Source organism: Tsukamurella sp. 8F (assembly GCF_029167375.1).
In the GTDB taxonomy this organism is placed as follows: Bacteria; Actinomycetota; Actinomycetes; order Mycobacteriales; family Mycobacteriaceae; genus Tsukamurella.
In genome coordinates this window covers 1-57,671 of sequence record NZ_JARFTP010000014.1, presented here as the reverse complement: position 1 = coordinate 57,671, position 57,671 = coordinate 1, and the positions used below count along the sequence as shown (strand labels likewise).

Below are 57,671 nucleotides of genomic sequence, written 5' to 3'. Positions count from 1 at the left end.
GCGGTTCTGGGCGAGGAGATTCCGGTTCTCGACGGGTCGGTCGCACGGATCGAACGCGACGCGATGGTCGCGCGTTTCCAGGCGGGTGATGGCGCGCCCGTGCTGCTCGCGACCGTGCAGGCCGGCGGTACCGGCCTGAACCTGACCGGCGCGAATCATGTGGTGCACGTGGACCGTTGGTGGAACCCCGCGGTGGAGGACCAGGCGACCGACAGGGCGTTCCGGATAGGGCAGACGAAGCGGGTGCAGGTGCGGAAGTTCGTGTGCGTGGGGACCCTCGAGGAGCGCATCGACGCCGTCATCTCCGCCAAGCGCGAGCTCGCCGACGCCACGGTGCGTACCGGCGAGTCCTGGCTCACCGAACTCGGTAACGACGAGCTGTACGAGCTGATCGCGCTGCGCGACGAGGCGGTGGGCGAGTAGATGGCGAGGAAGGCGGGGCAGCGCCGGATGGGTGGGACCTGGTACACCAGGATCCTGATCCGCCAGGCTGAGGACCGAACCGAGCGGCGAAAAGTAACATACGCGCGGCGACTCTACAACGAGCGCAACGTCTTCCGGGTCGCGGTGCGTGACGCCGGCATCACGGCGACCGTGCAGGGGACACAGCTCGATCCGTTCGCCGTCGCGCTGCAGCGTGCACCGGGCGATGCCGAAGTCGTTCTGTCCCTGCTTGCGGGCCGGAACGCGACCGGGGAGGTGATGGCCGTGGCTCGCGGCGATCTCGGGAGAACCCTGGGCGGCCTGGTCCTGCCGGAATCGGCGTCGGATGTCGTCGTATCGTGCACGTGCCCGGACGACTCGGGAGCCTGCACACACGCTCTCGCCGCGACCTACGAGGCCGCCGCCGCGATGGACACGGACCCGGCACTCGTGCTGGAGTTCGCCGGGGTGCCGTTGTCGTCCCTCGTGGCGCGCCTGACGACGGGCGAGCGACAGGGGGACAGGCCGCCGGGCGCCCGCGCCCCGGCCGTGCCCGGGCCGGCGGAGGCGGACGCGGGCGGGTTCTACGGTGACGGCTACGACCTGCCGTCACTGCCGGAGCCCGCCCCCGTCGACCCGCCCGTGCTCCTCGACGGCGCCGTGCTGCGAACCGCTCTGCGCCGCTCCGGTACCCGGTCTACCGATCTTGTCCAGGCGAGCGAGGAACTCGCCGAGCTCTACGCACGGATCCGGGAGCCGCGTTCCCCGTAGCCGGCGCTCGGCGGCTCGCCGAGTATCACGTCGGCATTCGGCCGTGCGACCCGGGCGACACGCCATCGCAGCAGGTCGGCGCGGCGGATGCGAAACCTGTCGGTGGGGCTCACTACCCTTTGGGAAAGACATTCGGACCGAGGGGCGGATCCGCGGCGAAGGGAGGCGACATGCGGTTCGTGCATACGGCGGACTGGCAGCTCGGCATGACGCGCTACTTCCTGGACACGGACGCGCAGGCTCGCTACACGGACGCGCGGCTGGACGCGATCACGCGGATCGGTACGGTCGCGTCGCACCACGGAGCCGAGTTCGTGCTCGTGTGTGGCGACGTGTTCGAGGACAACCGGCTCGCCCCCGCGGTCGTCGCCCGTAGCCTGGACCGCATCGCCGATCTGCCGGTCCCGGTCTATCTGTTGCCCGGCAACCACGACCCACTGGACGCCGCGTCGGTCTACACGTCCGAGCACTTCCGCCGACACGTGCCAGGCAACGTCGTAGTCCTCGACAGCGCGGGTGTGCACCCGGTGCGGGACGGCGTAGAGATCCTTGCGGCCCCCTGGTTCAGCAAGCATCCCTCGGCGGATCCGCTGACGGAGGCGCTCGCGGCGGCGCCGCGGCCCGCACGTGGCGTCGTCCGGATCGCCGCGGGGCACGGTGGCACCCTATCGGTGGGGCACCGCGATCAGCGGCTCATCGACGTGGCTGCTGTGGGCGCTGCCATCGACGCGGGCCGTCTGCGGTACGTCGCGCTGGGCGACCGCCACTCTGTGACCGAGGTCCGGCCGGGCGTCTGGTATTCGGGTGCGCCCGAGGTCACGAACTTCGACCACATCGAGCCGGACTCGGGTTCGGTCCTGCTGGTGGACACCGACACGGTGGACGACTCCGGGATGGTGACGCCCGAGCCGATTCCGGTGGGTACGTGGGCATTCCGCTCGCGCGAGATGACACTCGGGTCGTCGGCGGACGTCGAGCGCGCCGCTGCCGAGCTCGCGGCGCTGCCGGACAAGGACCGGACCGTGCTCAAGCTGGCCTTCACGGGCACGCTGGATCTCGCGGCGAAGGCCGCGCTGGACGGCGAGCTCGACTCGCTGCGCGCTCGGTTCGCGGCCGTTGAAGCGTGGCCGCAGCGTACGGATCTGGCGGTGCTGCCGGGGCACGACGAGTTCGCGGCGCTCGAGCTGACCGGTCCGGCCGCCGCGTCGGCGGACGAGCTGACCGGTATCGCCCGTGGGCATGGCGCGGACGCCGAGGACGCGTCCGCGGCGCTGGCGCTGTTGTACCGGCTGGCAGGAGGTGGCGCGCGATGAGACTGCATCGGCTGAAGGTCACCGACTTCCGCGGCGTCGCGGCTCGTGAGGTCGAGTTCGCCGCTACCGGGGTGACCCTGCTGACCGGCCCCAACGAGGCCGGTAAGTCGTCTCTGCTCGAGGCGCTCGGGCTGCTGCTGGAGGTGAAGTCGACTTCGAAGTCTCGGCGGGTCGAGGCCGTCCTGCCGGCGGACAGGGACGTCGCGCCCGAGGTGGAGGCCGAGCTCACCGTCGGCCCTTATCGCTTCGTCTACGCCAAGCGGTGGTACCGCAAGGCGGCCACGACGCTCACGGTTTCGGAACCCGCGCCGCAGCAGCTGACCGGTGGCAGTGCCGAGAGCTGGGTGCGATCCGTGCTCGACACCCACGTCGACCCCGACCTCCTCGCCGCGCTCACCGTCCTGCAGGGCCCCGCTCCCGGCCAACCCGAGCTCCGCGACAGCACGGCTTTCGCCAGTGCGCTGAGTCGCACCGCGGCGCCCGACGATGCGCACGCCGACGCCGACGGGTCGCTCTACGATGCGGTCGCCGCGGAGCGTGCGCGCTACTACACGCCCACGGGCCGTGAGACGGGCGAGCTGGCGCAGGCGCGCGCGCGTGCGGCTGGCGCGACGGCTGCGGTCGACGCCGCCCGCGTCGCACTGGCGGATGTAGACGCAGCCGTCGCCCGGCACCGGCAGGCGGTGGCGCAGCTCGAGGAGGTCGTGGCAGAGTCCGAGTCCGCCGCGGCCGCGCATGCGGCGCTGACCGAGGAGGAGACGCGTGTGTCCGCGCTTCGCGCGGAGCTGCGGCAGGCCCGCAGCGCGGCGGAGACCGCTGAGCACCGTGAGCGGCTCGTGCACCGTGAGCTCGCGGCCCGCCGAGCCTTGGCGTCCCGGCACGAGGACGCGGCGGCGCGCGGAGCCGAGTTACGCGCGGCGCGCGACCGGGCACTCGCCGACCGCGACGTCCGCGCCGCCGAGCTGACATGGATGTCCACCACGGTCGACGAGCTGGGTGTGGTGGCCGCGGACCGGCGCGAGCGGAAGGCGCAGGCGCAGTTCGTATTCGACTACGCGCGCGAGGCGTCCCGCTACCAGCGGCTACACGAGCGGATCGAGGCTGCCGAGTTGCTGGAGAAGGAGGTCGGCGCGATCCGTGCGCGGATGTCGGAGATCGTCGTCGACCGCCGGGTGGTGCAGGCGGTACAGGCCGCCGAGCAGCGCGTCGAGCGCACGCAGGCCAGGTTCTCGGCGCTCGCCGCAACCGTGCGCCTGGAGCGCCTCGGGTTCGGGGACGTCATGGTGGACGGCAGGCTGATCGGTGAGGAGCCGGTGGAGCTGGTCGCGGGAGATGGAACCGTGATCGATGTCCCCGGCGCCGTGCACATCGAGATCCGCCAGCGGGGGGAGAGCGCAGCCGCTTCGGAGGAGCTGCGGACCGCGACCGCCGAGCTCGGCGCCGTGTGCCGCGATGCAGGGGCGGCGTCGCCGGACGAGATCCGCGAGCTCTACGAGGCGCGCCTGCAGCTCGAGGTCGAGCTGCAGGAGACGCGAATCGAGCTGGCGCGGACGCTCGGTGACGATCAGCTCGACGCGTTGCGCGCACAGCTCGTCGAGACGAGCGAGCTGCTTGCCGAGCTGGAGGCCGCCGCGGGCGGCGAGGCGCTCGACGTGTCGATCGACGAGGCGAAGCAACGGCACCTCGCGGCGGTGGCCGACGAGCTGTCGGCCCGGCGGGCCTACGAGCAGGCCGGCGCCGGCCTCGAGCAGCACCAGAAGGAGCTGCGTGCTGCCGACACGCAGGCGCAGGTCGCCGCGGCGCACCTGGCCGCGCTGGACGAGACGCTCTCCGCGGCCGCGGCTGAGCTGGCGGCAGACCGCGAGCGTGCCACAGACGAGGAGCTGGAGGCCTCCGCGGATGCCGCTGCCGAGACGGCACGAGCCGCCGACAGCGAGTACGCCCGCCTCGATGAGGCGGCCCGCGCGGCTGATCTCGACGGTTTCGCCGAACGGCTCACCCGTTCTGGGCGTCGTGTCGAGCGCGCCCGGCTCGCCGAGGCGGAGGCGCGTGGAGCGCTGTCTCGCACCGAGGGACTGCTGGATTCGTACCGCTCGGAGGGCCGCCGGGATGTCGCGGACGCCGCCGAGCGCGAACTCGCCGTCGCCGGGGAGGTCCTGAGCGCCGTGGCGGCCCGTGCCCGGGCGGCGGACCTGCTGCACCGCACCCTGGCACGGCATCGCGACGAGCAGCGCGCGCGGGTGCAGAGGCCGTTCCAGGAGGCACTGGAATACCTGGGGCGCAACGTGTTCGGTGATCGGCTGACCATCACTGTGGGGGATGACCTGGCGATCGCATCGCGCACTGTCGACGGCGTGACCGTTCCGTTCGCGTCCCTGTCCGGCGGCGCGCAGGAGCAGCTGGGCATCCTCAGTCGCCTCGCGTGTGCGCGCCTCGTGGACGCGGACGACGGCGCCCCCGTCCTCATCGACGACGCGCTCGGTCACAGCGATCCGGAGCGTCTGGCCGCGATGTGCGAAGCGATCGCGGCCGCCGGTCGCGATGCGCAGGTTATCGTGTTCAGTTGCGATGCAGAGCGATTCGCCGGGCTTCGCGGGCGAGACGGCGTCACCGAGATCGACGTGCCCGGCGCAGAGCTTTAGCTGCGGTCACCGCGCGGAGTCGACCTTCTGCACGACCAGGTCGGCGAGGTCGGCCGAGATGGTGCCGGGGTTCCGACTGCAGTTCGTACCGAGCGCCAGCACGTTGCGGTCGATGCGCATCGACTTGGTGCAGCGCCACAGCGTTTTCGCGTCGGCCGAGGTGTTGGTCCAGTTCAGGCGGGTGGCGTCGTTCACCTCGACCGTGGCGGTCCAGCGTCCGCTGCCGTTCTCGTCGGTCTGATTGAACGTAGGACAGCCGACGACCGTCGATGCGATAGCGGCCAGCGCCTGCTTGGCGGCGTCGACCGTCGGGTACACGGCCGCGCCCACCGTGGCCGACGAGGAGAAGCTTGTGAACGTCCCATTCGTGAAGGGCTGCCACGCAACGGATTGAGCTGTTCCCCAACCGGACTGGGCCATCGGGGTCACTGAGACCTTGCACGTGTCGGGGGTTGCACTCGCCTCCGCCGCCGCACGTGTGTTCATACCGGCGACGGCCTTCATGGTCTGCAGCGTGATCCTGGAGATCTCGTCGCCGGAGGGGAGCACCGTGGACGGCACTACCCGCAGCAGTGGTGTCTCGCTCGTCGATGCGGCGGACGAGCTCGCGGCCGTGGTGCCGCTGCCTCTCGTGAACAGCACGGTCGCCACGACAGCTCCTGCGAGGACGATGGTTCCGACCACGATCGCCGCGACGATCGCGATCGTCCTGCCGGGCCCTCCGCCGCCGGGGCCGCCCGGCACGGCGTAACCGCCGGACTGTTGCCACGAGCCCGGCCAGTCGCCGGTCGCCTGCCACTGCCCCGGCGGTTGACCGCTCACCGGAAGGTTCGGTCCGGAGGGCTGGCCCACGTGGGGGTAGTGGGGTCCGGAGGGCTGGCCCGCGACGGGGTAGTGGGGTCCGGAGTGCTGGCCGCCTGCGGGGCCCTGCGAGCCGGGCGGTTGCGCAGTCGGGTGGGTCCACGTGGGGTCGTAGCGTGGGTCGTTCGTCATGGTGGCCTCCCGGCTACTTCGCGGCCTTGGCCTTCTGCACGATGAGATCCGCCATGCGCTTGGGGCCGTCTACGGGGTTGGACGCGCATTGTTGCGCGAAGGAGACGAAGTTCCCGACCACCTCGATCACCTTGGAGCACTTCCAGGAGGACGAGGCGTCGGTCTGCGTCACGACCCACGCGAGCGAGTCGTCCCCGTCCTTCGCATCCGAGACGCTCCATGCGAACGCGGTTCCGTTGCTGACGACCGTGTAGCTCGTGCACCCGTGCACGGCCTCGGAGACCTTGGTCAGGGACGTCTTCGCCGCCGCCGGCGTCGGGAACACGGCAGCGGCGGTGTAAGCACTGCCCTGCAGGTTGTCACCGGTTCCGTTGGTGTAGGCCTGCGTGGCGACCGATTCGGCGTCGCCCCACCCCGATGTCGTGGCGATGCTGCGTGCAAGCGCGCAATTCGCGGGCGTCGTCACCGCATCCGAGATGACAGAGGTGTACACGTCGCCGTCGAGGGTCATCGGTTGCAATGTCAGTTGCGTGACCTCGGCGGCGGAGGGCATCACGGTCGAGGGCACGACCCTGATGTTCGGCGCCGAACTCGATGCTGCCGCAGCGGACTCGGCGGCCGAGTCGGACCTCACCCCGCCGCGCGTCGCGAACACCACCACAAGGGCGATGACGACCAACACGATCACTACCGCGCCTCCGATGAGGAGCGCGAGGTACTTTCGCCCTCCGCCGCTCCCGCCCGGGCCGCCCTGGTACAGCTGCGCGCCGTACTGCGGGCCCCCGTAGTGCTGCCCGTACTCGCCGCCCTGATAGCCCTGCCCGTACTGCTGGCCGCCCGAGTACTGGCCGTCGGGGTACTGCTGGCCGCCCGAGTACTGCCCGCCCGGATACTGCTGGCCGCCCGAGTACTGCTGGCCGCCCGGATACTGCCCCTCAGGGTACTGCGCACCCCACTGCGGCCCGTTCGTCACGACACCCTCCTCCGTCGCCAGGTTCGCAGTCAACCTAACCCACCAGCGCTTGTCGGACGGTTGGCCGTTACTGATTCGCGTCGTAAGAGGGAGGTGCGGTGACCTGCACACTCGGTTCTCGAACGTCCTCCCGCAGCCGGAACTTGAGCACCTTGCCCGCCGGGTTGCGGGGGAGTGCGTCGACGACGTCGAGCCGGCGGGGGAGCTTGTACCCCGCGAGGGAGTCCTTCGCGAAGTCCCGGATCTCCTCGAGCGTGAGCTGGGCCCCGGGCTTCAGGGCGACGACGGCGGTGACCGACTCACCCCACTTCTCATCGGGCGTGCCGATGACCGCGACCTCGGCGACCGCGGGGTGCCGGTACAGCACGGACTCGACCTCGGCGGGGTACACGTTCTCGCCGCCCGTGATCACCATGTCCTTGACCCGGTCGACGACGGTGACGTATCCGTCGTCGTCGGCCTGCCCCACGTCGCCGGTGTGGAACCAGCCGTCGGAATCGATCGCCGCCTCCGTGGCGTCCGGGCGATTCCAGTAGCCCGCGGTGACCTGCGGCCCGCGCACGCACACCTCGCCGCGTTCGCCGGGGGCGACTCGCGCACCGTCGGGAGTCAGGAGTGCGACGTCGGAGAGAGGCAGCACCGCGTGCCCGGCGGCGCCGATCCGCTCGGCGGTCTCATCGGTGCGCATGACCAGCGCGAGCGGGGCCGTCTCGGTGAGGCCGTAGCCCTGCGCGAACGGCACGCCCCGTTCGTTGTAGATGCGGATCAGCGGCTCGGGGACCGGCGCGCCGCCGCAGACGAAGCTGCGCACGGACGACAGGTCGGCGTCGGCGAAACCCGGCACCTGCGACATGAACAGGAACATCGCCGGCACCCCGAACATCGTCGTGACGCGGTGCCTCGCTATCAGCTCGAGCGCGCCCGCCGGGTCGAACGCAGGCATGATGACGAGCTCGCCGCCCTTCTGCAGGGTGAGCAGCGTGGTGACGTTGAGCCCGCCGATGTGGAACATCGGCGCCACGACCAGCGACACGTCCGTCGAGAGCGTGTCGAGGGAGAGCAGGGAGTTCATGTTGTTCCAGAACAGATTCCCGTGGGTCAGCATGGCCCCCTTGGGGCGCCCCGTTGTGCCCGACGTGTACATGACGACGGCCACGTCGTCGGCGCCGGGGTGGACGGGTTCGGCCAACGGTTCGCGTGCTGCGATCAGGTCGTCGAGCGTCTCCCAGCCCGCCACCGGCGTCAGCGCGATCGCTCGGCGCACGCCCGCCGTGGCCCGCACCGGGTCGACGGCCGCTGCCCTGTCGGCGTCGGCGATCAGCGTGTGGACTCCGGCGTCCGACAGGATGAACTCGAACTCGGGCCCCGTCAGGCGGAAGTTGATCGGCACGAAGACAGCCCCGACCCGGCTCGCAGCGAACATCGCTGTGAGGAAGTCGGGGTGGTTGAAGCCCACGTAACCGACCCGGTCGCCCACCCCGACCCCGCCGGCGGACAACTCGGCTGCGAGTCGATCGATCCGCTCCAGGAACTCGCCGTAGGTCCAGGTCCGGTCCTGATAGGTGACGGCCCGGCGGCGTGCGCTCGACGCGGCACGGCGGCCGATCCACGAGCCGAGGTCCATGGGTGGGATGACGGGCACGCGAGCCTCCTCGTCGTCGGGTGTGTCACCCGCAATCATCTCGGCTGTGGATGGCGCGCGCGTCCGCTTTCGCCGGATACGCCGTCTACCGCGAGCTCGGATGCGGCGCGCGGCGCGGAGACCGGGATCCGGCGGCGCGCTCGCCTACCATGGCTGCACGAGCGGCTGAGGCCGTGGCGGATGCCGCGGCCGGGAGGAGATGCATGCGAGACCGGGCGGACGCCGGTGTGGGCCCAGCGACGGGGCAGCCCGCCGCGGACTCGACGTCGGGTGCGGCAGCCGACCCGGACCTGAGCGTGCTGTGCCGCGGCCTCGCCGGGCGGTGGGCGACGGTGCTCGACCACGGCGGCAAGGCCGTGCTCGTCATAGGTCTGCTGCTGACGATCGCCGCAGCCGTCGTCGGCGCGGGTGCCTCCGCAACGTTCTCGGACGGCGGTTTCGCCACGCCCGCGACGGAGTCCGGCCAGCAGAATGCGGCCGAGCGTGCGGTGTTCGGCGCGCGCTCCGTGGACGTCGTCGCCGTCTACTCGAGCCCGACGATGACGGCGAACGACCGTGCCTTCCGGGCCGCCGTGGACAAGACGGTCGCGAAGTACCCGAAGGACGCCGTCGCGGCCGTCGACACGTACTACACGACCCGATCGCCGGCCATGGTCAGCTCGGACGGCCACGCCGTTCAGGTGTTGATCTCCCTTCGGGGCGACGGCTCGAAAGCCCTGTCAGACAGCTATCAGCAGCTGCGCCCGTATCTGACCGCGATAACTCTCGGCACCCAGCTGACCGGGCCGTATCCCCTGTTCGAAGAGTCCAATCAGATAACGCAGGCCGACCTGCTTCGTGCCGAGCTCATCTCGATACCACTCGTGCTGCTGCTCGCGCTGGTGATCTTCGGCAGCGTCGTCGCGGCGCTCATGCCGCTGATGGTCGGTGTGGTGGCAGTGCTCGGTGCGATGGCCGCCTTGCACTTCATCGGCGACATGACGGACGTGTCGTCGCTGTCCGTCAACGTCGTGACTCTCCTGGGGCTGGGCCTGGCCGTCGACTATGCGCTGTTCGTCGTCAGCCGGTTCCGCGAGGAACTCGACGCCCGTCCAACCGACTACGACTCGCACGCGGTCCTGACGGTGACGATGCGGACCGCTGGTCGCACGGTCCTGGTGTCCGCACTGACGGTCGCGGCCGCCCTCAGCTCCCTGCTGGTGTTCCCGCAGGCGATTCTGCGGTCGATCGCCTACGGCGGCATAGCCGCAGTCCTGGTCGCGGCTCTCGCGGCAGTGACGCTGCTGCCCGCGGCACTGGCCGTGCTCGGTCACCGCATCAACGCCTGGCCGGTCCCGATCTTCGCCCACCGCAAGCGAGGCGAGCACGCGGACGCCGGGCGTTGGGAACGGTTCGCGGAGGCGGTCATGCGGCGGCCGAAGACGTGCCTCGTCGTGGTCGTCGTGATCCTCGTGGCGCTGGGCCTGCCCTTCCTCGGCGCGCGCTGGGCGGGCTCGGACTATCACGTCCTACCGCCGTCCGCGAAGGTGCATCAGGACAGCGTGGCCGTCGCGCAGGAGTTCGGCGTGGACCAGTCGACCGCCAACATCATGGTCACGGGAGCCAACGATGCGACCGTCAACGACTACGTCGCGCGGCTGCGGATCATCCCGGGTGTGCGGGGCGCGGACCTCGTCACGTCCGTGAAGCCGGGCGCGCAGGCCGCGACTCCCCACGGTACGGACATCGCCCGCGACGGCGCCTGGCTCGTCCGCGTCGGCTGGTCCGGCGGCTCGCAGTCCGACGATTCGCAGGCTCTGGTGCGGACGTTGCGCGCGACGCTGCCGCCGTACGGCGGGAAGGTACAGGTGGGAGGTCCGACGGCAGAGACGGTCGACATGCTCGACACCATCTCGGGCGGGTTGCCGGCGATGCTGCTCGTCGTCGTCGCCGTGATGCTGGTGCTGTTGTTCCTGGCGTTCGGCTCGGTGGTGCTGCCCGTGAAGGCGGTGCTGATGAGTGCGGTCTCGATGTTCGCCTCGTTCGGCGTGGTCACATGGGTGTTCGGCGACGGGCACCTGGAGAAGGTGCTCGGATTCTCGAGTACCGGCGCCCTCGACCCGACCGTGCCGATCCTCATGCTTGCGGTCCTCTTCGGCCTGTCCATGGACTATGAGGTGTTCCTGCTGTCCCGTGTGCGCGACGAGTGGGATGCCACCGGCGACAACACGCGCTCGGTCGCGGTAGGCCTGGCCAAGACCGGCCGCATCATCACCAGCGCCGCACTGTTGCTCGCCCTCGTCGTCGGGGCATTCGCACTGAGCGGCATGTTGTTCATGAAGGTGCTCGGCATCGGGATGCTGGTCGCGTTGCTCGTCGACGCCACGCTCGTCCGGGCCGTGCTCGTGCCTGCCACGATGAAGCTGCTCGGCGACTGGAACTGGTGGACCCCGCGGTGGCTGCGGCCGTTCAGCAACAACCGATTCCTGCGTCATACCGAGGAGCATCGGCGGTCCGATCCGCAGCGCGCCGCGGAGCAGCGACGGTCCGCGCGCTCTGCTCGCGCGGCGTCCGGTGCCGCAGCGGCGGGTGTCGGCGTCGCGACGGGGGCCGCGGTTTCGAGCGCCGCCGAGCAGGCCGGTGCGGGCGCGGCCAGGACGGACGAGCTGCGTTTGCGCCGCACCGGCGTCCTGCACGAGGTCGGGGAGTCGGCCGAGGTCACGCCTCCGCCGCCCAGCGACCCGCCGACGGTGCGGTTCCCCCGCATCGCCGCGGGCCCGCAGGGGGCGCCGCCGGCGCCGGCGCCTGATTCGGCGGGCGGCCGACGACCCGAACCTCTCGAGCCGGTGACCCCGCCGACCGATGCTGCTCCGTCGGCACGTCCGGCGCCCGACCTCTCGGAGGCGCCGACGGTGCCGTTCCGGCCGAACCGGCCGGGCACGTCGGAAGAGCCCGGCGCCCAAGCGGAGTCCGCCGACCCGGACGAGCCCGGTGTGGCGAAGGAGCCCAGCACCTCCGAGGTGCGCGACGAGGCACGTCGGCCGCGCCGGCCACGGCCCGACCCGCGCGACTGGGCCGACGCGCGGGACCGGGCGAAACCGCGTCGCTACCCCGCTGCGCCCGGCCGCGACACCCGCCCCGACCGCTGAGTCCCATGTCCCAGCCGGAGGAGTGCCGGCAGCGCGTCCGCGTCAGTCGAAGTGGATGGACGCGGGGTCGGTGACTGCGCCTGCCGCTCGCGCGGCACACGCGAGCATCAGAGCCGCGGCGGCGGCGCCGGGATCCACGACGCCTCGCGCGACGTCGCCCACGTAGGACGCGCGGCCCCGTCGTGCCACGGCATCCCGGGTGGACTCGGCGCCCTCCCGCGCCGCTGCGGCGGCGGCTTCCAACGCGGCGGCCGGGGCCTCGCCGGCGGCCGCTGTGAGCGCTTCTGCCGCCGGCGCCAGCGCGTCGACCATCGTCTTGTGACCGACCCGGGCCCTGCCGTACCTCTGCACCGTCGCTGTGCCGCGGCTGAGTCCCTCCGAAAGTTCTTGCACGGTCGGTGATCCCGATTCCGTGGAACGTGCGAGATCGCGGAAGAACATGCCGAACAGTGGGCCGCTCGTGCCTCCGGTGCCGAGGAAGCCTCGCGATACGCACGTCATCCAGGCCTGGAAGGTCTGTGGCGCTGCGGTCTCCACCTCACGCTCCGCTCGTTTGAACGCCGACGTGAGATTCGTACCGAAGTCGCCGTCGCCGCTGCGACGGTCCAGTTCCCCGAGCTCGGACGCCGCCGACCCCAGGAAGGTCGCCGACATCGCCAGGGTCCAGTCGCGTCCGAACGCGCTAGGGAGGGGGTCGGTCATCGCGGGATCTCCTCACCAGGTCAGTGCGGGTGTACGTACGGGCGCATCCCAGAGGTCGGTGAGCTCGTCATCGGCGGGCGTGAGGGTCACGGAGAAGCCGTGCATGTCGAGCGAGGTCACGTAGTCGCCGACGAGGTTGCGCCGTACCGTGATCCCGCGGTCGGCGAGCAGTCGATGCACGGCTCGCGTGACGATCGCGAGCTCGATCGGTGTCTCCCCGCCCAGGCCGTTCACCACGGCCAGCACCGCCGCGCCGCGTCGCAGACCCAGGTCCTCGACCAACGGCTCGACGAGGCTCGCCGCCAACTCGTCCGCGGGCGCGAAAGCCGCTCTGCGTACGCCTCGCTCGCCGTGAATACCCACACCGAGTTCGATCTCGCCGGCGTCGAGGTCGAACTGCGGATCGTCGGAGCCGGGGTGCGTCCCGGCCGCGAGTGCGAGGCTCATCGTCCGAGAGTGGCGAGCGGTGCGGCGCGCGATGGTCGTCACCTGCCGCAGGTCGCCTCCGCGCTCCGCCAGAGCACCCGCGACCTTCTCGACGATCACCGTCGCGGTCGTCCCGCGGCGCCCGGGCGCGTCCGGATCGGAGGTGTCGGTCGCGAGATCGTCGTCCACGAGGACCATCTCGGTCTGGACGTCGTGATCCCCCGCGAGCTCGCCCGCGATCGTGAAGTTGAGCACGTCGCCCGTGTAGTTCTTGACGATCTGGACGACGCCGCGGCCGCTGTCTGCGGCGATTGTGCCCTCGTGTACCTGCAGCGCGGTGGGGCTTGCGAAGACGGCACCGGCCACGGCCACGTCGAGCATGCCGACGCCGACGAGACCGACGTGCAGCGGCTCGTGCCCGGATCCGCCGCCGGAGACGAGCCCGACCTTGTCGCGGGCCGGTGCGGCGCGTGTGATGAAGCCGTGTTCCGCGTTGTACCGCAGCAGGTTCGGGTGCGCCAGGGTGAGGCCTTCCAGGGCCTCGGAGATCACGGCGTCTGTGCTGTTGATGATGTGCCGTCTCACGTCGCGTACTCCCGTCGCAGGGTTCCGCCGCGATGCTACCCGGGTCAGGCGCCATCCGGATCGAACGGTGTCTCCTGGTATACGCAGTAGTTCAACCAGTTCGTGTAGAGCAGGTTCCCGTGTCCGCGCCAGCGGTTGAGCGGGGTAGCGGAGGGATCGTCACCCGGGAAGTAGTGGGCCGGGAGCGGGACCGAGAGACCCTGTTCGCTGTCGCGAAGGTATTCGCCGGCGAGGGTGTCTGCGTCGTACTCCGGATGACCGGTGACGAAGACCTGACGACCGTCCGAGGTGGCCGCGAGGAAGACGCCCGCCTCCTCGCTCACCGCGAGCACGTCTACCTCATCGGTGGCCTCGATATCGGCGGCGTGGACATCCGTATGCCGCGAGTGCGGTGCCAGGAACTCGTCGTCGAACCCGGTGACGACCGGCGACTTCACGCCGGTCAAACGGTGGCTGAATACCCCGGAGATCTTCTGCGGCACTTCGTATTTGCCGATGCCGTAGTGGTGGTAGAGGGCGGCCTGCGCGCCCCAGCAGACGTGCAGGGTCGACTGCACGTTGCTGCGCGTCCAGTCCAGGATCCTGGTCATCTCGGGCCAGTAGTCGACGGCTTCGAAGTCGAGCCTCTCGATCGGTGCACCGGTGATGATCAAGCCGTCGAAGTGCTTGTGGGCTACGTCCTCGAAGGTCGAGTAGAACGCCTCGAGGTGCTGTGACGACGTGGTCCGGGAGATGTGGCTGGCCGGATGTAGCAGGGTGATCTCGATCTGCAGCGGAGTGTTGCTGAGCACTCGCAGCAGCTGGGTCTCGGTCGTGACCTTCATCGGCATCAGGTTCAAGATGGCGATGCGCATCGGGCGGATGTCCTGATGCCCGGCGCGTTCGTCGGACATGACGAAGATCTTCTCGGCCTCGAGAACGGCCGTGGCGGGGAGGTCGTGCGGCACCGTGACAGGCATCGTGGGACAGTCTAGTTCAGCGTCGACGAGGCCTCGACTGCCTTGGGGCGGTTCGGGACCGGACCGTCTCGTCTGCCGCCGATCGTCGACTCCCGATCGGGTCAGCCGTTGCCCGCGCGGTGGCGCGGTCGCGATTCCGGAGGCGTGGCGAGCAGGTCGCGGATCTCGACCAGTAGCTCGGCCTCGGTGGCGGCGCCCGCGTCGTCGCCCTCCCTGGCGAACCGCGCTTTCATGTGTTCGTACGGCATGACGAGCAGGAAGTAGATGACCGCGGCGATGAGCACGAAGTTGATCGCGGCGGTGATCACGGCGCCGAGGTTCAGTTCGGTCGCCTTGTTGCCTGCCCGGATGGTCCATGCCAGCCCGGCGGTGTCGGGGCCTCCGCCGATCGAGGCGATCAGCGGCTGCACGATGTTGTCGGTGAACGCCTTCACGATCGCGGTGAACGCGGCGCCCATGACGACCGCTACCGCGAGGTCGAGGACGTTCCCCTTCATGAGGAAGTCTTTGAATCCCTTGAGCATGATCGAATGTTACATGCACTATCGATCTGGTTTCCGTGCCGAGGTCGGCCGCAGATGGCACACGCTTGCGGTAGGTCGCTAGTCTGGGTAACAGGTTATCGCCCTGAATGGTGTACAACATGCGCTGGGCGGAAGGCTTCGGCGAGAGGAGTGTTGCTGTGTCCGCTGATTCGCGGTCAGGCCGGCAGCCCCGGCATATCTGGATGGCGCTGGCGCTGGTCGTAACCTTGGTCGTCGCCGTGATCATCGCCATCGGGTTGAGCTGGATCGCGGCCGTGATGTTGGTCGTCGGCGTCGTGGTGTTCTGCGCCAGCATCGACTATCTGATGCGCGACCTCGGGCGACGACGTGGCCCGGCACGTCGGTCCCGGCATAGCGGCGCCGGGCTGGATGTGGAGAGGGGCTGAGGGCAGTAACGGCCGGGGTGCCCCCGGCAGGATTCGAACCTGCGGCCTTCTGCTCCGGAGGCAGACGCTCTATCCCCTGAGCTACGGGGGCTCGGGGCGGTTGCCAGATTAGCGCATACGGACTCGGAACCCGAAACCGAGAGGTCAGCGTGCCACGTCCCGAAGCCGGGCGGCACGCTGTGTGTGGAAGCGTCGTTTCGTCGGCCTGGGATGGCGGGGTTCACGCGCGGTGGCTCGGGTACGGTCGTCGTCCTGCCTGTCATGATGGATGGTCGACGCAATAGGATGGTCGCCTGTGACTCCCGCCGATCTCTCGCAACTGCTGCACGCCTCCGCCACCGCGGTGCTGAGCGAACGCGGTCTCGACACGTCCGTTCTGCCGGAACAGGTCACGGTCGAGCGGCCGCGCAACCCCGAGCACGGCGATTACGCGACCAACCTGGCCATGCAGGTCGGCAAGAAGGTGGGGGCGAACCCGCGCGAGCTGGCCGGTTGGTTGGCGGAGGCCGTGGGGGCCACCGACGGTGTCGCCGAGGCGACGGTGGCCGGTCCGGGATTCCTCAACATCCGCCTCGCTGCGGACGCCCAGAACGCCTTGATCGCGACGGTGCTGGAGCAGGGCGAGGCGTTCGGGCGCACGACCGATCTTGCGGGCGAGAAGATCGACCTCGAATTCGTGTCCGCCAACCCCACCGGGCCCGTCCACCTGGGCGGCGCGCGTTGGGCCGCCGTCGGTGACAGTCTGGGGCGGGTCCTCGAGGCGCAGGGCGCGGACGTCACGCGCGAGTACTACTTCAACGACCACGGGGCGCAGATCGACCGCTACGCGCGCTCGCTCGAGGCCGCGGCTCTCGGCGGCGAGACCCCGGAAGACGGCTACGCGGGTGACTACATCGGCGAGATCGCCGCGCGGGTCGTGTCCGGTCGCGACGGCATTCTGGACCTCCCCGAGGCCGAGCGCGTCGAAGCGTTCCGCGCCGACGGTGTCTCGCTCATGTTCGACCACGTCAAGCGCACGCTGCACGAGTTCGGCACGGACTTCGACGTGTTCACGCACGAGGACGAGATGTTCGCCGACGGCCTCGTCGAGAAGTGTGTGCAGCAGCTGAAGGAGTCGGGCAACCTCTACGAGGCCGAGGGCGCCTGGTGGTTGAAGTCCACGGACTACGGGGACGACAAGGACCGCGTCGTCATCAAGTCGGATGGGAACCCCGCGTACATCGCGGGCGACATCGCCTATGTCAAGCACAAGTTCGATCGCGGCTTCACGCTCGCGATCTATATGCTGGGCGCCGATCACCACGGCTACATCGGCCGGCTGCGCGCCGCCGCGGCCGCGATGGGCTACGACCCCGAGCGGGTCGAGGTGCTCATCGGCCAGCTGGTGAACCTCGTACGCGACGGCCGGAAGGTCCGGATGAGCAAGCGCGCCGGCACCGTGATCACCCTCGACGACCTCGTCGAGGCGGTCGGCGTCGACGCCGCGCGGTACTCGCTCGTGCGCTCGTCGGTGGACACGTCCATCGACCTGGATCTCGATCTGCTCACCCAGGCGAGCAACGAGAATCCCGTCTACTACGTGCAATACGCGCACGCGCGGCTGTCCGCCATCGCTCGGTCGGCGGCCGAGTTGGGGATAGAGCCTTCGACGGAGCACCTCGGCCGCCTCGACCACGCGCGTGAGGGAGACCTGGTCCGCACGCTCGGCGAGTTCCCGGCGGTGATCGCAGCCGCCGCGCGCCTCCGCGAGCCGCACCGGGTAGCGCGCTACCTGGAGGAGCTTGCGGGCACCTATCACCGGTTCTATGGCGAGTGCCGGGTCCTACCCATGGGCGACGAGGAGCCCACCGATCTGCATCGTGCCCGGGTGGCGCTGTGCGCGGCTACGCGCCGAGTGATCGCCAACGGCCTTGCGCTGGTAGGGGTCTCGGCCCCGGAACGGATGTGACGATCATGGTGAATGCCGCCGCACTGCCGGTACGCCCGGTCGACGCCGACGCGAACAACGCTCTTGCGCCGCACGTCTGGCCCGCGCACGCCCGTCGCTTGGACGACGGTGAGGTCAGCTTCGCCGGGGTCCGGGCGAGCGAGCTGGCTGCCGAGTTCGGGACGCCTCTGTTCGTGATCGATGAGGAGGACTTCCGTTCGCGCTGTCGCCGCATGCGCGACGCGTTCGGGCCGGGATCGCGAGTCCACTATGCCTCCAAAGCCTTTCTGTCCAAGCAGGTCGCGATGTGGGTCGAGCAGGAGGGGCTGAACCTCGACGTCTGTAGCGGTGGCGAGCTCGCCGTAGCCCTGCTCGCGGGTTTCCCCGCCGAGCGGATCGCATTGCATGGCAACAACAAGTCGGTCGCCGAGCTGGAGAGTGCGGTGACCGAGGGCGTCGGCCACGTCGTCGTCGACTCGCTCGCGGAGATCGACCGCTTGGGCGCCGTCGCCGCCGCAGCCGGACGCGTGCAGGACGTGCTGGTGCGCGTCACGCCCGGGGTGGAGGCGCACACGCACGAATTCATCTCGACCGCGCACGAGGACCAGAAGTTCGGGTTCTCGCTCGCGGCGAACGGCGCGGAGGTCAGCCCCGCGATGGCGGCCGTGGACCGTGTGTTCGCGGCGGACAGCGTGCGGCTCGTCGGGTTGCATTGCCATATCGGTTCCCAGATCTTCGATGTGGACGGGTTCGAGATCGCCGCGCATCGGGTCGTCGGGCTGCTGCGCGACATCATCGCGCGGCACGGCGCCGACAAGACTGCGCAGATCTCGACGATCGATCTCGGTGGAGGGCTGGGGATCGCCTACGCCGCCGACGACGATCCGCCGCCCGTCGAGGATCTTGCGGCGAAGCTGCTCGGCATCGTCGAGGCCGAGGCGGCCGCGGTGGGCGTCCCGACGCCACACCTCGCCGTCGAGCCCGGTCGCGCGATCGCGGGGCCTCCCGGCGTCACGCTGTACACCGTCGGGACACTGAAGGACGTTGCGGTAGATGGCGGAACGCGTCGTTACGTGTCCGTCGACGGCGGCATGAGCGACAACATCCGTCCGGCGCTGTACGGCGCGGTCTACACGCCCACGGTCGCCGGACGTGCCCCAGGCGGCGAACCGACTGTGTCTCGCATTGTCGGAAAGCACTGCGAGACAGGAGATATCGTGATCCGCGATGCGTGGACACCCGGCGAACTCGCCGAGGGCGACCTGCTTGCGGTGGCCGCGACCGGCGCCTACTGCTATTCGATGGCGAGTCGCTACAACATGCTCACCCGGCCGGCTGTGGTCGCGGTGAAAGACGGTGCGGCACGGCTGATCCTGCGCCGCGAGACCGTCGACGATCTGGTGGATCTGGAGGTGGAATGATGGCTGACTCTGCGCAGGCTCCCCGTGAGCTGGGGATCGCACTGCTCGGCATGGGGACCGTCGGCACCGAGGTGGTGCGGATCGTCACGGACGAGGCAGCAGACCTCACCGCCCGCATCGGTGCCCCACTGAAGATTCGCGGGATCGCCGTGCGCGACACCGATAGGGACCGCGGCGTCGACCCGGCGCTGCTCACCAAGGACGCCGCCGCGCTCGTCGCGCGCCCGGACGTCGACATCGTCGTCGAGGTGATGGGCGGCGTCGAGCCCACCCGTGAACTGTTGCTGGCGGCTCTGCAGGCAGGCAAGTCTGTCGTGACGGCCAACAAGGCCCTGCTCGCGGATCACACGGGCGAGCTCGCCGACGCCTCCCGCAAGGCCCGTGCAGACCTGTACTTCGAGGCCGCCGTCGCCGGCGCGATTCCGGTCGTCCGCCCGCTACAACAGTCTCTGGCCGGCGACGAGGTGCAGCGCGTCGCGGGAATCGTCAACGGCACGACGAACTTCATCCTCTCGGCGATGGCAGACAGCGGCGACGACTACGAGATCGCCCTGAAGGAGGCCACTCGCCTCGGCTACGCGGAGGCCGATCCGACAGCAGATGTCGAGGGCTACGATGCCGCCGCCAAGGCGGCGATCCTGGCGTCGATCGCGTTTCACACCCGCGTGACGGCGGCCGACGTACATCGCGAGGGGATCACCGGTATCACCGGCGAGGACATCGCGTCCGCGCGCGACTTCGGTTGCGTCATCAAGCTTCTGGCGATCTGCGAGCGGCTGACCGATGCCGCTGGGGCGGAGAAGGTCTCGGCGCGTGTGTATCCGGCGCTGTTGCCGACCGCGCATCCGCTGGCGACCGTCAACGGCGCGTACAACGCGGTATTCGTGGAGGCGGAGAACGCGGGCCGGCTGATGTTCTACGGCCAGGGTGCCGGCGGCGCGCCGACCGCGTCGGCGGTGCTCGGCGACCTGGTGATGGCCGCGCGCAACAAGGTGCACTACGGGCGCGGTCCACTCGAATCGGCGTACGCCAACGTGGCGATCGCGCCGATCGGCGAGGTGCGCACGCGCTACTACGTGGCGATGAGCGTCGCGGACCGGCCCGGCGTGCTCAGCACCGTCGCCAACGAGTTCTCGTCGCGCGGTATCTCGATCTCGACGGTGCGGCAGCACCCGCTGCCCGCCGACGACGACGTGCCGCCCGACGGCCCGGAGACCCTCACACAGACCGGCGAGGGCGCCCGCCTCGTCGTGCTCACCCACAACGCCTCGGACGCGGCCCTTTCCGCGACCGTCGAGGCCCTGGGCAACCTGGACGTGGTAACGGCCGTGTCCTCCGTCCTGCGTCTGGAGGGAACCGATGAGTAATCCGCACAACCCCGTTCACAACGCGTGGCCCGGCCTGATCCAGGCCTATCGCGACCGGCTGCCCGTCGGCCTTTCGTCGTGGGATCCGGCCTGGAGGCCGATCACCCTCCGCGAGGGGGCGACGCCTCTGCTGCCGGCGCGCGGACTGTCCGAGCTGACGGGCTGCGATGTGCACCTGAAGGTCGAGGGGCTGAACCCGACGGGGTCGTTCAAGGACCGCGGCATGACGATGGCCGTCACCGCGGCGCTGGCGACGGGGAAGAAGGGTGTGCTGTGCGCCTCCACCGGCAACACCTCGGCGTCCGCGGCCGCATACGCGGCGATCGCGGGACTCGAGTGCGCCGTCCTGGTGCCTAAGGGAAAGATCGCGATGGGCAAGCTCGCGCAGGCCGTCGTGTACGGGGCGCGGATCATCGAGGTGGACGGCAACTTCGACGACTGCCTCGAGCTGGCACGCAAGACCACGTCCGAGTTCGACACGATCGAGCTGGTGAACTCCGTCAACCCGGTGCGCATCGAGGGACAGAAGACCGCGGCGTTCGAGATCGTCGACGCCCTCGGCAAGGCTCCCGATGTGCATGCCCTGCCGGTCGGGAACGCGGGCAACATCACGGCGTACTGGAAGGGCTACAGCGAGTACCACGCCGACGGGATCGTGTCCGCACGCCCGCGCATGCTCGGCGTGCAGGCGGCGGGCGCCGCGCCGCTCGTGAACGGTGCGCCGGTCAAGGATCCCGAGACCATCGCGACGGCGATCCGCATCGGCAGCCCCGCCTCGTGGAACCAGGCGATCGCCGCCCGGGACGAGTCGGAGGGGCAGTTCCGTGCCGCGACCGACGACGAGCTGCTCGAGGCGTACCGCCTCGTCGCTGCCACCGAGGGTGTGTTCGTCGAGCCGGCGTCGGCGGCATCGGTCGCCGGCCTGCTCGCGGCGACGAAGGACGGCTGGATCGAGCCCGGCTCCACCGTCGTGTGCACGGTGACCGGCAACGGCCTCAAGGACCCGGACACCGCCTTGAAGGGCGTGCCGGAGATCGCCTCCGTAGGTGTCGACCCCGTGGCTGTCGCGGCCGCGATGGGGCTGGTCGAGTGAGCCTGGCGGGGGAGGAGCGGGACCGGGAGGTGACGATCCTGCCCGTAGGCCTGACGGCCACGGTGACGGTGCCCGCGTCGAGCGCGAACCTCGGGCCCGGCTTCGACTCGTTAGGCCTCGCGCTCGGCCTGTACGACGACGTCACGGTCGAGACCACCGACGGTGGCCTGACGGTCACGGTCGAGGGCGAGGGCTGGGAGTCCGTGCCGACCGACGAGACGCACCTCGTCGTGCTCGCCCTGCGCCGGGCGATGACCTGCCTGGGTATCGCTGCTCCCGGACTGAACCTCAAGTGCCACAACCGGATCCCGCATTCTCGGGGGCTCGGTTCGTCGGCCGCGGCGGCCGTCGCCGGGATCGCTGCGGGCACTGCGCTGGCCGCCGAGGGGGGCGTTCCGCGCAGTCTCACGGCCGGCGAGATGGTGCAACTGTCCGCCGAGTTCGAGGGGCACCCGGACAACGCGTCCGCGAGTGTCCTCGGGGGAGCGGTCGTGTCGTGGACCGGTCCCGGACCCGCTTACGACGCCCGGCGCATCGAAGTGCACCCCGATGTGAAGGCCTACGCGTTCGTCCCCGACGTCGAGTCGTCGACGTCCGTCACGCGCGGTCTGCTACCCGACAAGGTTCCGCATGCAGATGCCGCGTTCAACGCGTCGCGGTCCGCCCTGCTGGTCGTGGCGCTGAGCCAGGCCCCCGAACTGCTGCTCCCCGCCACCGACGACCGTCTACACCAGGGCTACCGCGCCGGGTCGATGCCGGCGTCGGCGGCGCTCGTCGCGGATCTGCGTGCGGACGGCGTCGCGGCCTTCGTATCCGGTGCGGGCCCGACGGTGTTGGCCCTCACCGCGTCGCCCCTGCCGGGCGAGCGGAGGGAGTCCGCGCAGGCCGCGGGCTTCACCGTCCGCGAGCTGTCCGTCGCCGACGGTGTCTCGATCGCGGACAGCTGAGCGCGAGCAGGACACGACCGCCGGGCGGCGTGGACACGCCGACGGGGTGGCCGTGACGCACGGTTGACATCTTCGCTATCATTGCCCTAGTGCCAAGGCGAATCGCCGTCGGCACTCTTCGGTTGATCTCCTACGAGACGCTCGTTCCCCTCAGCTCTTGATCGGTTCGAACGTGAAGGACATGTGTGTTCTCGGGAGGGCGGCCACGACATCCCGCGGGGTTCGCCGCCGAAGACATACATGAGAAGCACCGACTTCCGTGGCATCCGTTTCAGCGAAACCGACGTACGTCGCCGGTCCCGCCGCAGGCCCGCTCATCGCGGCTGTTCGGACCGATGCCACGCCCCTCCTGCGGAGGTCGCAGGGTGGGGAGATGAAAGGACATCCGTGACAGATACGGACCTCCTCGGCGCATCCGCCGAGGCACCCGCCGACTCTGCGGCCGCCCCGTCCGCCAGTGCCCGCCGCGCCGATGAGCGCCGCCGGTCCGGCTTGAACGGCATGGTTCTGGCCGAGCTGCGGGCGATCGCCGGCGATATGGGGATCCGCGGGATCTCCGGTATGCGCAAGGGCGATCTCATCGCGGCCATCACCGCCCAGGGTGGCGCAGCCCCCGCCGAGGTGGCCGCGGCGCGCGCCCGCGCCCCGCGCAAGACGACTGCGAAGGACGCGCCGCGGCAGGAGACCGTGCCCAGCGAGGCTCAGGTGCCCGCGGAGCAGGCCGTGAAGGCCGAGTCCCCGGCTGCGGCACCCGCGGTAGCGGACGCCCCGAAGGCCGACGCTCTCGAGACGGACGTGCGCAAGAGCGATGCGCCCAAGACCGATGCCCCCGACGCCGGAGCCGCTGCCGCGGAAGCTTCCGAGGCGGGTCCAGCCGAGGATTCGAACTCCGAGCCGAGTCGGTCCGGGCGGGACGACGCCGGAAATCAGCGCGGCGAGGGCCGCAACCAGCGTGGCCGCCAGCAACAGGGCGACCGTCAGCAGGGTGATCGTCAACAGGGCGACAAGCAGGACCGCCAGCAGGGCGACAAGCAGGACCGCCAGCAGGGCGACAAGCAGGACCGTCAGCAGGGCGAGGGCCGCAACCAGCGCCGACAGAACGGCAACCAGAACCGGGACAACCAGAACCGCGACGGTGGCCAGGGCGGCAACCGCGACGGCGGCAACCGCGGTGACCAGGGCGGCGGCCAGCGCAACAACCAGTCAGGCGACAACGGCCCGGATGACGAAGAGGGCCGCGGTAAGCGCGGACGCCGGTTCCGCGAGCGTCGCCGCGGCGGCCGCGATCGCGGCGGTGACGGCGGCGAGCCGCAGGTCAGTGAGGACGACGTCCTGCAGCCGGTCGCAGGCATCCTGGACGTACTGGACAACTACGCGTTCGTCCGCACCTCGGGCTATATCGCGGGTCCCAACGACGTCTATGTGTCCATGAACATGGTGCGCCGCAACGGCCTGCGCCGCGGCGACGCGATCACCGGTGCCGTGAAGCTGCCTCGCGAGGGCGAGCAGCAGAATCAGCGGCAGAAGTTCAATCCGCTCGTCCGCCTCGATACCGTCAACGGCCTCGAGGTCGATGCGGCGAAGAACCGTCCCGAGTTCAACAAGCTCACGCCGCTCTACCCGAACCAACGTCTCCGCCTGGAGACCGCGCCGAACATCCTCACCACGCGCGTGATCGACCTGATCATGCCGATCGGCAAGGGCCAGCGCGCTCTGATCTCGGCGCCGCCGAAGGCCGGCAAGACCACGATCCTGCAGGACATCGCGAACGCGATCGCCACGAACAACCCCGAGTGCTACCTCATGGTCGTGCTGGTGGACGAGCGCCCGGAGGAGGTCACCGACATGCAGCGCAGCGTGCGCGGCGAGGTGATCAGCTCCACCTTCGACCGGCCGCCGTCGGACCATACGTCCGTTGCCGAGCTCGCGATCGAGCGCGCCAAGCGCCTCGTCGAAACCGGACGGGACGTGGTGGTCCTGCTCGACTCGATCACTCGGCTCGGCCGCGCGTACAACAACTCGAGCCCCGCATCGGGTCGCATCCTGTCCGGCGGTATCGACTCGACCGCCCTGTACCCGCCCAAGCGGTTCCTCGGTGCGGCCCGCAACATCGAGAACGGCGGCTCGCTGACGATCATCGCCACGGCTCTGGTCGAGACCGGATCCACGGGCGACACGGTGATCTTCGAGGAGTTCAAGGGCACTGGCAATGCCGAGCTCAAGCTGGATCGCAAGATCTCCGAGCGGCGCGTGTTCCCCGCGGTAGACGTCGCGGCGTCCAACACTCGCAAGGACGAGCTGATCATGGCTCCCGATGAGGCGACAGTGGTCAACAAGCTGCGCCGCCTGCTCGCGGCGCTCGACAGCCAGCAGTCGATCGAGCTCCTGATCAGCCAGCTGAAGAAGACGCGCACCAACATCGAGTTCCTCATGACGGTGCAGAAGAACAGCGGCTTCGCGGACAGCGAGTAGCGACGAGTGGTGGGGCGGGAATTTCCGCTCCTACTGCGCGTTCTGGCATACTGGACCGCTGATATCGGGTACCGGTTCACCCGCGCCGCCAGGCGACGGGACCCGGCGACCCACAACAGATAAGGACGGCAAGATGAAGAAGGGGATCCACCCCGAGTACGTGACCACCACCGTTCAGTGCGGTTGTGGCAACACGTTCGAGACCCACTCGACCAAGGAGAGCGGCCGCATCGTGGTCGAGGTCTGCTCCCAGTGCCACCCGTTCTACACGGGCAAGCAGAAGATCCTCGATACCGGCGGCCGTGTCGCCCGCTTCGAGAAGCGCTACGGCAAGCGCGCGGCCAAGGCCGACGCCGACAAGTAGCCCCGCAGCCCGACGCCCGTCCTGCTCGACGCAGGCCGGGCGTCGGCCTGTTTCTCGGCCGGACACCGCACACCACCATCCACGCGAAGGAACCCGATGAGCAGCGCGTCACCCTCGGCGATCGACGACATCCTTGCCGAGCACGCCGGACTCGAGCAGCAGATGTCCGATCCGGCGCTGCACAACGATCCGGCCGCAGCGCGCCGCGTAGGCAAGCGGTTCGCGGAACTGGCCCCGATCATGTCGACGTACCGCCGGCTGACATCAGCACAGGACGACCTCGCGGCGGCGCGCGAGCTCGCGGCCGACGACGCATCGTTCGCCGACGAGGTCGCGGACCTCGAGCAGCAGGTGTCGGGGCTCGAGGAGCAGCTGACGGACCAGTTGGCGCCACGCGATCCGCACGACTCCGACGACGTGGTGCTCGAGGTCAAGTCGGGCGAGGGTGGTGAGGAGTCCGCGCTCTTCGCAGGCGACCTGGCGCGCATGTACCTGCGTTATGCGGAGCGCCGGGGCTGGAAGGTCGAGACTCTCGACGCGACCTTCTCCGACCTGGGCGGATACAAGGACGCGACGTTCTCGATCAAGTCGCGCGGGCCCGGCGCCGACGGTGCCATCGACGGTGTATGGGCCCGCATGAAGTTCGAGGGCGGCGTGCACCGCGTGCAGCGCGTCCCCGCCACCGAGAGCCAGGGCCGGATCCACACGTCGGCGGCGGGCGTGCTCGTCTATCCCGAGCCCGACGAGGTCGCCGAGGTCCAGATCGACGAATCGGATCTGCGCGTCGACGTCTACCGCAGCTCGGGCAAGGGCGGCCAGGGCGTGAACACCACCGACTCGGCCGTACGCCTGACGCACCTGCCGACGGGCATCGTCGTCACCTGCCAGAACGAGCGTTCGCAGCTTCAGAACAAGGCTCGCGCGATGGCGGTCCTCGCAGCTCGGTTGCAGGCCCTCGCCGAGGAGGAGGCCGAGGCCGCCGCGTCGGATTCGCGTGCCGCGCAGATCCGCACGGTGGACCGTTCCGAGCGCATCCGCACCTACAACTGGCCCGAGAACCGCATCACCGACCACCGCATCGGGTTCAAGGCGCACAACCTGGACCAGGTCCTAGGCGGCGAGTTGGACCCGCTTCTCGACGCGCTCTCGGCCGCGGACCGGCGGGCGCGCCTCGAGGCGGAGTGACCGCCGGGGGCAGGCCCACCCGGCTGTTGGCGGACGCCGCGGCGCGCCTGGCCGACGCCGATGTACCTTCGCCGCGGGTCGACGCGGAGCTACTGCTCGCGTATGTGCTCGGGGTCCACCGGGGTCGCCTCGCCGCCGCCGACGACGCAACCGCAGAGCAGGCGGCCGAATACGCCGCGCTCGTCGACCGGCGAAGCGCGCGTGAGCCCCTGCAGCACCTCACCGGCCGCGCACCGTTCGGTGGGCTCGAACTGCGGGTCGGCCCGGGCGTGTTCGTGCCGCGTCCCGAGACCGAGCTGCTCGCCGAATGGGCGCGCCGCCGCACGCCCGACGGTGGGCGCATCGTAGACCTCTGTGCCGGCTCGGGTGCGCTCGCCATCCAGCTGGCGACGACGGTGTCAGGCGCCACTGCGGTCGCTGTCGAGCGCGGCCAGGAAGCCCTGAAGTACCTGCACGCCAACGTATCCGAACTGGGCGCAGGACGTGTGCAGGTGATCGCAGCCGATGTCACCGAGCCCGGTCTGCCCGCGCGCATCGCGGATCTGCTCGGCGGCCGGGCCGACGTCGTCGTGTGCAATCCTCCTTACGTGCCGGACGGAGCAGCGCTGGCGCCCGAGGCCGCCGCGGATCCGGTGGAGGCGCTCTTCTCCGGCCCAGACGGGCTCGACCTCATCCGGGAGATCGGGCCCGTGATCGCTGCGATCGCGGTGCCGGGCGCACCCGTGGCGGTCGAGCACGACGACGCGAACGCGGACGGCGTGATGACAGCGCTGACCGCGGCCGGCTTCACCGGCCTGAGGCGCCACCTCGACCTGGCCGGTAGGCCACGTTTCGTGACGGGGAACACGCCGCGGTAGTCTCGTCTGATCGAACGGTGCGAAGGTGCGGAGGAATCATGGGCATCAAAGACGATGTGGCAGACCTGATCACGGCGCCGGGGCGGGTCACCGTCCGGGGGATCGCGGAGGTCCGGGACGTCGAGCGCCAAATGCGCCAGACACTGCACAAGCTCGGCTCCTATCTCGACGCGTTCGGCCCCGTGGTGGATCGCGCGCAGCAGGTGGGGGAGCTGATCGATCGGCTCGGGCCGGTGCTCGACGACCTGCATCAGCTCACCGCCGACGCTCGCAGGATCGCGATCGCCGCCGAGGGGATCGCCGTCAGCGCGGCCGGTATCGACGCGAGTGCGAAGGGGATCGACAGCAATTCGAAGGGTATCGATGAGAGTGCCGCTCTCATCGCCCGTGATGCCGCGACCATCGCGGGCGCTCTGCCGACGGTGGAGCGCCTCACCGACATAGTCACGCCGCTGGACAACACGGTCGAGCGCCTAGGGCGCTTCGTCGACCGCCTGCCCGGCGGGAGGAAGCAGGCCCCCGCCTGAGCCGACGATCGACGGTGGCAGGATTGGCACCGTGAGCATCGCCTATGACTGCACCGATCCGGATTCACGCGCCGCCGGTATAGCCGCTGCCAAGGCCGCGGCCAAGGGTGGGCGGCTCGTCGTGATGCCGACGGATACGCTCTACGGCATAGGCGCGGATGCATTCGACGGCCGCGCCGTCTCGGACCTTCTGGCCGCCAAGCACCGCGGCCCGGACATGCCGGTCGGCGTGCTGGTCGGCTCCTGGAGCACGATCGACGGGCTCGTGTCGACCGTGACCCCGGCGGCTCGGGATTTGACGCGTGCGTTCTGGCCCGGGGCCGTGAGCATCGTCGTGGAGCACGCGCCCAGCCTCGCCTGGGACCTGGGGGATACGCGGGGGACCGTCATGCTGCGCATGCCCCTGCATCCGGTCGCGGTCGAGCTGCTGCGGGAGGTCGGTCCCATGGCCGTGTCCAGCGCGAACGTGTCGGGGCGCGCGCCGGCCGCGACGATGGAGGACGCCCGCGAACAGCTGGGCGACTCGGTCGAGGTGTACCTCGACGGCGGCCCCGCCGAGCACGCGGTGGCGTCGACCATCGTCGACCTGTCCGGGCACAGCCCACGGCTGCTGCGCGAAGGCGCCGTGACCGCCGCGCGCGTGGCGGACGTCCTGGGCGTCGACCCCGACTCGCTCTAGGTACCGCGGGGGCGTCGGCGGCGCGCAGCCACCCCGGAGGGCCACCAGTTCCAGCGCCCGACGAGCGTGGCGATGCCCGGTACCACAACGGTGCGGACCACCATGGTGTCGATGATGAGCCCTGCGCCGATCGTGAAACCCACCTGCGCGGTGTTCCCCGCCGAGGCTGCCGTCAGCGCGAGCATGGTGATGGCGAAGACCGCGCCGGCCGTGGTGATCACGCCCCCGGTGGAGGTCACCGCCTTGATGATCGCGTGACGTGGGGAACCCCGGAGTCCCAGGCGTGAACGAAGGGCCTCGTCGCGTACCCGGGACATCAGTAGGACGTTGTAGTCGGCCGCGACGGACACCAGGATGATGAACGAGAGCGAGGGCACGGCCCAGTGCAGTGGCTGTCGCAGAATATGTTGCCACAGCAGGATACTCAGCCCGAGCGCGGCTGCGAACGACAGAATCGCGCTGCCGACGACGTATATCGGCACCACGAGGCTGCGCACCAGCGCGGCGATGATCACGAACGCCAGCAGGCTGGCCAGTACGACGATGATCACGAGATCGCGCATCGCCATCGAGCGCAGGTCGCGGTACACCGGTGTGAGTCCGGTGACGTCGACGGCGGAGCGGTCCAGGGATGTCCCCCTGACCGCCTGCTGCGCGGCGCGCAGGATGGCGCCGGTGCGCTCCATCGCAGCGGTGCTGAACGGGTCGCCCTGATCGGTGACGATCATGCGGGCCATCTTGCCGTCGGGCGAGACGAAGAGCTTCACCGCGGTCTGGAAGTCAGGTCGATCCATGGCGAACTGCGGTATGTAGAAGCCCCCGCTGGGGCCGGGCGACGTGTTGGTACGGAGCTCATCGAGGTAGCCCCCGGCAGTCGTGAGGCCGGTGCGCATGCGCGAGAGCTGCGATGTCATCTGATTGACTCCACCGTCGACCTGCTGGGATCCGTCTGCGAGCGCTTCGCTGCCCCCGACGAGCCGGTTACCACCGTCGTCGAGCTGATGCAGGCCGGTATTGAGCCGGGTCTGGCCGTCGAGCAGAGCATCGGCTCCGTCGCTTGCCTGCCCCAGGCCAGTATCGAGCCGCTGGAGTCCGTCCGCGAGCTGGCGGCTCCCGTCGGAGAGCTGCTGCACCCCGGTGCGGAGCCGGTCGATCTGCGAGAGTGTCTGTGCCGCGGGCGTGGAGTCGAGGAACTTCAGGAGATTCGCGATCGCTCCGCACATGGGTTGGCTCGCGCAGTTCGGGGTGGATGCGACCTGTGCCCGCAGTGAGGAGAGGAACTGCTGGGGGGCATCGAGAAAACCGAGGTACTGCTGGACGCCGTTCGAGAGCTCGTTTGCGCCGGCGGCGAGGCGATCCGCGCCGTTGCGCAGCTGTGCCGACCCCGTCTTGGCCTGACCGAGACCGGCCGATAGGCGACGGTTGCCGTCGACGAGTTGCTCGGAGCCCGAGACGGCCTGTTTGATTCCACTGCTGAGCTGCTCGGAGCCCGATTTCAGCTGTCCCGCTCCCTTCGCGAGGCGGCCGGTACCGTCGGTCAGCTGCTTGATCCTGGGCTGAGCCTTGTCGAGTTCGCTGACGCCGCCGAACAGCCCGTCGGCCACGACGCCGGCCTGGTAGCCGAGCGAGCTCTCCTTGATCGTCTTGCCCAGTGGGCGGCTCACCGACTGGACGGCCACCACATCCGGTACCTTCGCCACCGCGTCGGCCACCGCCTCCAATGTCGCGTAGTCCTTCGTATTGCGCAGGTCGTGGTCGGCGGTGATGGTCACGTACTGCGGCAACAGCACGTTGCCGTGGTAATGCGCCGCGATGAGCGCGTCGCCGCGATTGCTGTCGGTGTCCTTGGGTTGCGCCGCACGTTCGTCGTAGCTCAGGTGGATAGTCGGGACCGCCGCGGCGAGTAGCACCAGCGCACCGGCCGCGACGGCGAGGACGCGTGCCGGGCTTCGGACGGTGCGGACCCCGATCCAATGCCAGTAGCGCAGCGGCGATTTGCGGGCGCGCGGCTCGAGGAAGCCGAACCGCGCCGCGAGCCGCATCATCGCGGGCGTGAGTGTGAGAGCTGCGAGCAGCGTGACGGCTACGCCGATAGCACAGGGCAGCCCGACCGTGCGGAACAGACCGATCTTGGTCACCACCATGGCCGCGCACGTGAGTGTCACGACGAGTCCCGACGCGATGATCACCGGCGCGATGCGAGTGAAGCCGGTCTCGAGCGCGTCGGCTGCGGGGATGCCGGCGCGCCGTGCCTCGTGGTACCGACTGATGAGGAAGATGGCGTAGTCGGTGCCTGCGCCGAGGACGATGGCAGACAGTAGGGACACGGAGAAGATCGACACCGGCATGCCGTGCAGTCCGAGGAAGGACACGGTGCCGTTCGCCACTGCGAGCGCCAGTCCGATGGTGATCAGCGGGATCGCGACCGCGATGACCGAGCGGTAGACCACGAACAGCACCATCATGATGCACACGATGGTCACGAGAGTGACGATCGGCAGTGACTTCTCGATGCCGGCGAACTCGTCGGAGATCGTAGCGGCGGGGCCCGCCACGAGGGCGGTCAGTCCGGGCGGGCGTGGCAGATCCGAGACGGCAGCACGAACAGCCTTGACCGACGCGACGGCCTTCGACGTCCCCGTATCTCCGGCCAATCGGATCAGTGCGTAGACAGTGGTCTTGTCGGGGCTCAGCGCTGCCGGTGCCGTGGTCGGGTTCCCCCACAGATCCTGCACGGACTGGACATGATCGCGGTCCGTGCCGAGGCGGCCGAGTAGTTGGCGGTAGTACTGCTGGTCCGCCGAGGTGAGCTTCCCGTCCCTATGCAGGATCACGTAGGACGAGCCCGACGAGGTCGACTCGTCGAAGCGGACCCCCATGTTCGTGAGCGCTTGGACGGCAGGCGCGTCCCGCGGGATGAAGTCCGCCGATCGCGTCGCCGCGACGACGTGAATCTGTGGCACAGCGAGATTGAGGATCGCGGCGAGCAACAGCCAGGCCCCGATCGTGAGCAACGGATGGCGGGTCGACAGCCTGCCGGTGCCGAGTGCGGCGCGCGTGAATATCTTCACAATACGATGTGTCCAATGTGTGTGTTGGGCAAAGAGGACGACCTGTCGCTTACGTGACATTCGCGCTGGCCGCTCCGGTGGTCTCTGTTTGTCGAGTCTTGACAGGTTCCGATCTGTCACCTTAACGTGATCTCAGCCACAGCGCAGTAAAAGCGTATTCGCCCGGTGTATTCGCATTCGGGGCCTGACGGGCGTCGTTGACGCGTATGACGTAAGTAGGGGCGTTTCATGGTTAATATCGCGATCGTTGGAATAGGCTGCCAGTTCCCGGGCGGCATCACCGACCCCGAGAGCTTCTGGGACTTTATCGTCGGCAAGGGGGACGCCGTTGTTGAGATCCCTTCCAGCCGTTGGGATGTCGAGCGCTACTACGATCCCGATCCGAGCGCTCCCGGACGCATGTATACGCGGCACGCCGCCTTCGTCGACAGCCCACTCGAGCAGTTCGACCCTGACTTCTTCGGAATCTCGAGGCGCGAAGCCGCGAGTTTGGATCCGCAGCAGCGTCGCCTGCTGCAGGTCGCGTGGGACGCGCTCGACGATGCCGGGATAGCCGGAAAGGTGGCAGGTCGCTCGGTCGGCACTTTCATGGGCGGGTTCACCAACGACAACGCGGTGGGAAAGGCGTCCTCGCACTCGCTCGACCGGATCGATAACTTCGCGGCGACGAGCGCCTCGCAGACGTTGCTGGCCAACCGCCTTTCGCATGCGCTCGATCTACGCGGCCCGAGTATGACCGTCGACACGGCATGCTCGTCATCGCTCGTCGCGACGCATCTCGGCGTCCGAGCGCTCGTGGACGGGGAGTGCGAAGTCGCCCTGGTCGGGGGATCGAACGTCATCTTCCAGCCCGAAACGTTCATCACCATGTGTAAGGGCCGCTTCCTGTCGGTGGACGGCCGCTGCAAGTCCTTCGACGCGTCCGCGGACGGCTACGGGCGTGGCGAAGGCGTCGGCGTCGTGGTGCTCAAGCAACTGGAACAGGCGCAGCGCGACGGCGACCGGATCTACGCGGTGATCCGGGGCAGCGCGGTGAACCAGGATGGGCGCACGCTTGCGCTCCCGGTGCCCAACCCCGACTCCCAGTACGAGCTCGCGATCAAGGTCTGCCGGCAGGCGGGTGTCGATCCGGGCGATGTGGGATACGTCGAGGCGCATGGCACCGGGACCGGTGTGGGTGACCCGCTGGAGGCCGAGGCGCTGGGGCGCGCGTACGGAAAAGCCGACGGGCGCGCGCATCGTCTGCGGATCGGTTCGGTGAAGAACAACTTCGGGCACACCGAGGCGGCGGCCGGCGTCGCGGGCCTCATCAAGGCAGCACTCACCGTGCGAGCGGGAAAGGTTGCGCCGCAGGCGTTCCTCGAGAACCCGAATCCGAATATCGAATTCGACGACCTCGGCCTGACGGTGCCGCTGGAGCCGGAGGACCTGCACGGGCGTTGCGCGGCCGTGAACAGCTTCGGTTACGGCGGTACCAACGCGCATGTGCTGGTCGAACGTGCGCCCGAGTCGGCTCCGTCCGCACCGCACCGCGACGGGGTGCGTGTCTTTCCCGTGTCGGCACGCAGCGAGGAATCGCTGCGTGGGCTCGCGCGCCGCTACAGCGAACTGGTGACACCGAACGGTGATGGCGCCGTTGATGTCTCGGAGCTCAAGACCGCGGTCACGTCCAGGCGTGCCCACCACTTCCTGCGCAGGGGTTTCGTATTCACCGATGCGGACGACCTGGGAAGCCAGCTGGCAGCATTCGGGTCCGGCGACGGGCGAGTGCCGGACCGTGTCCTCGTCGAAGGCGTGCACGCACCGGTCTTCGTGTTCAGCGGGATGGGACCGCAGTGGTGGGGGATGGGGCGAGACCTGCTCGGCGAGCCGGGGCGATTCCGCGACACGGCGCATGCCATCGATCGAGAATTTCGTGAGCTGTCGGGCTGGTCGATCCTGAAGGAGCTGCAGGCGGACCAGGCGTCGTCGAAGGTCACGCGCACCGATATCGCGCAGCCCGCGAACTTCCTCATCCAAGTCGCGCTCGCCGACCACTTCTCGGGCTTCGGGGTGCGTCCGGTCGCCGTGGTGGGGCACAGCGTCGGCGAAGTCGCGGCCGCCTACGTCTGCGGAGCGCTGAGTCTTACCGATGCACTGAAGGTTTCGTACCACCGCTCACGCCTGCAGGCGCTGACCGCCGGCACGGGGGGAATGCTCGCGGTCGGCCTGAGCGTGGACGAGGCGAGACGTCGCTGCGCACCTTTCGGTGAGGCGGTCTCCATCGCCGCGGTGAACGGCGCGGCCACTGTCACGCTGGCAGGACTCGACGAGGCCATAGAAGCGGTGCGAACCGAGCTCACCGGCGACGGCGTGTTCGCACGGCGGCTGCGGGTGGAGGTGCCGTATCACAGCAGGTTGATGGATCCGATCCTCCCGGACCTGGCGGAGGCGTTGGATGGTCTCACCCCACGCGAGGCGTCCATCCCGCTGTACTCCACTGTCACGGGAGGTCTGATCGACGGACCGACCGCCGCGGATCCGCAGTACTGGTGCAGAAACGTCCGCGAGACAGTGCGTTTCGCCGATGCGATCGAGAATCTCGTCGACGAGCACTTCCGTGTCTTCCTCGAGGTGGGCCCCCACCCGGTTCTGGCCGGCAACATCCGCGAGGTCCTCGTGCGCAACAGCCTCGCGGGCGCAGTGGTCCCGACCCTCCACAGAGACAAGGGAGCCGACACGGCGGTGCTCGATGCGCTGGCCGAGCTGTACCAGGCCGGCGCCGTGGACCACCCGGGTGACGCGACGGTCTACGACGAGGCGTCCACCGGGCACATGGACCTACCGCGCTATCCCTGGGCGCACATCGACGTCTGGGAGGAGGATCCGCGCACCCTCGGCTACCGCTACGGCGATGCGAATCGCTATGCACTGCTGGGAGACCGCACCGATTCGCTCGACTCGGAGTGGGAGGTCACCCTGGCGCCGGCGAACCTACCGTGGCTTCGCGATCACAACGTCGGTGGCGCGGTGGTGCTGCCGGGTGCGGCCTACATCGACGCCGCGCTCGCGGCGGCTCGCCAACGCGGCGGTGGCCAGGGATGCGGCGTCGATGCGCTCGCGTTCACGGCTCCCCTCGTGGTCGCCGACCACGACGTCCCGGTGATGCGAGTCGCGGTCGAGGCCGCTTCCAAACGGGTCACCATCAAATCGCGCTCGGCGCACGGGGACATCTGGACCATCCATTCGTGGGGACGTCTGGTCGAGATCGAGTCCGGCGCCGCGAAGATCGATGTCCCGCAGGCATCGGCCGAGGATATCGTCCTGGGCCACGACGAGTTGTACACGGCGATGGCGGCGCTGGGGTTGACGTATGGGCCTGCTTTCCAACGTATTCGGCAGGCGTACGTGACCGGCGACTCCACCTGTGTCGCCGATCTCGACGCGACCGGCCTCGCCGAGGGCGACTTCGTGCCCGCCGCACCACACGTGGTCCACCCCGCGCTGACCGATGCTGCGCTGCAGTGCGCGGCCGTGCTGTTGGCGACCGGCGAAGCCACCGACGAACGTCCCATCGCCTACGTCCCGGCGGCAGTCGAGCGGGTCCGCTTCTACCGTGAGGTCCCAGCGGAGGTTCGTGCCGTCGTCACTCTGGTATCCACGTCGCCACTGCGGGTCGACGCGGCGCTCGTCGGCGACGACGGTGATGTGGTGCTGGCCATGCACGGCGTCGAGTTCGCGCCGATCGGCGTCGGCGCCGACGGTGGCGGTGACCTCGAGCGGCTGTTCTACGAGCGGAGGTGGGACGAGATCGCCGATGACGCGGAGAACGAGCCCGTCGGCACCGGTCTCGCGGTGAACGCCGTCGTCTCGGTCGGCCCGGGGGCGGACACGATCCACGAGGCATTGGCGGGATCTCGCGCGATCGACATCGACTGGAGCGCCGATGTCGACGATGCGGAGCTCGCGCGCGCCGTAACCGAGCGTCTGGCCGAGACGCACGAGCGCGCAGGATATCTGCGCATCGCGGTGGTACCGGGTGCGGGGATGGAGGCGCCCGAACTCGTGTACCGGGTTTCGGTCTTCGCCCGAACGCTGCAGGGCGCCGTGATCGACCGATTCGACAGCGACGCTGGGCGATTCGACGTGCGTGTGGTCGTGATCACCACCGCCGGTGTCGTTGCGGACGGGGACACGGACCTCGATCCGGCGCATGCCGCGCTGATCGGCCTGCGCCGGACGCTCGCCAACGAGCTCAGTCCGATCGTCTGGACGTCCATAGACGTCGACGCCTCCGTCAGCGCCCCCACCCTGGCCGCCGAGCTCTCTCGCGATGCCGATCCGGCCGCTGACGAGATCCGGCTGCGCGGTACGCGCCGATCCGCCGAGGCGCTGGTGCGCTCGTCGAAAGACCTTGCCTCACCGTGGGATCTCCCCGTTCCGGCGGTCGATGAGGATGTGGCCTATGAGGTAGTGCTCCCGCGGACGCGGCTGCTCAAGGATCTGGCGCTGCGGGAGTGCCCTCGGCCCACTCCCGGGCCACGTGAGGTCGAGGTCCGCGTGGACACGGTGGGCCTGAACTACAAGGACGCGCTCAAGGTGCTGGGAATCCTGAGCGAACGCCAGCTCGCGGGGACGTATTTCGGCGTCGTTCCCGGGATGGAGGGGTACGGGACCGTCACCCGGGTCGGTTCGGAGGTGACCGACATCGCGCCGGGCGACCTGATGGCGATGGCCACGCGCGACATCCTGCGCAGGTACGCGATCGTGGATCTCGACGGAGGTGGCTCCTGGGTGTGCCGCCCGCCGGGGGAACTGAAGGAGGATATCGACTTCGACCCGCTCGCGATCGGGTCCGGGCTGCCGTTCCTGACCGCCTTCTACTCCTTCGGGAGCCTGGCGCACCTGGAGCCGGGTGAGACCGTACTCATCCACGGCGCGGCCGGCGGTATGGGCATGGCGGCTGTGCAGGTCGCCCTCAAGATGGGCGCGACCGTCTTCGCGACGGCGAGCACCGACGAGCGCCGCGACGAGGTTCGCAGACTCGGCGTCGAGCACGTCTTCGACTCCCGATCGTCGGCGTTCGTAGAGCAGATCCTCGCCCGTACCGACGGCGTCGGAGTGGACGTCGTCTACAACTCGATGCCGGGGGAGGTGATCAATCAGAACCTGACGGCCGCAGCAGAGTTCGCGCGAATCATCGAGCTGGGCAAGGCGGACGTCTACTTCGGCGGTGTGATGGACCTCCGCCCGTTCGCCAAGAATCTCGCGTTCTACGCGGTCGATATGGATCGGCTACTGGCGGCGCGCCCGACGAAGTTCAAGGCGCTGATGCGAGAGGCCGTGGAGTTCCTGTCGCGCGGCGAGGTCGTTCCGCTGCCGTACGCGCGCTACCCGATCAGTGAGCTGGCCTCGGCTTTCGAGGTCGTTCTCCGTGGATCCCAGGTGGGTCGCGTGGTGCTGGACATGCGCGGCGAGGCGCCAGATCTGCTGCCGCAGAGGCCGCCGACGCTGCCCGTCAGCTCGCGAGCCACGTACCTGATCACGGGCGGGCTCGGTGCGTTCGGGCTGGCGACCGCCCGCGCGCTCGTCGCCCGCGGCGCCAAACGGATCGTATTGGCCGGCCGAAGGGGCGTGCCGGACGAGGAGGTCAGCAGGTACCTCGAGCTCGTTGCTCGCCGTGGCGTCGAGATCATATGCGCCGCGGTCGATATAAGTGACCGCGACTCGGTCGCCACGCTTCTCGACGACATCGCGGACACCGACCGTCCCCTGCGGGGCGTCTTCCACACGGCGGGGGTGATCGACGACCAGCCGGTTGCCGATATGACCTACGACGCGGTGCGATCCGTGCTGGCGCCCAAGATCGCCGGAGCACTGGCGCTCGACGCGGAGATCTCCCGCCGCAGTTGGGAGCTCGACGCTTTCGTGCTGTACTCGTCGATCAGTGCGATCACGGGCACGGTTCCGCAGGCGGCCTACGCCGCGGCGAACGCGGCGCTGGACTCGTTCGCAGCCTGGCGGCGTTCGCGCGGTCTGGCGGCGACCTCGGTGAACTGGGGGGCCATGTCCGGTGGTGGCATGGCCGAGAACTCGCTCGCCGTGACCAAATACCTGGAACTGCTGGGCTTCAATCCGATCGATCTCGACGAGGGGGCCGGGCTGCTGTTCGAGGCCTCGCGGTTCGACCTCTCCAACATGGTCATCGCGGACGTCGACTGGTCCACATGGCGGGTCAGTGCGCGTGCCGCCGCGCAGAGTGCGCGATTCGCGGCCGTGGTCGACGAGGAGCCACCGTCCTCGCAAGCGGTCGCGGCTCGCCAGGCGATCCTCGGACTGCCCGACGAGGAGCGCGTCCCGGCCGTTGTGAAGGTGATCGTGCAGCAACTGTCCGAGGTCCTCGGCATCGAGGAGGAGGGCATCGACACCAAGGGACCGATCGCGGATCTCGGGATCGATTCGGTCATGGCCGTGGAGTTCGGTGCGCGCGTCCAGAAGCAGCTGGATATCCAGGTCACCATGTTCCAGTTCACCGGCGACCTCACGATCGAAGCGATCGGGTCTCGGGTCGTGAAACTCATCGCGCAAGAACAGGAACAGGTGGAAGGCGCATGACGAACACAGCTCAGAAGAAGGCGCACGCCAAGTGGTGGTGGCCCGCCGGCGAGTACCGCGGAGGGCGGCCCTCCGTCTTCTTCTTCGGAGGTGCCGGAGTCGAGATGGCTTGGGCGGCAAACCCGTTGATCCCGCTTATCGGTGACTACGACTTCGCCTCCTGGCGCATGCCGGGACGTGGCACCCGTTCTGATGAGCCCGATCCGACCAGCATGCGGGAGCTGGGGCGTGAGATCGCGCAGTCGATCGCGGAGATCGCCCCGGTGCGCCCGGTGCTCAGCGGTCACAGTTTCGGGGGTTACGTCGGCTATGCCGCCACCCAGGAACTGGAGAAGCTGGGTATCGAGGTCGGCCGGTTCGTTCCGATCGTGGCCGCCTGCCCGACCGAGTTCAGGCTCGGCTCCGTCTACACGCACATGCGTGGCGGACCGTTCAAGTACGCCAGCCAGCGGATCGCGGAGGCCGACGACATCGGATTGTTGCCCCCTGAGCTGGGCGACGAGAATCTGAAAGAGAGTCTGCGCCATACCGTCGCGGTTGATTTCGCTCTGGGATTCGGAGCCCTGCGGCACACGCCGATAGCCGCCGGTATCACCGACATATCCGCCTCCGATGACACGCAGCTGAAGATCTCACACCCCAAGCGCTGGAAGCGCTTCACCAAAGGGGAGTTCGATTCGATCCTGACGACCGGCGACCATCTGTTCTACCGCGAGCACCCCGAGATCATCGCCGTCGCATGGGAGCGCGAGGGCGAACTCGCGTACAGCAGCGTGATGTGACCGCACCAGCGTGATGTGACCACACCGGACCTCGCCGATTCGGAACGTTGACAGCCCGCTCCTACGCAGTGGCCGATACTAGTCCGCCGGGCCCGTGTGGCCGTACCTCTCGCGCCAGCGCGGCACGATCGTGCACACGAGGGCGCACAGCAGGCCGGCCGCGAACAGCGGCGCGACCACGGTCACCGGGAACAGTGTCGACGCGGCAGCCGACAGGCCCAGCACCGCGACCCAGAGGTAGATGACGAGCACTACGCGGCGCTGGCTGTGCCCCAGGCCCAGCAGCCGGTGGTGCAGGTGCATCTTGTCCGCGGTGAACGGGCTGACGCCGGCGCGTGTGCGGCGCACGACGGCGAGCAGCAGGTCCAGCATCGGCACGAACATGATGGCGACGGCCAGCAGCAGCGGCAGCAGCAGCGTGAAGATGTCCGTTGCGCCATAGGCGTTCTGGGAGATGCGGCCGGACGCCGAGGTCGACGCGGCCGCTAGCGTGAGCCCCAACAGCATCGAGCCGGAGTCGCCCATGAAGATGCGTGCGGGCTGGAAGTTGTGCGGGAGGAAGCCGATACAGGCTCCGAAGAGGGCGGCCGCGATGAGCGCCGGGGGATACGACGGTGCGTCCCCGCCCGAGTCGCGCATGAGGCCTACGGAGAACAGCAGGATCGCGAGCGCCGCGATCGCCGCGACGCCGGCGAGCAGACCGTCGAGCCCGTCGATGAAGTTCATGGCGTTCACGGTCGCCGCCGTGATGAGTACAGTGACCAGACCGGCCTGCAACTGGTCGAGCAGCACCGTCGTGTTCAACACGGGCAGGTAGATCACGTTCCATGCGACGCCCATGACGACGAGTACGCCGGCGGCGGTGATCTGGCCTACCAGCTTGGTCAAAGCGTCTATGCCCCAACGATCGTCGATGATACCGACGACGACGATCACGCCTCCGGCGACGAGGACCGCAGGTGCATCTCTCGTATAGGTGAAGCCTCGTGTGAGGGCCGGTAGCTGGGCGGCGAGGAATATACCGGCGACGAGCCCGAAGTAGATGCCCACGCCGCCGAGGCGGGGCGTCGGGACGGTGTGGACGTCGCGTGTGCGGGGTACCGCGACTGCCCCGAACCGCGTCGCCGCCACGCGAACGACCGAGGTGGCGAGGAAGGACACCACTGCCGCGGTGAGGCCCACCACCAGTAGTTCACGCATCGGGACGCCGGTACCGGATGGGTCGATCGGGATCCCACCTGCTGCCAGCATTCGCACCCGTGCGAATCTACCCGTGCGCTAGGGTGCCACTGCGCCCGACCGGCGCGTATCCAGCACCAAAATTCGGCCCACCTGCGCCGATACGATTTCTATCAGGTTCGTCACAGGCGATAGAAGTCCCACAGACCCCGTCTGCAACACGAGTTCGCTAAGCGTGCCGATGTGCGTCGGGAACCTGAGAGTTAGATATAGTGTGCTCGGTCATATGCCTGAGAAGTTGTCTCTCAGGTCACAGAGGGCCAGCTCGAGAGGGGAAACATCCGGTGACACAAGCTGCTGTGCCGGCAAAACGGCCGTCGGCGTTCTCGATCCTGAGAAAGAACTTCTCGACCACCATCGTCGACTCGGTCCGCACCATGGGTCGGACCGTCCGGATGTTCTTCACGACCCTGACCGCGATGGTCACGGACACGCTGAAGCTCCAGTTGCAGTGGAAGGAGGCGTTCTTCCAGCTCTGGTACATGATCGGCGTCGCCACCCTGCCCGCCGTCCTGATCGCGATCCCGTTCGGGATGATCGTCTCGATCCAGGTCGGCAACATCATCCACCAGCTCGGCGCCGACTCCCTCGCGGGCGCGGCCTCGGGCCTCGCGGTCATCGCGCAGGGCGCGCCGATCGCGACCGCGCTGCTGCTGGCAGGCGCCGGCGCCTCCGCGATCGCGGCCGACCTGGGTGCCCGCACCATCCGTGAAGAGACGGACGCGATGCGGGTCATGGGTATCAACCCGATCAACCGTCTGGTCGTCCCGCGACTCATCGCGGCATGGATCGTGTCCCCGCTGCTGAACATCCTCATCATCGTGATCGGCACGCTCTCCGGCTATTTCGTCGCCGTCGGCTCGCAGGGCGTCACGCCCGGCGCCTTCTGGCTGTCCTTCGGTTCGTTCGCGCACCCGGTCGACGTATGGATCTCCATCGTCAAGTCGATCATCTTCGGAACGATCGTCGCGATCATCGGTTGCCAGCGCGGCCTCGAGGCGAAGGGTGGATCGCGCGGCGTCGCCGACGGCGTGAACTCCACCGTCGTCCTGTCCTTCGTCGTCATCTTCACCATGAACCTGGTGCTGACACAGGTGACGACGGTCTTCTTCCCGATTCAGGTGGGCTGATCACATGGCAACCGTCTATCGCCCACGGGGCACCCGCTGGTTCTTCAAGGCCGCCGGCGCCTTCGGCGGCGTCTGGGCACCGTTCGAGCTCTTCGGCCACGTCATCTCGTTCGTCGCCGAAGTCATCCGGACGATCCCGCACTGCCTGAAGCACTACCGGTCGCAGGTGATGTACATCCTCACGGACATCACCTGGGGCCGCGGCGCCCTGGTCGTCGGCGGCGGAACCGCCCCGGTGCTCGCGGTGCTCGGTATCGCGGTCGGCGGCACCGTCGCGGTGCAGGGCTACCAGATCCTCAACATGCTCGGTATGGGTCCGCTGACCGCCGTGGTCGCGGCCTTCGCCAACACGCGTGAGTTCGCCCCCATCCTGGCGGGCGTCGGCTTCGCCGCCCAGGCCGGCTGCCGCATGACGGCGGAGATCGGCGCCATGCGCATCAACGAGGAGATCGACGCGCTCGAGTCCCTCGGCCTGCGCTCGGTATCCTTCGTCGTCACGACCCGCGTCATCGCGGGCCTCGTCGCGGTCATCCCGGTGTACCTGATCACGCTGATCCTCAGCTGGGTGTCCTGTACCTGGTTGGTGACGACGGTGTACGCGATGCCCTCGGGCACGTACGCGCACTATTTCTCGCAGTTCGTCAGTGCCTCCGACATCATCTTCTCGATCATCAAGGTGGCCGTGTTCCTGGTGGTGATCATCATGATCCACTGCTATCAGGGCTTTTTCGCTTCCGGTGGTCCGGAGGGCGTGGGTACGGCATCTGGTCGCGCGATCCGTGCGAGCCTGGTGTCCCTCGTCATCCTGGACCTCGTGATGACCGTCGTTCTCTGGGGTATCAGCTCCCCGGTCGAGTTCAAGGGGTAAGGCCATGGGAGTCGTATCCGTACCCGGCATGTCGATCGACAAGTCGGTCCTGCGCAGACGCGGAATCATCTTCGTAGTCGTCGTCGCGGTCATCTTGTTGGTGATCTACCTGGTCCAGCACTTCTGGCCGAAGAACGACTTCGACCTGACGCTGCGGACGCCGAACGTCGCGGCCGGCATCGTGGCCGGGGCCCCGGTCAAGATGAACGGCTTCGAGATCGGCAAGGTGGGCGAGGTGCGCAGCCTGGGCAACGGGCAGCAGGGCGTCGATCTGGTGCTCGAGCCGGCCAAGACCAAGGGCATAACCGACAGCGTCGAGGCGGCCTTCTCGGCCGGCAACCTGTTCGGCGTCTCCGAGGTCGAGCTGATCCCGCATCCGGGCGGCTCCTCGCTCAAGAGCGGCGCGCAGCTCACCCCGCAGCGGCAGATCACCGACAACTCCGTGTCGAACATGATCACCACGCTCGGCGACGTGAACTCCGACGCGATCCGTCCGCATATGGGCGAGATCCTGCGGAACGTGGATGCGTCGACCAAGGCGATGCTCCCGCTCACCACGGCGTTGGGCAATGTCGCGCAGGCCGTCCAGGACACGCAGAAGCTGTCCACCGCCGAGACGTTCCCCCAGATCGCACGCGCGATCCAGGCGGCGGACGGTACGGCGGCCGCGATGCTGCCCGCGGTGCAGAACCTGTTCGACCTCGATCTGGTGCACAACCAGGCGTACGTGCAGCGCACGCTCGCCACGGAGGACGCGCTGACCAACCACACGGACAGCCTCACGGCGCGGCTTCAGCAGCTCCTCAACCCCGCTAGTGTGCAGGGGCTCGCGAAGGCGGCGCCGCTTGTCACCGGGACGATGCAGATGCTGCTGCAGCTGTTCCCGAATGCAGGCACGCTCGGCATCCAGTTGGGACAGGTGATGAACAACGTCCGCGCCGCGATGCCGGTCGTGGGTGCCGGACCGGTGCTCAACGTGAACCTGTCCGTCGACGTTCCCGCGCTGGGCGCGGCACTGCCGCCGATTCCCACCTTCCAGGTCGTGCAGCCGGCTAAGCCCGGACCGACCGCGGGTGGGCGCCAGCCGGCAGCGAAGCCGAGCGCCGGCGCGGCCGTGAAGCCGTCGGCAAAGAACGTGCCCACTTCGACCGCCAAGGCAGGGAACTGAGCAGAGCATGAAATCAATTTCCACCACAGTCGTCAAGTGCGTGATCTTCGCGCTCGTGATGCTCCTCGGGTTGCTGATCACCATGCAGGCGCTGACCAGGCCGGTCGACGGGAAGTCGGACAGCTTCACCGGTGACTTCAAGGACGTGTCGGGCCTGAAGAAGGGCGACGATGTCCGCATGCTCGGCGTCCAGGTCGGCAAGATCAATTCGATCGATGTCGTGCAGTCCTCGGATCACCGGGAGACGTACGCGCAGCTGAAGTTCACGGTGTCCCGCAACCATCCGATGCCGGTCGGGACCAAGCTCGCGATCCGGTACCAGAACCTGACGGGCACCCGGTACGTCGACCTGCAGCTCCCCAAGGACTCGGCGAACGCCGACCACATCAAGGGCGGCACCACCTTCTCGATGGACCAGACCACCCCGTCGTTCGATATCACCGGGGTGTTCAACGGACTGAAGCCGGTGCTCGCAACGCTCGCGCCCGACGACATCAACCATCTGGTCCAGTCCGTGCTCGCGGTGATCCAGGGCAACGGCCAGGGCATCGCGCCCGTGCTGCAGTCGGTGGACAAGATCGTCGGTGTGAGCAACGACAAGCAGAAGGTGCTCACGGCGCTCATCTCGAACCTCGGCGACATCTCCAAGAAGATCGACGGGAATTCGCCCGGCCTGGTGAAGGTACTGCAGGATCTGGACGTGTTCGGCCGGGCTCTCGCGAGTAACAACGACTCGATCCGGGAGTGGTCCGATCAGACCTCGGGCGTCATCAGCAGGACCAACGCCCTGATGGCGGCGCTGGGCCTCACGCCGAACTCCAACCCCGCGTTGGACGCGGTCGTGTCGAACGCGCTGCCCAGCGCCGAGCAGGCAGTCAACATCCTCGCGATGATTCCCAACCTGCTGAATCTGATGAACCAGGCGTTCCCGAAGCCGACTCCGGGTGGGACCGTCCTCAAGTGCACCAACGGACAGGCGTCACTTCCGGGGCTGCTGAACGTGCTCGTCGCGGGACAAAGGATTACGGTATGCAATCCAAAATGAAGATCTTCAACCGGCCGATGCCGACGGCCGCGCAGGATAAGCGGCAGCAGTTGAACTGGGGCATCGCCGGCATCATCATCGTGGTGATCCTCGGACTCATCGCGGGTTACCTGGCGTTCTTCCAGCCCGGCAAGAAGGAGTACACCGCGTGGTTCGAAGAGGCACAGACCGTCCAGAAGGGTGACGCCGTCCGCGTCGCAGGCATCACGGTCGGTTCGGTGGCGAGTACGAAGCTCGAGAGCGACCACGTCGTGGTGAAGTTCAAGGTGAACAACGACATCTTCGTCGGCGACGCCTCTCAGCTCGCCACTCGCATGCTCACCGTGGTCGGCGGCTACTACCTCGCGCTGACCCCGATGGGAGACCAGCCGCTCGGTGACAAGCCGATCCCGTGGTCGCGGATCACGACCCCGTACAGCCTCATGGAGACCTTCCAGAAGGCGACCCCCAAGGTCGGCAAGATCGACGCTACGCCGGTGCGCCAGTCGCTGGCGCAACTCAACCAGGCCATCACGGACCAGCCGGACTCGATCCGGAACACGGTCGGGACGATGAACAAGATGGTCGACAACATCGTGCGCCAGCAGGACCAGGCCGGCGAGTTCATCAAGATCATGGGCCAGTACTCGGAGGCCGTCCGCGACAACGGCGACCTGCTGGTATCGCTCATGCACAACATGTCGACGTTCTTCGCCTCGGCGAACGCGAACCTGGCCGGATTCCACTCGTACCTGGACAACCTCGCCGAGCTGGTACAGCGGCTGGTCCCGCTGGAGAACGTGTACCTGCGTGACGTGGTGCCGCTCGCGAGTCGGCTCGACGGGCTGCTCGCCAAGGCGCGCGAGCTGATCAAGCAGGCCCAGCCGGCAATCAACCAGGGCAAGGACATGCTCAAGCAGCTGCAGACCAAGATCGAGCCCAACGGCTCGATCACGGTCGACCAGTCGTCGCAGCGCTTCCTCGCCACCAACGTCTGCATTCCGTCCCCGGGGGTGAACTGCTGATGCGCAAGTTCCTAGGTTCGCGCGGTGCCATGTCGGCGCTCGTCGTGATCGTCTGTGTCGCACTCGCGGTCGGTTTCTTCTCGGTCAAGACCGCGCTACAGAAGATGAACTCGTACTGCGCCATCTTCCCCGACGCGGTGGGTCTGTTCGACGGCAACGAGGTCGCCCAGTTCGGATACAAGGTCGGCCAGGTCACGAAGATCACGCCGGAGGGCAAGGGCGTCCGCGTCGACTTCAAGGTCGATGCCGACCGGAAGCTGCCCACCAAGATCGGCGCGGTCACCGTCGCCGACTCCCTGGTCGCGCAGCGTCGCGTCGAGCTGATCAAGGACGACCAGGGGCCCGACTGGAACGGCAAGGGCTGCATCACCAACACCAAGACCCCGCTGTCGATCACCGATTCGCTGAACGCGGTGTCGAAGCTGGCCTCCGACCTCACCAACGCCGGTCAGGGCGAGGAGTTCAAGCAGGCGATGGAGTCTTTCGGCTCGATCAACAAGGCATCGGCGGGTGTCGGGCCCGAGGTCCAGGAGATCACCAACAAGCTCGGCGAGCTGATGAAGAACCCCGGACCGGGCATGGGCGATATCGCGGCCATCCTCGACTCGTTCGCCCCGCTCTCCGGCGGTCTGGTGCAGAACTGGGGTGAGCTCGCACCGTTCATGAGCTCGTACTACCAGAACATCACCAACGTCGCGGCGCCCATCCTGATCCAGGGCAACGCAGCGCTGAAGGGTTTCCCGGGCCTGGTCAACATGCTCGGCAGCATCATGGGCAAGTACGGCGACCTGGCGATCCCGCTGCTCGACGTGACGGTCCCGGCTACCGACCTGCTCGCGGCGGGTGTGCGCCAGTTCGGTGACCTGCTCAACATGCTGCCGCCCCTGATCAAGGCGTTCACCGTGAACGTCGATCAGCGGACCATGGCCACCCACATCACGTACAAGCCGCCGGCGGCACTGATCAACTCGAACAACCCGCAGGCCACCTGTGACGCGGTGAACCGGCTGGTGCCGGGGCAGTGCAAGGTGACCAATGGCAAGGTCGACGTCAATCTGATCACCACAGTCCTGCGTGCGACGGGAGCGAACTGATGCGCACTGTTTTCTCCGACCGCACCCGGCGGGGCTTCACCCGCAGGGCAGCGGGCGTGGTCGCCGCGGCGGTCGTCGCGGCGATGGGCCTGACGGGCTGCTCATCGCACTTCAACCCGTCGTCGATCCCGGCGCCCGGCCAGAGCGGCGGCGGCTCCGGCTACGTCGTGCACCTCGACTTCCCGAGCGTGCTGAACCTGCCGGACAAGGCCCGCGTGGTCGTGAACGGCGTACCGTCGGGCCGCCTGCAGGCGGTGAACCTCAAGGACGGCAAGGCCATCCTCGACGTCAAGCTCCAGAACGGCGTCAAGGTGCCGACCACGTCGACGGCGACGCTCCAGCAGGACACGATCCTGGGCGACGTGTACGTGGCGATCAAGGCGCCGACCACCGGTTACGACAACCTGCTGCGCGCGGGTTCTACGGTGCCCATGAGCCAGACGAAGGCGCCGACGCAGATCGAGGACCTTCTGGTCGACCTGTCCAACTTCCTCGGGAGCGGCAGCCTTATCCAGGTCCAGGACACCTTCAAGCGGGTCAACGACAACCTGCCGGAGGACCCGAAGAAGCTGCAGGCGCTGATCAAGACGGTCTCTACCACGGTGGTCGACCTGGGCAAGCAGAACGACGAGCTCGCCCAGGCGATCCAGTCGGCCGGCAGCCTCGTCGACACGGTGCACGACCACTCGGACACCGTGGCCTCGTTGTTCGCGCCCGGTGGAGACGTATGGCTCAAGAACACCTTGGACGTCACCGCAGGCGCCCTGGCGATCCTGAGCCGGGTCTCCAACGCAGTGGCGCCCCTGACGTTCGCCGAACCGCTGCTCGAGAACACGACGGCCGTCGTGGCCACCGTGCTCAAGCCGCTCATGTTCCCCGGTTGGCCGAACATGAACGGTCGCGCGGCCAACCTGGCGAATCTGCAGGACCTGCTACAGAACAAGTTCATCCCGTTCGTCAAGAGCGGGGCACGGGTGAACCTCAAGAACGTGGGCGTGGGTAACCAGGTCCCCAATGAGGTGGTCGCCCAACAGATGGTCAAGACCCTGCGGCAGTTTGGAGCGGTCCCGTGAAGAAGAGCACGTTCTTCTCCCTTCTGACGTTTGCGGTGGTGATGGTCTTCGGTGCTGCCTACATCACCTTCTCGGTGCTGCAGTACAACCCGCTGCGCAAGTACACCGAGGTGTCGATGAAGGTCGCGAACGCCAACCAGGTGGTGCAAGGCACCTCGGTGCTGTTGCGCGGCGTGAAGATCGGTGACGTCACCTCGGTGGACCAGCTCGGTGACGGAGCGAAGATCAACGTCCGGTACAACCGCACGTACAAGATCCCGCAGGACACGGGGGTCAAGATCGAGCAGCTGTCCGCCGTCGGTGAGCCCTTCGTGGACTTCCTGCCGGACAACCTGGACGGGCCGTACCTGACCAACGGCACCGAGATCGCGACCTCCAAGGTCAAGAACCCGCTGTCGATCCCCGAGATCTTCAAGCTGGTCGCCGGACTGTCGAGCAACATCAACTCGAAGGAGCTCGGCGGGATCGCGGACACGGTCTGGCAGGCGACGAGCGGGACCGAGGGATCGCTACCCAACCTGCAGACGGCGGGCAACCTCGCGTCGCAGACGATCCTCTCGCGGATGCCGTCCATCCGGCAGATGCTGGAGAACACGCAGAGCTACCAGTCGGATATGAGCTGGCTGGCTCCCGCGCTGCGCGGATTCGGGCAGGCCAACTCGCTGTTCATCGAGAAGGACATCGACATCCTGAAGACGCTCGACCAGTTCAACCAGAAGGCGAACGTCCCGGACCAGCTGACGCAGACGATCAACCCGTATCTCGCCCGCATCACGCCGTACACGAACAAGGTGCTGCCGAATCTCGGCACCATCGTCGGGCCGCTCGTTCCGGCAGCGGCAGCGATCGAGGACGTGGCTCCGAAGATCGACGTATCCGCGCTGCTCTCCCAGATGCTGAACACCTTCGGCAACGACGGCGCGGCTAACCTGACAGTGACCATCCCTCCGAAGAAGTGACCGGAAGGCCGTAGACGTACGCTGCGCCGGGGATGCCCCTCGGCGCAGTGGCGCGCAACGACACGATTGGTAGCGATTCATTGAGTGACAACAAGCCCGACGGCAAGCCCGCCGACGGCGAAGCGGCCGACGTCGAGGACGCCGTCGACGCCGAGACCACCACGGCCGCCTCGGAGGGGGATGCCGCGGAGGTCGACCTCGGCAAGACACCCGCGAAGAAGAAGCGCCGCCGCGTGATAGTCGAGGAGTACATCGACGACGACGATGAGGGCGACGACGACTCGGACGGCGACGAGACCCGCGGCGCCGGCGCCGACGAGATCGACGACGGCGAGGCCGACGACGGCGAGACGGTCCCGATCAAGCGCAAGGCGCGGCAGAAGCCGTCGAGACCGGCGCCGCGGCGCCCGTCTCGCCCAGCCGCGAAGGCGGCCACCGCCGGCGGATCGAAGTCGACGGTGCTCACGATCGTCGCGACGGTGCTCACCATCGCGGTCCTCGCCGCGCTCGTGCTGTGCGCGGTCATGTGGTACGTGAAGGGCAGCGACCTGTCCAAGCTGAAGAGCCAGCAGGCCGATGACGCGAAGGCGGAGCAGGTCGCCTCGGACTACGCGCAGGGCGCGGCGAACATCGACTACCACGACCTGACGCCGTGGAAGAACGCTGTCGTCAAGGGCGTGTCGGACGACATGAAGAAGAAGTACGACGCGGTCTTCAGCCCGATGGAACAGCTCACGACGCCGCTGCAGTGGGTCTCGAAGGGCCAGTCGCTCGACGCGGTCGTCAACTCGCGGTCGGGCAGCATCTACAAGGTCACGGTCTACGTGCGGGTGTCGACGACCACGATCCAGAACACCAACGGCCAGACGTCCGTCGTGCTGTACGACATCACGCTGGACAAAGACCACAACTGGCAGATCACGGACTCCGGTGCGCCCGCGCAGCCGGGTGTCCTGCCTCAGGCCGGCGGGTCGACGACGGCACCGAGCGCGGGCGCGACACCGTCGGCTGCGGCCCCGGCTCCCACCGGTGCTGCCCCGACCGGCGGAGCCGCTGCTACCCCGGCGCCCGCGCCGGGCGGCTGACCAGCGAAGATCGACGAGAACCCATGGAAGCCGGAGCCTGCGACTGCCGCGGTCTCCGGCTTCCTCTTTACCGACAGTATGTAGTACTATGGGCTGTAGTTGATAGGCCTGAGACGAAGCTGAGCAGCGTGCACGAAAGGTGCAGCCTGGCGGACACCAGACCTCGCTCGACGGTGCGGCCCCGATGTGTGCGCCAGCCTGGGCGATTGGTAGAGTTTCAGCTGATCACGAGAGATCGCGCGTACACGCGTGGTCTCGGCAGACGCCGCCTGACCTGATGTTCAACGAAGAATATCGGCCGACACCCCGAAGGAGGGGATATGACGACGCCAGCCTCGGATCCGGTTCCGCACGTGGCGCCGGAGTCGGACCCCGCCGCGCCTGAGGGCGTGAATCTCCCCCTTCCGCCGCTCAGCCTGGTCAATCCCCTCGTTATCATCGTCGCCCTGTCGGTCGTCGCCGCCGGGATCGCCGCAGCGTTCGGCAACGTCCTGTTCGCCGCGTGGTTCCTCGTGGGCGGCCTCCTTGCACTCGGTAACGCCAAGCTCGTGATGCTCAAGGTCTCGACCGCCACGGCGGAGGCGCAGCCGCGTAAGGCTCCCGTCGCCATCAACGCGACGTTCCGCCTCGCGGTCGTCACGGTCATCGCTCTGGCTGTCGCCTGGTTGTTCAAGCCCGCCGGCCTCGGACTCATCTTCGGACTCGCGATCGGGCAGGTCGTGCTGGTCCTCCACTCTGTGATCCCTGTTCTGAAAGGACTCCGTACACAGTCATGAGCTCCATAAACATCGCTGAGGGCGGGATCGAGGTCGGCCACCACAAGACGGCCGAGTTCTTGGGCATGACCTTCAATACGGACACGATCCTGGCGACGGCCATCGCGGCCGTGATCGTGCTGATCCTGGCGTTCATCGTGCGCTCGAAGGTCACCTCCACCGGAGTGCCGAACGGCGTGCAGCTGTTCTTCGAGACCATCACGGTGCAGATGCGGCAGCAGATCGAGGGATCGATCGGCATGCGTATCGCGCCCTTCGTGCTGCCGCTCGCGGTCACACTGTTCACGTTCATCCTCATCGCGAACTGGCTCTCGGTCCTCCCGGTGCAGTACGGCCAGGACGGCACGTCGCATGAGCTGTTCGCGCCGCCGGCGTCCGACGTCAACTTCGTGTACGCACTCGTGCTGGTCGTCTTCGTCTGGTACCACGCGGCCGGTGTCCGCCGCCGCGGCATCCTCGGCCACCCGGCCAAGCTGATCAAGGGCCACGCCATCGGCCTCGCCCCGATCAACATCATCGAGGAGCTGGCCAAGCCGGTCTCGCTGTCCCTCCGACTCTTCGGCAACATGTTCGCCGGCGGCGTCATGGTCGCGCTCATCGCGCTGTTCCCGCCGTACATCATGTGGGCGCCGAACGCGATCTGGAAGATGTTCGACCTCTTCGTCGGCCTCATCCAGGCGTTCATCTTCGCCCTGCTGACCATTCTGTACTTCTCGCAGTCCATGGAGACAGAGGAGCACTAGACCGCTAGACCCGCCCCGGCGCACACCGTGTCGTGGCACCAAGACCCTGGTAAGTCAATTACCAGAAACCGAAAGGGAAGAAACACATGGCATCGATCGATCCGACTATCGCCCAGGGTGCGCTCATCGGTGGCGGTCTCATCATGGGTGGCGGCGCCGTCGGCGCCGGTATCGGCGACGGTCTCGCCGGCGCCCAGCTGATCGCCGGCATCGCGCGTCAGCCCGAGGCGCAGGGCCGTCTGTTCACGCCGTTCTTCATCACCGTTGGTCTGGTCGAGGCCGCGTACTTCATCAACCTGGCCTTCATGGCCCTGTTCGTGTTCGCGACCCCGATCTCCTAACTCTCACTCGTAAGAACGGGAACTGACGTCATGCAGCTCGCTGAGGGAAACTTCCTCATCCCCAACGGCACCTTTTTCGCCGAGCTGATCATCTTCTTGATCGTGCTCGCGGTCATCTGGTTCTTCGTCGTGCCGCCCATCCGCAAGGTCCTGAAGGACCGCGACGAGATGATCGAGAAGACGGCGAACGACCACCGGGCGGCCGCCAAGGGCTTCGAGGACGCCGAGTCCGAGTACCGCGACGGCCTTCGGGACGCGCGGGCCGAGGCGGGGGCCATCCGCGACGACGCGCGATCCGCGGGTCGCGCGTCCATGGAGGAGCAGAAGCAGCGGGCGAGTGCCGAGGCGGACGCACTCGCCCGTGAGCAGACCGAGCAGCTGAAGGCGTCGGGCCAGACGGCAGCGGAGGGCGCGAGGCAGGATCTCGGTCCTCTGTCTGCGACGCTCGCGACGCGAGTGCTGGGCTTCGACGTGACGAAGGACCCGTCTCTGACGGCGGAACTGGAGCGCTTGACTACCAAGACGGCGGTGAAGAACTAGATGTCGATTTTCATTGGACAGCTGATCGGCTTCGCCGTCATCCTGTTCTGCCTGTGGAAGTGGCTGCTTCCCCCGCTGAAGAAGATGATGCGGGAGCGGCAGGAGGCAGTGCGCGCACAGCTCGAGGAATCGCGCGCCGCGCAGGACAAGCTGGCCGAGGCCGGTGCGGCGGGGGAGCGGGCACGCGCCGACGCCGCGCGTGAGGGCAGCCAGATCCGTGACGAGGCCCGCGGTGACGCGGATTCGATCCGGGACGAGCTGCGCGAACAGTCCGACCGTGAGGTGGCTCGTATCGCGGAGCACGGGCGCGGGCAGGTCGAGCTGAACCGCTCGAACCTGATCCGCGGCCTCCGCGGTGCGCTGGGCGCCGAGTCGGTAGACGTCGCGGGCCGGCTGGTCCGGGGCCACCTGGAGGATCCGGCCGCGCGGTCGGCGTCCATCGATCGCACGCTGGACGAGCTGGAGCAGATGGCGTCGTCGGTGACCGGGCCGCAGACCGAGGCGTCCGACCGCATCGGGACCTTCTCCCTGCGTGCGGCGAGCCGCGAGGCGGTGCGCAAGCTCTCGACCGGATTCGACGCCCGCGTCGCCGAGCTGGACGACGCAGCGACCGCCGAGGTGGCGGCGGATCTCGCGAACGTCGTGCACGTGCTGAACGAGAACCCGGTTCTGCGGAAGCACCTCGCCGAGCCGTCCGGCAACGCGGAGGCCAAGCGAGCGCTCGTGTCACGCCTGTTCGGCGGCAAGATCAGCGACACCGCCGTCGTCTTCGTGCAGGACGCCGCGGCATCGAAGTGGTCCGCCCCGGCGGACTTCTCGACCGCGATAGAGCGACAGGCACGTGTTGCGGTGCTGCTGCGAGCAGAGCGCGCGGGCCGCATCGACGACACGGAGGACGAGCTCTTCCGCGCCGGGCGGCTACTAGAGTCCGAGCCGAAGCTCAACTCGCTGCTGTCGGATACCCGGGTGCCGGTCGAAGATCGTGTCGGCCTGATGGAGCGCGTGTTCGGTGGCAAGGTGAACGAGTACACCGCGGCCCTGCTGCGCCAGACGGTGCGGTTGCTCCGCTCGCGCGGTGCGGACAGCGCGGTGGCCTCGATCGCAGACCTGGCCGCGGCGCGCCGCGGAGAGTCGGTCGCGCACGTACGGAGTGCGACCGAACTCACCCAGGCGCAGACGGAACGGGCAACCGGGTTGCTGGGCCGCATCTACCAGCGCAGTATCTCCATTCAGACCGAGGTCGACCCCGAGCTGCTGGGCGGGCTGCGCATCACCGTCGGCGACGAGGTGATCGACGGCGACGTCGCCTCCCGGCTCGCCAAGGCCGCCGGCCAGCTGCCGCGCTAGGCCGAGACCAGAACTTCCACGAAGAACCAAGAAAAAGGGAAACGAGTACTCATGGCTGAGTTGACGATCTCATCCGACGACGTCAAGGGCGCGATCGAGCAGTACGTAACGACCTTCGAAGCGGACGCCTCGCGCGAGGAAATCGGCACCGTCTCGGACACCTCCGACGGCATCGCGCACGTCACGGGGCTCCCCGGGGCGATGGCCAACGAGCTGCTCGAGTTCCCCGGCGGGGTTCTCGGCGTGGCCCTGAACCTCGATGAGGACGAGATCGGTGCCGTCGTCCTCGGTAACTACGAGGAGATCGAGGAGGGGCAACAGGTCACCCGCACCGGCGACGTGCTCTCCGTACCGGTCGGTGACAAGTTCCTCGGCCGCGTGGTGAACCCGCTCGGGCAGCCGATCGACGGCCTGGGCGACATCGAGGCCGAGGAGCAGCGTGTCCTCGAGCTGCAGGCGGCGTCGGTGCTCGAGCGCCAGCCCGTCGAGGAGTCGCTCGCGACCGGGATCAAGGCCATCGACGCCATGACCGCGATCGGGCGCGGACAGCGTCAGCTGGTCATCGGCGACCGCAAGACCGGCAAGACCGCGGTCTGCATCGACGCGATCCTCAACCAGAAGGCGAACTGGGAGTCGGGCGACGCGACCAAGCAGGTCCGCTGCATCTACGTAGCGATCGGCCAGAAGGGCTCGACCATCGCGGGCGTCAAGTCCGCCCTCGACGAGGCCGGCGCGATGGACTACACCACGATCGTCGCGGCCCCCGCCTCCGATTCGGCCGGCTTCAAGTGGCTGGCGCCCTACACCGGTTCGGCCATCGGCCAGCACTGGATGTACCAGGGCAAGCACGTCCTGATCGTCTTCGACGACCTCTCCAAGCAGGCCGAGGCGTACCGCGCCATCTCACTGCTGCTGCGCCGACCGCCGGGCCGTGAGGCGTACCCCGGCGACGTCTTCTACCTGCACTCCCGCCTGCTGGAGCGCGCGGCCAAGCTGTCCGACGCGCTGGGTGGCGGTTCCATGACGGCCCTGCCGATCATCGAGACCAAGGCCAACGACGTCTCGGCGTTCATCCCGACCAACGTCATCTCGATCACCGACGGCCAGGTCTTCCTGGAGTCCGATCTTTTCAACAAGGGCGTCCGCCCCGCCATCAACGTCGGTACCTCGGTGTCCCGCGTCGGTGGTGCGGCGCAGTCCAAGGGCCTGCGGAAGGTGTCCGGCTCGCTGCGTCTGGAGCTGGCGCAGTTCCGTGAGCTGGAGGCCTTCTCGGCCTTCGCCTCGGACCTCGATGACGCGTCGAAGGCGCAGTTGGCGCGCGGCGCCCGCTGGGTCGAGCTGCTCAAGCAGGACCAGTACAGCCCGGTGCCCGTCGAGGACCAGATCGTGTCGATCTACCTCTGCGGTGAGGGCCACTACGACTCGGTGCCGGTCGAGGACGTCCGCCGGTTCGACAGTGAGCTGCTCAGCCACCTGCACCACGCCGCATCCGGTGTGTACGAGTCCATCCAGGGCGGCAAGGTGCTCGAGAAGGACCAGGCCGAGATCCTGGTGAACGAGACCAACCACTTCAAGCAGAGCTTCCTCGCCTCAGACGGATCACGCGTCGTCAACGAGGCCGAGGCGGGCACGTTGCCTGCCGAGGACGTCGAGCAGGAGACGATCAAGGTAAAGAAGAATGGCTAGTATCCGGGAGCTGCGCTCGCGGATCCGGTCGGTCAACTCGACCAAGAAGATCACCAAGGCGCAGGAACTGATCGCGACCTCGCGGATCACCAAGGCGCAGGCCCGCGTGGCGGCATCCAAGCCGTATGCGGAGGAGATGACCTCGGTGCTCTCCGAGCTCGCCGGCAAGAGCGGCACGCTCGATCATCCGCTGCTCGTCGCACGGGACGATCCGAAGCGTGCGGCGGTTCTGGTCGTCACCTCGGACCGCGGTATGTGCGGCGGCTACAACTCCAACGTGCTCAAGGAGACGCGCGAGCTGCTCCAACTGCTCAAGGAGGAGGGCAAGGAGCCGGTGCTCTACGTCCTCGGACAGAAGGGTGTCGACTACTTCACGTTCCGCGGTCAGAAGGTCGCGGGCTCGTGGACCGGGTTCTCGCAGCAGCCGCATCACTCCGACGCGGTCGCCGCGACCGACACGCTGGTGAAGCTGTTCACCGCCGGGTCGGACGAGTACGTCACGATCGACGGCGTCGAGACGCACGGTGTGGACGAGCTGCACCTCGTCTTCACACGATTCAAGTCCATGCTTTCTCAGATCCCCGAGGTGCGCCGCATGGCGCCGCTCGTGGTGGAGGAGCACGAGGGCGACGAGACCGGGCCGGAGCGGAACTATTCGTTCGAGCCCGGCGCCGAGACCCTGCTCAACGCGCTGCTGCCGAAATATGTGGCGACCAGGGTCTTCGCGGCCCTGCTCGATGCGGCGGCGTCCGAGAGCGCCGCGCGGCGCACGGCCATGAAGGCGGCTACCGACAACGCCAACGAGCTGGCCACCTCGCTCTCCCGTGAGGCCAACCAGCTGCGTCAGGCGCAGATCACCCAGGAAATCAGCGAGATCGTCGGCGGCTCCAGCGCCCTCGCGAACTAGGAAAGTGGATTCATGACTACAGCAACGCAGCCCGCTGAGCAGGGCACCGCTGCGGCCACCGGCCGCGTGACCAGGGTCATCGGCCCGGTCGTCGACGTCGAGTTCCCGCGTGGCGCGATCCCAGACCTGTTCAACGCTCTCCGCGCGGAGATCACCCTCCCGTCGGTCGCGAAGACGCTCACCCTCGAGGTTGCGCAGCACCTGGGCGACAACCTGGTCCGTACGATCTCCATGCAGCCCACGGACGGCCTCGTCCGCGGCACGGAGGTCAAGGACACCGGCAAGCCGATCAGCGTTCCGGTCGGTGACGTGGTCAAGGGGCACGTGTTCAACGCGCTCGGCGACTGCCTCGACACCCCGGGCCTCGGGCGCGACGGCGAGCAGTGGGGCATCCACCGCAAGCCGCCGGCGTTCGACCAGCTCGAGGGCAAGACGGAGATCCTCGAGACCGGTATCAAGGTCATCGACCTGCTGACCCCGTATGTCAAGGGCGGCAAGATCGGTCTGTTCGGTGGTGCCGGTGTCGGCAAGACGGTTCTGATCCAGGAGATGATCACCCGTATCGCCAAGGAGTTCTCGGGCACCTCGGTGTTCGCGGGCGTCGGCGAGCGCACCCGTGAGGGCACGGACCTCCATCTCGAGATGGAGGAGATGGGCGTCCTCGACGACACCGCGCTCGTGTTCGGCCAGATGGACGAGCCGCCCGGGACGCGTATGCGCGTCGCCCTCTCGGCCCTCACCATGGCCGAGTACTTCCGCGACGTGCAGCACCAGGACGTGCTGCTGTTCATCGACAACATCTTCCGGTTCACGCAGGCCGGTTCGGAGGTGTCGACGCTGCTCGGTCGTATGCCGTCCGCCGTCGGTTACCAGCCGACGCTGGCCGACGAGATGGGCGAGCTGCAGGAGCGCATCACGTCGACCAAAGGCCGGTCCATCACGTCGCTGCAGGCCATCTATGTGCCCGCCGACGACTACACGGACCCGGCGCCGGCGACCACGTTCGCCCACCTGGACGCGACCACCGAGCTCTCCCGCCCGATCTCGCAGCTGGGCATCTACCCGGCCGTCGATCCGCTGACATCGACCTCCCGCATCCTGGAGGCGTCGATCGTGGGCGACGAGCACTTCCGTGTCGCGAACGAGGTGAAGCGGATCCTGCAGAAGTACAAGGAACTGCAGGACATCATCGCGATCCTCGGCATGGACGAGCTGTCCGAGGAGGACAAGGTCCTCGTCGGCCGCGCGCGCCGCATCCAGAAGTTCCTGGGCCAGAACTTCCTCGTCGCCGAGAAGTTCACCGGCCAGAAGGGCTCGGTCGTGCCGCTCTCCGACACGATCGAGGCGTTCGACCGCGTCGCGAAGGGCGAGTTCGACCACCTACCCGAGCAGGCGTTCAACAGCTGCGGTGGTCTCGACGACGTCGAGGCGGCCGCGAAGAAGATCGCCGGGAAGTGACGGCCAGTGGCTGACGGGAGTTTTCAGGTCGAGATCGTCTCGGTGGAGGAGCGCCTCTACTCGGGCGAGGCGACATTCGTGATCGCGCAGACCACCGAGGGCGAACTCGGTGTGCTGGCGCAGCACGAACCGCTGTTCGGTCAGCTGATCGACGGTGGTGCGGTCGCGATCGACCCGGTCCAGGGCGACCGCGTGGCGGCCGCCATCCACGGCGGGTTCCTGTCCGTCACCGGTGAGAAGGTGACGGTTCTCGCCGACGCCGCCGAGTGGGCCACGTCGCTCAACGAGGCAGACGTCAAGCGTGATCTCGAGGCTGCGGCCGACGGATCCGACGAGCAGGCCACCGCACAGGGCCGCCTGCGCGCGCTGGAGTATCTGGCGCACAAGTAGGCGACACGACGGAGAGGCGGGGGGGGGCCCGCCGGGGGGGGGGG

At 68.2% G+C, this 57,671-nt stretch carries 46 protein-coding genes and 1 tRNA gene (1 of these 47 running past the window's edge); 37 read left to right on the top strand and 10 right to left on the bottom strand.

From position 1 onward, the window contains the following. The 4 genes from P0W64_RS12695 to P0W64_RS12680 form a co-directional block, all read left to right on the top strand. Positions 1-423, top strand: partial view of a DEAD/DEAH box helicase gene (locus P0W64_RS12695; RefSeq protein WP_275480489.1) — the 3' portion only. It extends 2,439 nt beyond the left edge of the window; 423 of the gene's 2,862 nt are visible here — the last part of the coding sequence; its start codon lies off the left edge, out of view; the stop codon is at positions 421-423. Next, positions 424-1,194, top strand: a complete 771-nt coding sequence (locus P0W64_RS12690) for an SWIM zinc finger family protein (RefSeq protein ID WP_275480488.1) — start codon at positions 424-426, stop codon at positions 1,192-1,194. Positions 1,195-1,364: 170 nt separating this feature from the next. Continuing rightward, the gene (locus tag P0W64_RS12685; protein ID WP_275480487.1) at positions 1,365-2,507 is read left to right on the top strand and encodes a metallophosphoesterase; all 1,143 of its coding nucleotides are present in this window, start codon (positions 1,365-1,367) and stop codon (positions 2,505-2,507) included. Next, positions 2,504-5,149: an AAA family ATPase gene (locus tag P0W64_RS12680; protein ID WP_275480486.1), complete on the top strand. Its 2,646-nt coding sequence runs from the start codon at positions 2,504-2,506 to the stop codon at positions 5,147-5,149. Before P0W64_RS12685 ends, P0W64_RS12680 begins: the two co-directional genes overlap by 4 nt. Before the next feature lie 6 nt (positions 5,150-5,155). Here the strand turns inward: P0W64_RS12680 and P0W64_RS12675 are convergent, their stop codons facing one another. From P0W64_RS12675 to P0W64_RS12665, 3 genes are all read right to left on the bottom strand, one after another. Further along, positions 5,156-6,142: a sensor domain-containing protein gene (locus P0W64_RS12675; RefSeq protein WP_275480485.1), complete on the bottom strand. Its 987-nt coding sequence runs from the start codon at positions 6,140-6,142 to the stop codon at positions 5,156-5,158. 13 nt (positions 6,143-6,155) lie between these two features. After that, positions 6,156-7,115: a sensor domain-containing protein gene (locus P0W64_RS12670; protein ID WP_275480484.1), complete on the bottom strand. Its 960-nt coding sequence runs from the start codon at positions 7,113-7,115 to the stop codon at positions 6,156-6,158. Between the two features lie 67 nt (positions 7,116-7,182). Continuing rightward, positions 7,183-8,739 carry a long-chain fatty acid--CoA ligase gene (locus P0W64_RS12665; RefSeq protein WP_275480540.1) on the bottom strand — a complete coding sequence of 519 codons (1,557 nt, stop codon included), beginning with the start codon at positions 8,737-8,739 and terminating at the stop codon, positions 7,183-7,185. Positions 8,740-8,960: 221 nt separating this feature from the next. On the opposite strand from P0W64_RS12665, the gene P0W64_RS12660 reads away from it, so the two are divergent. Beyond that, positions 8,961-11,885 carry an efflux RND transporter permease subunit gene (locus tag P0W64_RS12660; RefSeq protein ID WP_275480483.1) on the top strand — a complete coding sequence of 975 codons (2,925 nt, stop codon included), beginning with the start codon at positions 8,961-8,963 and terminating at the stop codon, positions 11,883-11,885. Positions 11,886-11,927: 42 nt separating this feature from the next. Here P0W64_RS12660 and dhaL read toward each other — a convergent pair whose 3' ends face one another. From dhaL to mscL, 4 genes are all read right to left on the bottom strand, one after another. Then, positions 11,928-12,587 (bottom strand): dihydroxyacetone kinase subunit DhaL, encoded by a 660-nt coding sequence (dhaL, locus tag P0W64_RS12655; RefSeq protein ID WP_275480482.1) that lies wholly within the window; start codon positions 12,585-12,587, stop codon positions 11,928-11,930. 12 nt (positions 12,588-12,599) lie between these two features. Then, positions 12,600-13,598, bottom strand: coding sequence for a dihydroxyacetone kinase subunit DhaK (locus P0W64_RS12650; RefSeq protein WP_275480481.1), 999 nt, complete (start codon positions 13,596-13,598; stop codon positions 12,600-12,602). Between the two features lie 44 nt (positions 13,599-13,642). Continuing rightward, a complete protein-coding gene (gene metA / locus P0W64_RS12645) occupies positions 13,643-14,557 on the bottom strand; it encodes a homoserine O-succinyltransferase (protein WP_275480480.1) in 915 nt (304 codons plus the stop codon). Positions 14,558-14,658: 101 nt separating this feature from the next. Beyond that, positions 14,659-15,081 (bottom strand): large conductance mechanosensitive channel protein MscL, encoded by a 423-nt coding sequence (mscL, locus tag P0W64_RS12640; protein WP_275480479.1) that lies wholly within the window; start codon positions 15,079-15,081, stop codon positions 14,659-14,661. A 107-nt stretch (positions 15,082-15,188) separates the two neighbouring features. Here mscL and P0W64_RS12635 point away from each other — a divergent pair, with 107 nt between their 5' ends. Further along, complete coding sequence (locus P0W64_RS12635) at positions 15,189-15,488, top strand: hypothetical protein (protein ID WP_275480478.1); 300 nt, start codon at positions 15,189-15,191, stop codon at positions 15,486-15,488. A gap of 18 nt (positions 15,489-15,506) precedes the next feature. Here the strand turns inward: P0W64_RS12635 and P0W64_RS12630 are convergent. Next, positions 15,507-15,579, bottom strand: a tRNA-Arg gene (locus P0W64_RS12630). 204 nt (positions 15,580-15,783) lie between these two features. On the opposite strand from P0W64_RS12630, the gene argS reads away from it, so the two are divergent. From argS to P0W64_RS12575, 11 genes are all read left to right on the top strand, one after another. Beyond that, complete coding sequence (gene argS, locus P0W64_RS12625; RefSeq protein WP_275480477.1) at positions 15,784-17,436, top strand: arginine--tRNA ligase; 1,653 nt, start codon at positions 15,784-15,786, stop codon at positions 17,434-17,436. A gap of 5 nt (positions 17,437-17,441) precedes the next feature. Beyond that, positions 17,442-18,836: a diaminopimelate decarboxylase gene (gene lysA, locus P0W64_RS12620; protein ID WP_275480539.1), complete on the top strand. Its 1,395-nt coding sequence runs from the start codon at positions 17,442-17,444 to the stop codon at positions 18,834-18,836. After that, the gene (locus P0W64_RS12615; protein ID WP_275480476.1) at positions 18,836-20,203 is read left to right on the top strand and encodes a homoserine dehydrogenase; all 1,368 of its coding nucleotides are present in this window, start codon (positions 18,836-18,838) and stop codon (positions 20,201-20,203) included. The genes lysA and P0W64_RS12615 overlap by 1 nt, the downstream gene beginning before the upstream one ends. Further along, positions 20,196-21,296 (top strand): threonine synthase, encoded by a 1,101-nt coding sequence (gene thrC, locus P0W64_RS12610; RefSeq protein WP_275480475.1) that lies wholly within the window; start codon positions 20,196-20,198, stop codon positions 21,294-21,296. The genes P0W64_RS12615 and thrC overlap by 8 nt, the downstream gene beginning before the upstream one ends. Then, the gene (gene thrB, locus P0W64_RS12605) at positions 21,293-22,243 is read left to right on the top strand and encodes a homoserine kinase (protein WP_275480474.1); all 951 of its coding nucleotides are present in this window, start codon (positions 21,293-21,295) and stop codon (positions 22,241-22,243) included. The genes thrC and thrB overlap by 4 nt, the downstream gene beginning before the upstream one ends. Positions 22,244-22,630: 387 nt before the next feature. After that, a complete protein-coding gene (gene rho, locus P0W64_RS12600; protein ID WP_275480473.1) occupies positions 22,631-24,715 on the top strand; it encodes a transcription termination factor Rho in 2,085 nt (694 codons plus the stop codon). Positions 24,716-24,848: 133 nt separating this feature from the next. Continuing rightward, positions 24,849-25,079 (top strand): 50S ribosomal protein L31, encoded by a 231-nt coding sequence (rpmE, locus tag P0W64_RS12595; RefSeq protein WP_275480472.1) that lies wholly within the window; start codon positions 24,849-24,851, stop codon positions 25,077-25,079. A 96-nt stretch (positions 25,080-25,175) separates the two neighbouring features. After that, positions 25,176-26,264, top strand: coding sequence for a peptide chain release factor 1 (gene prfA, locus P0W64_RS12590; RefSeq protein WP_275480471.1), 1,089 nt, complete (start codon positions 25,176-25,178; stop codon positions 26,262-26,264). Beyond that, positions 26,261-27,121 carry a peptide chain release factor N(5)-glutamine methyltransferase gene (prmC, locus tag P0W64_RS12585; protein WP_275480470.1) on the top strand — a complete coding sequence of 287 codons (861 nt, stop codon included), beginning with the start codon at positions 26,261-26,263 and terminating at the stop codon, positions 27,119-27,121. The genes prfA and prmC overlap by 4 nt, the downstream gene beginning before the upstream one ends. Before the next feature lie 38 nt (positions 27,122-27,159). Continuing rightward, positions 27,160-27,648, top strand: a complete 489-nt coding sequence (locus P0W64_RS12580) for a hypothetical protein (protein WP_275480469.1) — start codon at positions 27,160-27,162, stop codon at positions 27,646-27,648. Between the two features lie 31 nt (positions 27,649-27,679). Then, positions 27,680-28,327 (top strand): L-threonylcarbamoyladenylate synthase, encoded by a 648-nt coding sequence (locus P0W64_RS12575; RefSeq protein WP_275480468.1) that lies wholly within the window; start codon positions 27,680-27,682, stop codon positions 28,325-28,327. On the opposite strand, the gene P0W64_RS12570 is transcribed toward P0W64_RS12575, so the two are convergent. Beyond that, positions 28,324-31,398, bottom strand: coding sequence for an RND family transporter (locus P0W64_RS12570; protein ID WP_275480467.1), 3,075 nt, complete (start codon positions 31,396-31,398; stop codon positions 28,324-28,326). The two genes, P0W64_RS12575 and P0W64_RS12570, sit on opposite strands and share 4 nt — an antisense overlap. Positions 31,399-31,626: 228 nt before the next feature. On the opposite strand from P0W64_RS12570, the gene P0W64_RS12565 reads away from it, so the two are divergent. Then, positions 31,627-37,992, top strand: coding sequence for a type I polyketide synthase (locus tag P0W64_RS12565; protein WP_275480466.1), 6,366 nt, complete (start codon positions 31,627-31,629; stop codon positions 37,990-37,992). Beyond that, complete coding sequence (locus P0W64_RS12560) at positions 37,989-38,774, top strand: alpha/beta fold hydrolase (RefSeq protein ID WP_275480465.1); 786 nt, start codon at positions 37,989-37,991, stop codon at positions 38,772-38,774. Before P0W64_RS12565 ends, P0W64_RS12560 begins: the two co-directional genes overlap by 4 nt. A 78-nt stretch (positions 38,775-38,852) precedes the next feature. Here the strand turns inward: P0W64_RS12560 and P0W64_RS12555 are convergent, their stop codons facing one another. After that, entirely contained in the window at positions 38,853-40,025 is a 1,173-nt protein-coding gene (locus tag P0W64_RS12555) for an MraY family glycosyltransferase (RefSeq protein WP_275480538.1), read from the bottom strand. Positions 40,026-40,297: 272 nt separating this feature from the next. On the opposite strand from P0W64_RS12555, the gene P0W64_RS12550 reads away from it, so the two are divergent. The 18 genes from P0W64_RS12550 (at position 40,298) to P0W64_RS12465 (ending at position 57,627) form a co-directional block, all read left to right on the top strand. Further along, positions 40,298-41,143: an ABC transporter permease gene (locus P0W64_RS12550; RefSeq protein WP_275480464.1), complete on the top strand. Its 846-nt coding sequence runs from the start codon at positions 40,298-40,300 to the stop codon at positions 41,141-41,143. 4 nt (positions 41,144-41,147) lie between these two features. Beyond that, positions 41,148-42,011 carry an ABC transporter permease gene (locus tag P0W64_RS12545; protein ID WP_275480463.1) on the top strand — a complete coding sequence of 288 codons (864 nt, stop codon included), beginning with the start codon at positions 41,148-41,150 and terminating at the stop codon, positions 42,009-42,011. Positions 42,012-42,015: 4 nt separating this feature from the next. Then, entirely contained in the window at positions 42,016-43,179 is a 1,164-nt protein-coding gene (locus P0W64_RS12540) for an MlaD family protein (protein WP_275480462.1), read from the top strand. Between the two features lie 7 nt (positions 43,180-43,186). Further along, entirely contained in the window at positions 43,187-44,224 is a 1,038-nt protein-coding gene (locus P0W64_RS12535) for an MCE family protein (protein ID WP_275480461.1), read from the top strand. After that, entirely contained in the window at positions 44,209-45,228 is a 1,020-nt protein-coding gene (locus P0W64_RS12530; protein WP_275480460.1) for an MlaD family protein, read from the top strand. The genes P0W64_RS12535 and P0W64_RS12530 overlap by 16 nt, the downstream gene beginning before the upstream one ends. Continuing rightward, the gene (locus P0W64_RS12525) at positions 45,228-46,322 is read left to right on the top strand and encodes an MlaD family protein (RefSeq protein ID WP_275480459.1); all 1,095 of its coding nucleotides are present in this window, start codon (positions 45,228-45,230) and stop codon (positions 46,320-46,322) included. The genes P0W64_RS12530 and P0W64_RS12525 overlap by 1 nt, the downstream gene beginning before the upstream one ends. Beyond that, positions 46,322-47,395, top strand: coding sequence for an MlaD family protein (locus P0W64_RS12520; RefSeq protein ID WP_275480458.1), 1,074 nt, complete (start codon positions 46,322-46,324; stop codon positions 47,393-47,395). The genes P0W64_RS12525 and P0W64_RS12520 overlap by 1 nt, the downstream gene beginning before the upstream one ends. Next, positions 47,392-48,354 (top strand): MlaD family protein, encoded by a 963-nt coding sequence (locus P0W64_RS12515; RefSeq protein ID WP_275480457.1) that lies wholly within the window; start codon positions 47,392-47,394, stop codon positions 48,352-48,354. Before P0W64_RS12520 ends, P0W64_RS12515 begins: the two co-directional genes overlap by 4 nt. Before the next feature lie 80 nt (positions 48,355-48,434). Then, a complete protein-coding gene (locus tag P0W64_RS12510; RefSeq protein ID WP_275480456.1) occupies positions 48,435-49,439 on the top strand; it encodes a hypothetical protein in 1,005 nt (334 codons plus the stop codon). A gap of 320 nt (positions 49,440-49,759) precedes the next feature. Beyond that, positions 49,760-50,215: a hypothetical protein gene (locus P0W64_RS12505; RefSeq protein WP_275480455.1), complete on the top strand. Its 456-nt coding sequence runs from the start codon at positions 49,760-49,762 to the stop codon at positions 50,213-50,215. Then, positions 50,212-50,958 carry a F0F1 ATP synthase subunit A gene (gene atpB / locus P0W64_RS12500; RefSeq protein WP_275480454.1) on the top strand — a complete coding sequence of 249 codons (747 nt, stop codon included), beginning with the start codon at positions 50,212-50,214 and terminating at the stop codon, positions 50,956-50,958. Before P0W64_RS12505 ends, atpB begins: the two co-directional genes overlap by 4 nt. Before the next feature lie 95 nt (positions 50,959-51,053). After that, positions 51,054-51,299, top strand: a complete 246-nt coding sequence (locus P0W64_RS12495) for a F0F1 ATP synthase subunit C (protein ID WP_275480537.1) — start codon at positions 51,054-51,056, stop codon at positions 51,297-51,299. Positions 51,300-51,329: 30 nt separating this feature from the next. Beyond that, entirely contained in the window at positions 51,330-51,839 is a 510-nt protein-coding gene (locus P0W64_RS12490) for a F0F1 ATP synthase subunit B (RefSeq protein ID WP_275480453.1), read from the top strand. Beyond that, positions 51,840-53,186 (top strand): F0F1 ATP synthase subunit B/delta, encoded by a 1,347-nt coding sequence (locus P0W64_RS12485; RefSeq protein ID WP_275480452.1) that lies wholly within the window; start codon positions 51,840-51,842, stop codon positions 53,184-53,186. Positions 53,187-53,237: 51 nt separating this feature from the next. Beyond that, positions 53,238-54,872: a F0F1 ATP synthase subunit alpha gene (gene atpA / locus P0W64_RS12480; RefSeq protein WP_275480451.1), complete on the top strand. Its 1,635-nt coding sequence runs from the start codon at positions 53,238-53,240 to the stop codon at positions 54,870-54,872. Continuing rightward, on the top strand, positions 54,865-55,779 hold the full coding sequence (locus P0W64_RS12475; RefSeq protein ID WP_275480450.1) for a F0F1 ATP synthase subunit gamma: 915 nt from the start codon (positions 54,865-54,867) through the stop codon (positions 55,777-55,779). Before atpA ends, P0W64_RS12475 begins: the two co-directional genes overlap by 8 nt. 12 nt (positions 55,780-55,791) lie before the next feature. Continuing rightward, a complete protein-coding gene (gene atpD, locus P0W64_RS12470) occupies positions 55,792-57,237 on the top strand; it encodes a F0F1 ATP synthase subunit beta (protein WP_275480449.1) in 1,446 nt (481 codons plus the stop codon). Between the two features lie 6 nt (positions 57,238-57,243). Next, positions 57,244-57,627 carry a F0F1 ATP synthase subunit epsilon gene (locus P0W64_RS12465; RefSeq protein WP_275480448.1) on the top strand — a complete coding sequence of 128 codons (384 nt, stop codon included), beginning with the start codon at positions 57,244-57,246 and terminating at the stop codon, positions 57,625-57,627. Positions 57,628-57,671 lie beyond the last annotated feature (44 nt).

Coding starts and splice junctions, on each gene's coding strand:
- P0W64_RS12690 (WP_275480488.1), top strand. CDS start 424: ATGGCGAGGAAGGCGGGGCAGCGCCGGATGGGTGGGACCTGGTACACC.
- P0W64_RS12685 (WP_275480487.1), top strand. CDS start 1,365: ATGCGGTTCGTGCATACGGCGGACTGGCAGCTCGGCATGACGCGCTAC.
- P0W64_RS12680 (WP_275480486.1), top strand. CDS start 2,504: ATGAGACTGCATCGGCTGAAGGTCACCGACTTCCGCGGCGTCGCGGCT.
- P0W64_RS12675 (WP_275480485.1), bottom strand. CDS start 6,142: ATGACGAACGACCCACGCTACGACCCCACGTGGACCCACCCGACTGCG.
- P0W64_RS12665 (WP_275480540.1), bottom strand. CDS start 8,739: ATGGACCTCGGCTCGTGGATCGGCCGCCGTGCCGCGTCGAGCGCACGC.
- P0W64_RS12660 (WP_275480483.1), top strand. CDS start 8,961: ATGCGAGACCGGGCGGACGCCGGTGTGGGCCCAGCGACGGGGCAGCCC.
- dhaL (WP_275480482.1), bottom strand. CDS start 12,587: ATGACCGACCCCCTCCCTAGCGCGTTCGGACGCGACTGGACCCTGGCG.
- metA (WP_275480480.1), bottom strand. CDS start 14,557: ATGCCTGTCACGGTGCCGCACGACCTCCCCGCCACGGCCGTTCTCGAG.
- mscL (WP_275480479.1), bottom strand. CDS start 15,081: ATGCTCAAGGGATTCAAAGACTTCCTCATGAAGGGGAACGTCCTCGAC.
- P0W64_RS12635 (WP_275480478.1), top strand. CDS start 15,189: ATGGTGTACAACATGCGCTGGGCGGAAGGCTTCGGCGAGAGGAGTGTT.
- lysA (WP_275480539.1), top strand. CDS start 17,442: ATGGTGAATGCCGCCGCACTGCCGGTACGCCCGGTCGACGCCGACGCG.
- P0W64_RS12615 (WP_275480476.1), top strand. CDS start 18,836: ATGGCTGACTCTGCGCAGGCTCCCCGTGAGCTGGGGATCGCACTGCTC.
- thrC (WP_275480475.1), top strand. CDS start 20,196: ATGAGTAATCCGCACAACCCCGTTCACAACGCGTGGCCCGGCCTGATC.
- rpmE (WP_275480472.1), top strand. CDS start 24,849: ATGAAGAAGGGGATCCACCCCGAGTACGTGACCACCACCGTTCAGTGC.
- prfA (WP_275480471.1), top strand. CDS start 25,176: ATGAGCAGCGCGTCACCCTCGGCGATCGACGACATCCTTGCCGAGCAC.
- P0W64_RS12580 (WP_275480469.1), top strand. CDS start 27,160: ATGGGCATCAAAGACGATGTGGCAGACCTGATCACGGCGCCGGGGCGG.
- P0W64_RS12565 (WP_275480466.1), top strand. CDS start 31,627: ATGGTTAATATCGCGATCGTTGGAATAGGCTGCCAGTTCCCGGGCGGC.
- P0W64_RS12560 (WP_275480465.1), top strand. CDS start 37,989: ATGACGAACACAGCTCAGAAGAAGGCGCACGCCAAGTGGTGGTGGCCC.
- P0W64_RS12555 (WP_275480538.1), bottom strand. CDS start 40,025: ATGCTGGCAGCAGGTGGGATCCCGATCGACCCATCCGGTACCGGCGTC.
- P0W64_RS12545 (WP_275480463.1), top strand. CDS start 41,148: ATGGCAACCGTCTATCGCCCACGGGGCACCCGCTGGTTCTTCAAGGCC.
- P0W64_RS12540 (WP_275480462.1), top strand. CDS start 42,016: ATGGGAGTCGTATCCGTACCCGGCATGTCGATCGACAAGTCGGTCCTG.
- P0W64_RS12535 (WP_275480461.1), top strand. CDS start 43,187: ATGAAATCAATTTCCACCACAGTCGTCAAGTGCGTGATCTTCGCGCTC.
- P0W64_RS12530 (WP_275480460.1), top strand. CDS start 44,209: ATGCAATCCAAAATGAAGATCTTCAACCGGCCGATGCCGACGGCCGCG.
- P0W64_RS12525 (WP_275480459.1), top strand. CDS start 45,228: ATGCGCAAGTTCCTAGGTTCGCGCGGTGCCATGTCGGCGCTCGTCGTG.
- P0W64_RS12520 (WP_275480458.1), top strand. CDS start 46,322: ATGCGCACTGTTTTCTCCGACCGCACCCGGCGGGGCTTCACCCGCAGG.
- P0W64_RS12505 (WP_275480455.1), top strand. CDS start 49,760: ATGACGACGCCAGCCTCGGATCCGGTTCCGCACGTGGCGCCGGAGTCG.
- atpB (WP_275480454.1), top strand. CDS start 50,212: ATGAGCTCCATAAACATCGCTGAGGGCGGGATCGAGGTCGGCCACCAC.
- P0W64_RS12490 (WP_275480453.1), top strand. CDS start 51,330: ATGCAGCTCGCTGAGGGAAACTTCCTCATCCCCAACGGCACCTTTTTC.
- P0W64_RS12485 (WP_275480452.1), top strand. CDS start 51,840: ATGTCGATTTTCATTGGACAGCTGATCGGCTTCGCCGTCATCCTGTTC.
- atpA (WP_275480451.1), top strand. CDS start 53,238: ATGGCTGAGTTGACGATCTCATCCGACGACGTCAAGGGCGCGATCGAG.
- P0W64_RS12475 (WP_275480450.1), top strand. CDS start 54,865: ATGGCTAGTATCCGGGAGCTGCGCTCGCGGATCCGGTCGGTCAACTCG.
- atpD (WP_275480449.1), top strand. CDS start 55,792: ATGACTACAGCAACGCAGCCCGCTGAGCAGGGCACCGCTGCGGCCACC.